This window comes from Bacillus sp. 37MA, from assembly GCF_000372765.1.
GTDB lineage: Bacteria > Bacillota > Bacilli > Bacillales > Domibacillaceae > Domibacillus > Domibacillus aminovorans.
Genome location: NZ_KB889752.1, coordinates 3,122,155 through 3,170,607, shown reverse-complemented (window position 1 = coordinate 3,170,607; position 48,453 = coordinate 3,122,155). Strand labels below are relative to the sequence as shown.

Genomic DNA, 48,453 nt, shown 5'->3' with positions numbered 1-48,453 from the left:
TGGTGAGCCGTTACCTCACCAACTAGCTAATACGCCGCGGGCCCATCCTGCAGTGACAGCCGAAACCATCTTTCAAAAGAAGATCATGAAATCTTCGATATTATTCGGTATTAGCCCCGGTTTCCCGGAGTTATCCCAATCTGTAGGGCAGGTTGCCCACGTGTTACTCACCCGTCCGCCGCTAATCTAAAGGAGCAAGCTCCTTTAGATCCGCTCGACTTGCATGTATTAGGCACGCCGCCAGCGTTCGTCCTGAGCCAGGATCAAACTCTCCAAAAAGTGTTTGACTTGCTCATTTGTTTATCTGCAGATGACAGGCATCTACCAGATAAGATTTAAAACTAAAACGTTGACGTTTTTATTGATTTTGTTCAGTTTTCAATGTTCAATTTGTTTATTTCCCGCCGTCATCATCAGGCGACTTAAATAATATACCACGGTTATATATAGAGAGCAAGTCTTTTTTAATAATAAATTAATAAAAACAGCCACTTTTATTTTAATGACTGTTTCCCTATCACTTTTTCAATATGTAAATCTCTTCTTTTCAACATGTCAATGACCTCTCCATTAGATAATTGAATGAGCGGTCTCATTCGATACATTTGATGAACAAACAACACTTTTCCTTCATTGCCATCCGATAACTCAACTATTGTCCCCGGTACTAAATTAGCTACAATTGAAAATAGTGCGTTCATAATAGGAAGATCGAATTTCCCGAATAAATCTTCTTGAATAAACTCAACCGCTTTAAAAACAGACTGTCTATCTTGAAACAATCTGTCTGTTGTTAACGCATGGTATGTATCAGCAATTCCTACAATCTGCGCAATTGGATGTATTTTATTCCCCTTTGCTCCCGTTGGATAACCCGACCCGTCTATGCGTTCATGATGTTGATAAATAGCAAGTTTTACTTCAGGCTTTAACAGCTTTAACTCTTTCACCATACTGTAACTGGAAATTGGGTGATTTTGAATATCTTTATATTCTTGCTCCGTCAGGGCAGTTGTTTTATTTAAAAGAGAAGAATTAATTTTGGACATGCCAGAATCAGCAAGAACACCGGTTAAAGCTACCTGCACAATCATTCCTTTTTCATAATTCATTTTTTGCGCGATCATTCCACACAAAATGCCAAGCGATGCTGTGTGATGAAATAAATACTCTTCCTTTTTTGAAAAAGAAGAAATTCTATACAACTGTTTTGGATTTTCAAGTACATATTCTAGAAGCGGTAAAATGATCGTTCTTATCCTCGCAATTTCTACATTCATTCCTGATTGCCATTTATGAAACTCTTCTTTTATTCCTTTAAATGTTTTATAGTACTGCTGCTCCAACATATCAATGTTTGGACTGAACTCATTTAATGAGGCAGCAAAATAAATAGACGAAAGAGGATTTTCTTCTGGAGGAACAACATCAACAAATTTAATGGAGAATAATTTTAAAAATCGGATGTGCTGTTCAGTCAAAATAGTTCCTTTTAAAATGATAGGGTGATCAGTGCTGGCAAGCACCGCTTCATTAACATGCCATCCCTGCTGCAGATCTTCTACTTTCACAAACATGTACCTTGCCCCCTTTATTGAGTCTTTATACCCAATTATAATAAACATTATACTTAATTGATAGACAAAAAAGCACAGGTATGTTGAAGTCCCTGTGCTTGATTCATTATTCTTCTATTTCCTCTATTTCTGTTTCGATCACTTCTTCGTCTTCCTTCTCTACTTTCGCTACAGTCGCAACTGTTTCTTCATTGCCAAGACGAATGAGTTTGACCCCTTGCGTACTACGGCCAGTAATGGAAATACCGCCGATATCCATTCGGATCATGACGCCGCCCATTGTGATCAGCATGAGATCCTCTTCACCTGTCACAGTTTTCACAGCAATCATCGGGCCATTCTTTTCTGTAATATTGCACGTTTTTAATCCTTTACCACCACGCGTTTGAATACGATAATCCGATTCATGCGTTAGTTTGCCATATCCGTTTTCAGTGACGATTAAAATATACTCATTGTCTTCAACAAGCTCCATACCAACTGCATGATCGTCATCTGACAACCTGATTCCTCTTACACCTGTTGATGTTCTACCCATCGAGCGGACATTATCTTCTGGAAAACGAATGAGCATTCCTTGCTTTGTTCCTATGACGATATGTTTTTGACCGTCTGTTAATCTAACTGATATGAGTTCATCATCTTCACGAATATTAAGCGCAATTAAACCGTTTGTACGAATATTGGCATAATCCATAAGCGGCGTGCGTTTCACGATTCCTTGCTTCGTCGCAAAAAACAAAAACGCATCTTCTGTAAGCTTCTCAACAAATAGCATCGAATTGACCCATTCATCCTGCTCGACACCGAGTAAGTTTACAAGTGGAATACCTTTTGCTGTTCGGCTATACTCAGGAATTTGATACCCTTTTAGACGGTACACTTTCCCTTTGTTTGTGAAAAAGAGAATCGTATCGTGTGTCGACGTTGTTAACAATTGCTCCACAAAGTCATTTTCATTCGTACCCATCCCTTGAATACCACGTCCACCCCGGCGCTGACTTCGGTACGTTGAAACAGGCAGACGTTTAATATAGCCTTTATGCGTTAATGTGACGATAATTTTTTCGACTGGAATTAAATCTTCGTCCATTATATCACCTGGTGCACCATCGGTAATTTCTGTGCGGCGCTTATCGTTAAATCGCTCTTTAACCTCAGTCAACTCTTCGCGGATAATTTCCAGTATTTTTTCTTCATCTGCTAATATTGCTTTTAATTCAGTAATAATAGCCATCAAACTTTGATATTCTTCTTCAATTTTTTCACGTTCAAGCCCCGTCAACCTCTGAAGACGCATATCCAGAATAGCCTGTGCTTGCTTTTCTGACAAACCAAATTGTTCGATTAATCCTGCTCGTGCAAGATCTGCTGTCTGCGAACCGCGGATAAGTGAGATAATGCGATCGATATGGTCAAGCGCGATACGGAGCCCCTCTAAAATGTGGGCACGTGCTTCCGCTTTATTCAACTCAAACTGTGTACGACGGCGAATGATCTCTTGCTGGTGAGCAAGATAATAAGTCAAGCATTCTTTTAAGCTAAGTACTTTAGGATGACCATCTACGAGTGCCAGCATGTTAATACCAAAACTCGTTTGCATCGCTGTATATTTATATAAATTATTTAAAACGACACTTGCATTCGCATCGCGGCGTATTTCCATCACAATCCGCATGCCTTCGCGGTCAGATTCATCACGAAGATCAGTAATGCCATCAATTTTTTTATCGCGGACTAATTCTGCAATCCGCTCGATTAGTTTTGCTTTGTTTACTTGATATGGAATTTCATGAACGATAATCGTTTCTTTTCCATTTGCTTTTTCTTCAATTTCGGTCCGCGCACGTAAAATAATAGAACCACGCCCTGTTTCATACGCGCGGCGAATACCGCTCCTACCCATTAAAATACCAGCCGTTGGGAAATCAGGGCCAGGTATGTATTCCATTAATTCAAGTACGGTCAACTCCGGATTTTTACTGATTGCAAGAAGCGCATCGATTACTTCGCCAAGCTGGTGTGGTGGAATATTGGTTGCCATCCCGACGGCTATACCAGATGCACCGTTCACAAGCAGATTTGGAAAACGCGCTGGCAAAACGATCGGTTCACGTTCAGAACCGTCATAGTTATCTTTGTAATCAATTGTATCTTTATTCAAATCACGTGTAATTTCCATCGCAATTTTTGACATACGTGCTTCTGTGTAACGCATAGCCGCCGCTGCATCCCCGTCGACAGACCCGAAGTTTCCGTGTCCATCCACGAGCATATAGCGATAGTTAAAGTCCTGCGCCATGCGTACCATCGTTTCATAAACAGCCGAATCACCGTGTGGGTGATACTTACCAATGACATCCCCGACGATCCGTGCTGATTTTTTGTACGCTTTATCAGCGGTCATACCGAGGTCATTCATTGCATATAAAATGCGGCGGTGCACAGGTTTCAAGCCGTCACGCACGTCTGGAAGCGCTCTGGAAACGATAACGCTCATCGCATAATCTAAAAATGAAGAACGCATTTCTTGACTTATATTAATCTCTTTTACATTCGAGCGTGGCGTATCAGCCATGTAAAAATCCTCCCTTTTAAAAAAGTGGGAGCGCCCGCATTAACGGGCGCCATTTTAATTTATCCCGCATTAACAGGCAGTAAGGCCCCACGAAAAAGAAAGATAAGCGGGGTTCAACTACCCGTAAATGCCCGATTGTTTCGGACCTGGGTCACAAAGGTATCGAGACAGAATGTCGTGCTCTTAACCTTTGTTCTGTTTATATATCGAGATTTTTAACATAACGTGCATTATCTTCAATAAATTGACGGCGCGGTTCGACTTTATCGCCCATTAAAATTTCAAACGTTTCATCCGCTTCCATTGCATCTTTTAATGTTACCTGAAGCAATGTACGCCACTCAGGATCCATCGTCGTTTCCCATAACTGGGTCGGATTCATTTCACCAAGACCTTTATATCGTTGCAATATCGGTTTGGCATTAGTAGGGAGTGACCCCATCACTTCGTTAAGCTCATGATCATTATAAGCATAACGAATGTGCTTTCCTTGCTGCACCTTGTATAATGGCGGCTGTGCAATGTATACGTAACCTGCTTCAATTAACGGACGCATGTAGCGGAAAAAGAAAGTTAAAAGCAGTGTTCGGATATGCGCACCGTCGACATCAGCATCCGTCATAATAACTAATTTATGGTATCTCGCTTTTGATAGATCAAATTCTTCGCTAATTCCTGTACCGAGCGCTGTGATCATCGCGCGCACTTCATTATTTGACAATATTTTATCAAGACGAGCTTTTTCAACGTTCAAGATCTTCCCACGCAGCGGCAAAATCGCCTGAAAGTGACGATCACGGCCTTGTTTTGCAGATCCACCAGCCGAGTCACCTTCTACAATGTACAATTCACTGATTTTCGGGTCACGCGATGAACAGTCTGCAAGTTTCCCTGGAAGACTAGATATTTCAAGTGCGCTTTTACGCCTCGTTAATTCACGTGCTTTCTTCGCAGCTAAACGAGCGCGTGCTGCCATCGTGCCTTTTTCAACAATTTTACGCGCGGTATTCGGATTTTCAAGCATGAATGATTCAAAACGACCTGCAAAAACAGAGTCCGTTACCGTACGTACTTCCGAGTTGCCCAGCTTCGTTTTTGTCTGCCCTTCAAATTGCGGATCTGGATGTTTGATCGAAACAATGGCTATTAGTCCTTCACGGACATCTTCACCGGATAAGTTTGTATCAATGTCTTTCACTAAGCCATTTTTGCGGGCATAGTCATTCACAACACGTGTCAGTGCCGTTTTGAAGCCGACTTCATGTGTTCCGCCTTCATGCGTATTAATGTTGTTCGCAAATGAATAAATATTACCGACATAGCCGTCATTGTACTGAAAAGCTACTTCGACTTGGATGCCTTCCCGCTCACCTTCCATGAAGATTGCTTCTTCATGAAGCACTTCTTTTGAACGGTTTAAATGCTCCACATATGATTTAATTCCACCTTCGTAGTGGAACTCATTTTGTCTTCCTTCTTCCCGTTTATCTTCCAGTGTAATTTTAAGTCCACGATTTAAGTACGCTAGCTCGCGCAAACGCTGTGTAAGTATATCGTAGTCATATTCGAGTGTTTCGGTGAAGATTTCAGGATCTGGACTGAAATGAATATGCGTACCAGTAATGTCCGTCTCTCCAACCACTTTCAAGTCTTCTTGTGGAACACCTTTCTTAAAAGCCATGTAGTGAATTTTTTCATCGCGATGTACATATACTTCAAGGATCATTGATAGTGCGTTTACAACAGATGCTCCAACACCGTGAAGTCCACCTGATACTTTATAGCCACCGCCGCCGAATTTACCGCCTGCGTGCAGAACAGTTAAAATGACTTCAACAGCTGGACGGCCCATTTTTTCTTGATTATCAACTGGAATACCTCGTCCGTTATCTTTTACGGTTATGCTGTTATCTGCTTCAATGATGACGTTGATTTCTGTACAGAAGCCGGCAAGTGCTTCATCAATACTATTATCGACGATTTCCCAGACGAGGTGGTGAAGACCTCTTGCACTCGTCGAACCGATATACATACCCGGACGTTTTCTAACGGCTTCGAGTCCTTCAAGCACCTGTATTTGATTAGCGTCATAGGAAGGTGTCGTATTTTGTTGGTCCATTGTCAAATCCAGTCACCTTCTCCTTCAATAAATTGATATTACTTTATTTGTGTAATCGCTCCGTCTGTCACATTGTAAGCGGAAGCGGCGTTTAATGTATCATGCTCAATGCCATCCGTGTTCGTCGTCGTCACAAATGTCTGTACTTTTCCATGAATCGTATTAAGCAAATGCGACTGACGGTAATCATCGAGTTCAGATAACACATCGTCAAGCAATAAAATCGGATATTCACCGATTTCCGATTGTATTAATTCAATTTCAGCAAGCTTGACAGCAAGCGCTGTCGTACGCTGCTGCCCTTGTGAGCCGAATGTTTGAATGTTTTTCTCGTTCACATAAAAAAGAAGATCGTCTCGATGCGGTCCAGTCAATGTTACCCCACGATCCACCTCTTTTTTGCGCCCTTTTTGAAACAATTCTTCAAGAATGGACTGCATCTGTTCATCACTGTGCTCCTGTGAGACCCCCGCAGCCGGTTCATATAAAATAGTAAGTGACTCAATACCACGTGAAATGCCTGAGTGGAGCGGTCCCGCCCATTTTTGAAGCATACGAATAAATTCAAAACGCTTCTTCATCACTTTTACAGCTAGTTCAATCAGCTGATCTGTAAGTACATCAAGCATCGTATAATCAGATGCTCGTTTCGTCTGAAGCTGCTTTAAATAATGATTCCGCTGCTGCAGCACTTTATGATAAAGACTTAAATCATGTAAATAAACAGGCGATACCTGTCCAATTTCCATATCAATAAAACGTCTTCTTACCTGTGGACTGCCTTTCACAAGCGTCAAGTCTTCCGGCGCAAACATAACGACGTTCATATTACCGATATACTGGCTCAAGCGCGTCTGTTCAAGATGATTCACTTTTGCTTTCTTTCCTTTTTTTGAAATGATTAGTTCAAGCGGGAGCGATTGGTGTTTTTTTTGCACTCGCCCTTTTATTTTAGCATACTCCGCTTCCCAGCGAATTAAATCTTTATCATTCGACGTTCGATGCGACTTAGCCATCGCCAGCACGTAAATAGATTCGATCACATTTGTTTTCCCTTGTGCATTTTCACCGATGATGACATTAACAGTATCATCAAATTCAATGAGCATCGATTCGTAATTACGATATTGTTCCAGAGCTAGTTGTTCAATGTGCATGTGTGCATAACACCTTTCGCTGACAGTTAATCGATCTCTTCCTCTGATCCAAATGCCACTTCATACACGCCGTCCCCTGGAATTTCCACACGGTCTCCTTCCCGCAGCTTCCGTCCTCTGCGGTTATCTTCTTCGCCGTTTATATACACATCATGCTCACTTAAAAACCATTTTGCCATGCCGCCCGTTTGAATCACGCCGGCAAGCTTCAAAAATTGACCGAGCGTAATAAAATCCGTATCAATCCCTACTTTTTTTGTTGTCATCTTTTCTATTCCTCCGTTCAAAAAGCCAATACTTTAATTTTACTAAATAATCGCCGCAAATACAAAAAAAAGCAGAGCCTTCATGCTCCGCTTTTCAATTGGATTTATCAATACGTACGAACAGGCAAAATTAATTGTAATGTCGAGTCATCATGAAGCGGCCGAATGACGAATGGACGCATCGCACCTGTAAACTGAATATCAATTTCAGTTCCTTCAAGAGCTTTCAGTGCATCCATCATATATTTCGCACTGAATGAAATTTTTAATTCTTCGCCTTCTGTTGAAATACTGTTCACTTGCTCGGTTACCTTTCCAATTTCAGGAGAATTAGACGAAATTTCAATTGCTCCCTCTTCACTGCTGCTCATTTTCACAACGTTATTTCGCCCTTCACGCGCTAAAAGTGAGGCACGATCTATAGCTTGTAAATATTCTTTTGTATTCAGTTCCATTTTCGTTTTGTACTCATCCGGAATAAGGCGGCTCGTGTCCGGATAATTGCCCTCAAGCAAACGTGAGAAAAATAGTACATGTTTTGAACGGAAAAGCACTTGATTATCCGTCATAACAATTTCAACCGGCTCATTCGTATCATCCAAAATTTTGCTTAGTTCCGTTAAACTTTTCCCCGGAATGACGACATTGTACTCACCCTCTGGCAGCCCTTCTGCTGACGTTTTACGCATAGCAAGACGATGACTGTCTGTTGCAGTACAAATAAGTGTTCCATTTTCAATCTCCCAGTTAACACCCGTCAAAATTGGACGTGTTTCAGAAGTTGATACAGCAAAAACGGTTTGACGAATTAATGTTTTGACAAGATCGGCTGGCAATTTAAACACATTTTCAACGTCGATTTGTGGCAAATGAGGATATTCATCTGCATCCTGTCCATTCAAACTGAATTCAGCATGCCCTGAACGAATGATTGTTTGAAACGATACAGTTGTTTCAAATTCGATTGTCGATGCAGGCAGTTTACGGACGATTTCACTAAAGAATCGTGCATTTAATACAATGCCACCTGTTTCTTCAACGACAGCAATCGATGTTTCTCCTTCATCTTTTGGAATGAACGATTCAATCGAAATATCAGAGTCACTCCCTGTCAACGTAATACCGTCATCGGAAGCGTGAATCTTAATACCTGTCAAAATGGGAATTGTCGTCCTGGAACTGACAGCTTTTAATACATCTTGCACACCTTGAGCAAGGCGATCTTTTTGAATGGAAAATTTCATGTTTATCCCTCCATCAGTATATTTGAATAATTTTTATTAGGAAACTCATTCTTTATTTATATATTAATAAAATAATAGTCGTAGTAGTAGGGCTTGTTGATTTGTGGATAACTATGCGAAAACGAAATAAAGACAGTCTATCCACATGTGGACAGACTGTTGATAATCGTCCCTTATTGTTCACAAGTTATTAAGCTTTTAAAATGGATATGATTTCTTTTACTTTATCTTGAAGCATCGGATCTGTGTCGAGCAATTTTGATATTTTCTCGTGTGCATGAATGACTGTTGTATGATCTCGTCCACCAAACTCTTCACCAATTTTAGGCAGTGAAAAATCTGTTAGTTCACGTGATAAATACATCGCGATTTGTCGTGGGAAAGCTACCATTTTTGTTCGTTTTTTCGCTTTGAAATCTTCTAGACGGATCTCGTATTGTTCGCCAACTACCCGTTGGATATCCGGGATTGTTACTACTTTTGGTTTCGCTCCTGGAATAATACTTTTCAATGCTTCTGCAGCTACACTTGCATTTACTTCTTTGCTGATCATTGAAGAATAGGCGACAACGCGGATGAGTGCTCCTTCGAGTTCACGAATATTTGTATCAATTTGATTGGCGATATAAAGCATTACTTCATTGGGCACGTCCAAGTTTTCAGCACGCGCCTTTTTACGTAAAATGGCAATTCTCGTTTCTAAATCTGGCGGCGTAATGTCCGTGATGAGCCCCCATTCAAAACGTGAACGGAGCCGGTCTTCAAGTGTTGGAATTTCTTTTGGAGGCCGGTCGCTTGAGATGATGATTTGCTTGCTTTCTTCGTGCAGCGTATTAAACGTATGGAAAAATTCCTCTTGTGTTTGTTCTTTCCCAGCTAAAAATTGAATATCATCAATAAGTAGCACGTCTACACCCCGGTACTTATTTCGAAATTCTACGGCTTTATTGTCACGGATCGAGTTAATAAATTCGTTTGTGAACTTTTCTGATGATAAATAAACAACTTTTGCCCCGGGATTATGTTCAATCACATAATGGCCGATTGCATGCATTAAGTGTGTTTTTCCTAGCCCGACACCACCATAAATAAAGAGTGGATTATAGGCTTTTGCAGGCGCTTCTGCAACAGCAAGGGAAGCGGCATGGGCAAAACGGTTACCTGATCCGATAACGAATGTATCAAATGTATATTTGGGATTCAGCATGCTTTGAATGGTATCCTGTCCGTTGCCTTTTTGATTTTTAGGTTCTGTTGTATGTTTTGGAGGCACATATGCATCGAAATCATGGACATCCGGAGAAATAAAGTAAACATCGAGCTTTTCGCCCGTTAAATCGCCGATGATATCGGACATAAGATGTGTGTAATGGCCTTCGAGCCAGTCCCTATTAAAAAAATTGGGGGCAGCAACAACAATAGCATTCTCGTGAAGAGAATGAGCTTTTGTTGACTTCACCCATGTGTCGTAGCTTGGTTTGCTTATTCTCGTTTGAATGCTCTCAAGTACTTTGTTCCAGAGATCATCAATATTTTCCATGTGGCACCTTCTTTCTCGTTCCTAGCATATCTTGTTTAATAATTGTACAACATAAATAGGGATGAATTCATAATTATACATGACAATGATTGTGAATAAATATATAATAGGATGAAAGTAGTTTTTCGACAAAATCCACAAACTGTAGATAAAGTTGAAAACAACTTGTATATAGTTTTTCCACAAATTATCCACAACTGTGGATAATTTGTGTCTGTAAATATGTTATCCAGAGTGAAAACAAAATAATGATAGCAGAAATAATGAGTAGTTGCAATGATTGGAATGGATTATCCACAGGATAAAAAATGGTGTTTAAAACATTGTCCACAGGGTGAGGACTTGTGAAGAATGGAAAGAAGAAGTTGTGGATAATCAAAAGTACTGTCGAATACTGTCCACAATGCCAGACCATTCAACAAAATATGCATACTGCATAATTGAATTCCACAGAGAAAAGACAGTAAAATAAAGTAGATCAAACCTGTTTTTAAAATTCAGTTGACAGGATGGACCTACGTACTTATAATTGAAAAAGACTGTTTTGAAAATATGAATTTGAAAACCTCAGGGAGGTGTTTTAATATGAAAAGAACGTTCCAGCCTAACAGACGTAAAAGAAGCAAAGTTCATGGTTTCCGCACACGTATGAGTTCTAAAAATGGCCGCCGCGTTATCGCGAGCCGCCGTGCAAAAGGCAGAAAAGTACTATCTGCATAAGACCACTGACCATTTCAGTGGTCTTTTTTTCTAAAGTCATTGTGCGAATGAAAGAAGCAGCAGGTGTTATAGATGAAAAAATCATTTCGAATAAAAAAAAATGACGATTTTCAAATGGTCTTCAGTAAAGGAAAATCGTTTGCAAATCGCCAGTTTGTTGTTTATATGCATGAGAAAAAACAGAATGTACCATTCCGAATCGGCCTGTCGGTCAGTAAAAAAGTTGGCAACGCCGTTGTGCGCAATCGGATTAAGCGATACATAAGACAAAGTTTCATGGATCTAAAGACAGATGTCTCGCCAGGCTATGAGTTCATTATCATAGCGAGAAAACCGGCCGCGGATATGACGTGCAACGAAGTGAAAAGCAGTCTTATGCATGTGCTAAAACTGGCGAAAGCGCTGTAAGGAAACAATTGAACAAGCAAAATAAAGAGTAAGCTAATGACAGGGGGCGTAACAGTTTGAATAAAAAAACGCTTTCAATCCTGATTCTGGCTCTTTTTTCTGTATTGCTTGCTGGCTGTACAGAAATCAATCAGGAAATTACAGCGAACAGTGAGGGATTTTGGAATGAGTATATTATTTATCCGCTCTCACTATTTATTACGAAAACGGCTGAAGTAGTCGGGGGATATGGCTTAGCCATCGTCGTCGTAACGATCATCATTCGGATCGTTATTTTGCCGCTTATGATCAAGCAGACAAAAAGTGCCAAAGCAATGCAGCTGCTGCAGCCTGAAATGGCAAAGCTTAAAGAAAAATACAAGTCAAAAGATGCACAATCACAGCAAAAACTGCAGCAGGAAACGATGGCACTGTTTCAAACACACGGTGTTAATCCAGTTGCGGGCTGTTTACCGCTTATCGTTCAAATGCCGATTATTATCGGTCTTTATCAGGCTATTATGAGAACAGGCGAAATTAAAAATCATACATTTCTCTGGTTTGATCTCGGTTCACCCGACATTATTTTGTCGATTCTTGCAGGTGTCTTTACATTTTTCCAGCAAAAATTGATGATGGCTGGAACAGCGAATCAAAACCCGCAGATGGCAATGATGCTCTGGCTTATGCCGGTTATGATTATCGTCTTCGGAATCACACTCCCAGCGGCGCTTTCATTATACTGGGTTGTCGGTAGTATTTTTATGATTGTTCAAACGCTCATTATTAATGGGCCGAACAAACCAAAAGCCCCATCCATTACGTAACAAAAGACATTGTCTCTTTAGGCAATGTCTTTTTTATATATAGAAAAAGGGGTATTGTTCCTTTTTTTTGTTGGTTCTTTTTTGAAGTTATCAACATGTGGATGAATTCCGTCTTTTTTTCAACGTCTGGCTGTGGTATTCTATTTATTTAGGAAATGAAATTGAAGCCAATGGCTACTATAGATAAAAAGTAAGGGGAGAGGGGTGAATTGAATGGAATTTGATACAATTGCAGCAATTTCGACACCGTCTGGGGAGGGAGCGATTGCAATCGTCCGTTTAAGCGGCGACGCGGCCATTCAAATTGCCGATAAGGTATTTCATGCACCTGGAAATAAAATGTTGTCCACAGTGCCGACTCATACAATTCATTATGGCCACTTAATTGATCCATCCACAGGACATAATGTGGAAGAAGTGATGGTTTCTATAATGAAAGGACCGAAAACTTTTACACGTGAAGATGTCGTCGAAATCAATTGTCATGGGGGCATGACGGCGGTCAACCGTGTGCTACAAATTGTGTTGAATGAAGGAGCACGTCTTGCTGAACCAGGAGAATTCACAAAGCGTGCTTTTTTAAACGGCCGGATTGATTTGTCGCAAGCTGAAGCAGTTATGGATCTGATCCGTGCGAAAACGGATAAAGCAATGAATGTTGCACTTAATCAAGTAGAAGGGCGCTTATCGAAACTTATTCAAACATTGCGACAGGAAATTTTAGAAACACTTGCGCATGTAGAGGTGAACATTGATTACCCGGAATATGATGATGTGGAAGAAATGGCCCATGATGTACTCCTTGAGAAATCGCGGTTCGTTCAAATTGAAATTGAAAAACTTTTGAAGACAGCGGAACAGGGAAAAGTGTTACGTGAAGGATTGTCCACAGTGATTATTGGACGGCCGAACGTAGGGAAATCTTCTTTATTAAATGCGCTCGTTCAGGAAAATAAAGCTATTGTAACTGATATACCGGGTACGACACGTGATATTATTGAAGAATACGTAAACGTACGCGGTGTACCGCTTAAACTTGTCGATACAGCCGGTATCCGGGAAACGGAAGACATTGTTGAACGAATTGGTGTCGAACGCTCGCGTCAAGTGCTGGCAAAAGCGGATTTAATTTTACTCATGCTTAATTATTCAGATGAATTAACAGCTGAAGATGAAGCGCTGTTTGAAGTGATCAACACGATGAATGCAATTGTCATCGTCAATAAAACAGATTTGCCGCCGAAACTTAATATGAACCGTGTGAGGGAATTGGCAGAGCATAAGACGATACTGACAACATCACTGCTTGCAGAGCAAGGAATTGATGCACTTGAAGAAGCGATTGCTGCATTGTTTTTCTCGGGTGCTGTCGGTGCGCAGGATATGACGTATGTGTCAAATTCGCGTCATATCGCCTTGTTGAAACAGGCGTATTCATCGATTACAGATGCCATTAATGGGGCAGAATCAGATGTGCCAATTGATATTATTCAAATTGATTTAACAAGAACGTGGGAACTGCTTGGTGAAATTATCGGTGAAAGTGTACAGGACGGTTTAATCAATCAACTGTTTTCGCAATTTTGTCTCGGGAAATAAACGAGAAATAGGAAGGAAGAAATAGTTATGAAACAATATGCAGCGGGAGAGTATGACGTTATTGTCATTGGGGCTGGCCATGCGGGCGTAGAAGCGGGGCTAGCTTCAGCGCGTCTTGGTGCAAAAACGCTCATGATCACGCTTAATCTCGATATGATTGCGTACATGCCATGTAACCCGTCTATCGGCGGTCCAGCCAAAGGTGTCGTCGTACGGGAAATTGATGCACTCGGCGGCGAAATGGGAAAAAATATTGATAAAACGCATATTCAAATGCGTCTTTTGAATACAGGAAAAGGACCTGCTGTACGTGCGCTGCGTGCGCAGGCAGATAAAGTTCTGTATCAGCAAGAAATGAAAAAAACAATTGAGACGGAACCAAATGTAAAAATCATTCAAGGAAAAGTAGAGACATTGATCGTAGAAGATGGTGTGTGTCGCGGTGTCATTACACAAACGGGCGCGCGTTATGAAGCAAAAGCGGTTATCGTGACGACCGGTACGTTCTTGCGTGGCGAAATTATCATTGGTGAGTTGAAATATTCCAGTGGTCCGAACAATCAACAGCCCTCCATTCGCTTGTCTGAACATTTGCAGGAACTTGGATTTGAAATGAAGCGATTTAAAACAGGGACGCCTCCGCGTGTAAATAGCTTGACAATCGACTATTCAAAAACAGAAATTCAGCCAGGTGACGATGTGCCGCGTGCGTTCAGTTACGAAACAACTAAATTTATTACGGATCAAATGCCATGCTGGCTCACGTATACAAGCCCCGAAACGCATCGTATAATTAATGCAAATTTGCACCGTTCGCCGATGCACTCAGGAATGATTGATGGAACGGGTACGAAATACTGTCCATCGATTGAAGATAAAATTGTTCGTTTTAATGATAAGCCGCGTCATCAAATTTTCCTCGAACCAGAAGGAAGAAATACAGAAGAAGTGTATGTGCAGGGAATGTCATCAAGTCTTCCGGAAGAAGTGCAAATGGAAATGGTACGGAGTGTTCCAGGTTTGGAAAAAGCAGAGATGATGCGTGCAGGCTATGCCATTGAATATGATGCGATCGTTCCGAATCAGCTCTGGCCAACGCTTGAAACGAAGCGTGTAAAACAGCTTTATACAGCTGGTCAAATTAATGGGACGTCTGGATATGAAGAAGCAGCCGCGCAAGGTCTAATGGCGGGCATTAATGCAGGATGCAGCGTGCTAGGCAAGGAAGAAGTTATTTTGAATCGTTCTGATGCATACATCGGTGTATTAATCGATGACCTTGTGACGAAAGGAACGACAGAACCGTACCGTTTGCTCACATCGCGCGCAGAACACCGGTTATTGCTTCGCCACGACAATGCGGATTTGCGTTTGACGGAAATTGGATATAACACTGGCCTTATATCAGAAGAACGGTATCGTCGTTTCATAGCGAAAAAAGAAGCGATTATAACGGAACTTGAACGGTTAAAAGTGTCAATGATTAAACCGAATGAATACACACAGAACATCATTCGTGAAGCGGGTGGCAGTGAGTTAAAAGACGGTATTCGCGCCGCAGACCTGCTTCGCCGCACTGAAATGACATATGAGCATATTAAACTGCTCACACCGCCAGAAGTTCCACTTAGTGCGGATGAAGAAGAGCAGATTGAAATCCAAGTAAAATATGAAGGCTATATTGAAAAATCGCTCCAGCAAGTAGAGCGTGTGAAAAAAATGGAGAATAAAAAAATTCCGGCTGACATTGATTATGATGAAATTACAAATATCGCCAATGAAGCACGAACGAATTTAAAATTAGTGCGCCCATTGTCCATTGCACAGGCTTCACGTATTTCAGGCGTCAATCCAGCTGACATTTCCATTTTGCTCGTCTATCTCGAACAAGGCCGTGTTGCACGGACTGGAAGCGAATAAGGAAGGTACCATATGAAAATCGATCAATTTCAATTAGAGCTCGCAGAAAAAGGGATTTCTCTATCAAGCGAGCAAATGAATCAATTTCAGCATTACTATGAACTGCTCATCGAGTGGAATGAAAAAATGAATTTAACAGCTATTACAGATCGGGAAGATGTATATGTGAAACATTTTTATGACTCATTGACCGCTGCGATGTACACCGATTTAACAAAACCGCTCCGCATCTGTGATGTTGGTGCAGGAGCTGGTTTTCCAAGCATTCCGTTAAAAATCGCATTCCCTCAGCTCGACGTGACGATTATTGATTCGCTTAATAAACGAATTACCTTTTTAAACAAACTTGCTTCAGAATTGAAGTTAGAAAATGTTCATTTTGTACACGGCCGGGCAGAAGAAATGGGACAAAATCCGGCACAACGCGGACAGTATGACATCGTTACAGCACGCGCGGTCGCCCGTATGTCCGTTTTAACGGAGCTGTGTCTTCCATTTGTGAAAACGGGCGGTGCCTTCGTTGCGATGAAAGCCGCAAGCGCTGCAGATGAAATGGAGAATGCTTCAAAAGCGATTACCGTTCTTGGTGGGAAAACAGAAGACATCTTTTCATTTCGTCTTCCTATAGAAGACAGCGAGCGGACCATTATTGTGATCCGTAAAGAAAAAGAAACACCGAAAAAGTATCCGCGTAAACCGGGCACACCAAATAAAGCACCAATTGAATAATGCTAGCAGGAACAGAACGCAGCGTGGCGAATACTATCTTGAGATGGAGAAGGTGGTGTAGTCATGAAGCGTTCTTTTTCCCATATATTTGGAGGGAAAACTGAGTCGTCATCTGCTGTAGAAATAATGCCAGCAGATGAAGTGAGAGAACTTGCTGTGGAGTGGATCGAACCAAATCGGTTTCAGCCGCGCGTTGTCTTTCAAGAAGAGAAAATTCATGAGCTTGCGTCAACGATTGCCGTACATGGCATTATTCAGCCGATTGTCGTTCGTCAGCTAGAAGAAGACCGCTATGAAATTATTGCAGGCGAAAGAAGATACAGAGCGGCAATGAGTCTCGGACATTCCGCTGTTCCAGTCATCATACGTTCGTTTACAGATGAACAGACAGCGTCTGCAGCTTTAATTGAAAATGTGCAGCGTGAAGATTTGTCGCCGATTGAAGAAGCAATTGCTTATAAAAAACTGCTCGATTTAAGCGAGACGACGCAGCAATCACTTGCAGCTATGGTCGGGAAAAGCCAGTCGTTTATTGCGAATAAGCTTCGTCTACTAAAGTTGCCGGAAGATGTGCAGCAGGCAGTTGCTGAGAAACAGATTACAGAACGGCATGCACGTGCTTTACTGCCACTTAAAAAGCCGCAGATACAAAGTGATTTGCTGCAAATCATACAAGCTAAACAGTTGAATGTGAAGCAAACAGAAGACCGTGTTGTGAAAATGCTTGAAAAAGAACAGCCGAAGCCACGTAAAAAAGCGATCAGCCGTGATATTCGTATTGCGGTCAATACAATCCGGCAGTCGCTCTCTCTCGTCCAGCAAAGCGGTATTAATGTAGAGCAGTCAGAAGAGGAAAGTGATGAATTTTATCGGATTACGATTCAAATACCGAAAAAACCGAGATAATGACGAATAAAAAGCCTTTTTTGCTAATCTTCTAGTCAAAAAACGGCTTTTTTCTTATGGAAAAAAGGCAAAATGGTAGTCGTTTTGTTAGAATAAGAGATAGACAACACCGACAGATGAAAGCAGGTGAATTCCATTGGGAAAAGTAATTGCGATCGCCAATCAAAAAGGCGGCGTAGGTAAAACAACAACATCCGTTAATCTAGGGGCTTCTCTTTCCTCATTGGAAAAGAAAGTTTTGCTTCTTGATATCGATCCCCAAGGCAACGCGACGAGTGGTGTTGGTATTGAAAAGGACCGTGTTGAACAGTGTATTTATGACGTTCTTATCGATGATGTAGAACTGGCAGATGTTATAAAACCGACAACAGCAGAAGGGATGTATTCCGTTCCTGCCACGATTGCACTGGCTGGGGCAGAAATTGAACTTGTGTCCGTTAGTTCACGTGAAAAGCGGCTTGAAAAAGCGCTTGAACCACTTCGTGACAGTTTTGATTATATTTTAATCGACTGTCCGCCATCGCTAGGATTATTAACTATAAACGCATTAACAGCAGCCGATTCCGTCTTAATACCTGTTCAATGTGAGTATTATGCTCTTGAGGGATTAAACCAGTTGTTAAATACTGTGAGTCTCGTTCAAAAGCATTTAAACAAAGATTTATATATTGAAGGTGTACTACTTACGATGTTTGATGCGCGGACAAATTTGAGCATTCAAGTCGTCGACGAGGTGAAAAAGTATTTTCGGGATAAAGTATATCGAACTGTTATTCCACGTAATGTGCGCTTAAGTGAAGCGCCAAGTCATGGAAAACCAGTCATGCTTTACGATGCCCGTTCACGCGGTGCAGAAGTGTATCTTGACTTTGCGAAAGAGGTGGCAGTACATGGCTAAAGGACTTGGGAAAGGTTTGGATGCGCTATTTAAAGATTTAGGACCGGATAATAATAATAATACCGTTCAAGATATTTTTGTTAAAGACATCCGTCCGAATCCGCATCAGCCAAGGAAGTTTTTCAATGAAGAAGCAATTGAAGAACTAAAGCAGTCCATTCAATCACACGGTATCATGCAGCCAATCGTGCTTCGCAAAAGTATTAAAGGCTATGAAATTGTCGCCGGTGAGCGTCGGTACCGTGCTGCAAAAGCCGCCGGCTTAGCAGAAGTACCGGCTATTGTGAAGGAATTGACGGAAGAGCAAATGATGGAACTTGCACTTATTGAAAACTTGCAGCGTGAAGATTTAACCGTCATGGAAGAAGCTGCGGCTTATCAAATGATTATCGATAAATTAAATTTTACACAGGCGGAGCTTGCTGCACGGATCGGGAAAAGCCGTCCTCACATTGCGAACTACGTCCGTCTGCTTGGATTGCCAGCAGAAATTCAAGTTTTTATCGCTAAAGGCAAGCTTTCGATGGGACACGCTCGTGCACTTCTTGGTGTGAAACAAAAGGATCAGCAAAATGAAATAGCGCAAAAAGCCGTATATGAAGGCTGGACGGTGCGCCAGATGGAAGACTGGATTCGTAAACTGAATGAAAATGTTTCACGTGAAACAAAACCGGTGAAAAAAGATGTGTATATCATTGACCGGGAAGAAGCCCTACGCGCACGTTTTGGTACATCGGTGCAAATCCGGCAGTCGAAAAAAGGTGAAAAGGGAAAAATCGAAATTGAATATATGTCCATTGATGATTTAAACCGTATTTTAGAAATACTTGACCAAAAATAGTAGAGTGAATAGGTCGTCTCGTTTCATTTGTTCTATAAATACAGCATTATTTTAACGATTATCGTATTGATTGCTGTTTTTACGTCATTAAATCCGGCTTTTATTAGCGGAGAGAATGTGCTAACCGTTTTACGGTCCATTTCAAACGTCACGATTATTGCGGTCGGTGTAACGATTTCACTATATAATGGATTCTGTCGCCGCTGCGTTTATCCGTTTTTGGTGCGGGCAAACCGAATGCGCTCGGTACGTTCACCGGTGCAGTGCTGATCGGTATTTTACAAAACGGGCTTGTTATGATGTTAGTCCCGTATTACGCTATGGATATCGTGAAAGGATCTATACTTACTTGTCTTTACCTTTGCTCTCGCGTACTATAAGCAGACACATTCAAGATAAGGCGCATAGCTGTAAATGAGCGCCTGATCCTGTTAAAATAGTGACAACATAAGAAGCAGGAGAAGGAGGGCTTGTTTTGGAAGAATCATCATTATCGACATATCAGCGCGCTCTCGAAAAATTATGGGCTAAATTTACGAATGAAGAGACGTGGCTTGCGTTCGGTGAAGGAACGATTAAAATTACGTTAACGATTCTCGCCGCCATGGTCATTGTGAAAGTTGGCAAACTTGCGATTCGCAACTTTTTTGTAATTCGTTCGAAAGCGCCGCTTACCTTTTCAGAACGACGCGAAAATACGCTTTTAAAGTTGATTGAAAATGTATTGGCATACGTAGTCTACTTTATTGCGCTTGTTAATGTACTGGCTATTTTATCGTTTGATGTAAAAGGATTAATTGCCGGTGCTGGTGTGCTTGGTTTAGCGATTGGTTTTGGTGCACAGAACTTAGTCCGTGACGTCATCACCGGATTTTTTATTATTTTTGAAGATCAGTTTTCCGTCGGTGATTTTGTCCGCATTGGCCAGTTTGAAGGAACAGTTGAAGAAATTGGGCTCCGCACGACGAAAATTAAAAACTGGACGGGTGAGTTACATATTTTACCGAATGGAAGTATCGTTGAAGTGACGAATTTTTCACTTCACAACAGCGTAGCCGTCGTTGATGTAAGCATTGCTTATGAAGAAAATATTGCAGAAGCAGAAAGGGTTATTGGTGAGTTGCTTGAAACGCTTCAAGCGAAATATCCAGAAATCGTTGCGACCCCGAAACTGCTAGGCATTCAGATGATGGCGGCAGCTGATGTAACACTGAGAATTACGGCAGAAACAACACCAATGAATCATTATTATATTGCCCGTATGATTCGAAAAGATATAAAATTGTACTTAGATGAACAAGGCATTGAAATTCCGTATCCGCGTATGGTCATGTATTCAAAAACGGACGAACCGGAAACGGAACAGAAAAAGTCGAAAAGCGGGGGGGCAACTTGATGGAAGAGAAGCAATTTGAATTAAACGACGTTGTTGAAATGAAAAAACCCCATCCATGCGGTACGAACCGGTGGAAAATTATCCGTCTCGGCATGGATATCCGCATTAAATGTGAAGGCTGCGGTCACAGTGTTATGCTACCGCGTCGTGAATTTGCGAAAAAAATGAAAAAAGTACTCGAACAGAGCAGCGGCGAATGAGCTGCTCTTTTTTGTGAAATTGCCTTTTTCCCTCTCAGTCCATATAATAGGGAAAGGTTGAAAAAATAATTTCGTTCGTGGGCCCGTAGGAAGCGGGTTGCGAAGGCGTTGCGGCAAGCTGCCACGAATTTAGCCTTTGATCCTTTTAAGAAAATAAGGAGTGAATAATATGGCATTAACAGCAGGAATTGTTGGACTTCCAAATGTTGGGAAGTCGACATTATTTAACGCGATTACAAAAGCAGGAGCAGAATCGGCGAACTATCCGTTCTGTACGATTGACCCGAACGTCGGCATCGTAGAAGTGCCAGATGAGCGTCTCACGAAATTGACAGAAATGGTAACACCGAAAAAGACGGTCCCGACTGCATTTGAATTTACCGATATTGCGGGCATCGTAAAAGGAGCCAGCAAAGGGGAAGGCCTTGGCAATAAATTTTTGTCTCACATTCGAGAAGTCGATGCAATTTGTCAGGTTGTCCGCTGTTTTGATGATGAAAACATTACACACGTATCCGGAAAAGTTGATCCGATTGATGATATCGAAGTCATTAACCTTGAATTGATTCTCGCTGATCTTGAATCGGTGGACAAACGTCTTGCACGTGTAGCGAAACTAGCCAAGCAAAAAGATAAAGATTCAGTAGCAGAACATGACGTACTCGTGATCATAAAAGAAGCACTTGAAGCGGACAAGCCTGCCCGCTCCATTGAATTCACAGATGATCAGCAAAAAATTGTGAAACAACTGCATTTGCTTACAGCGAAGCCAATGCTATACGTAGCCAATGTAAGTGAAGAAGAAATTTCAGACCCGTCAGGCAATGAGCATGTACAAAAGGTACGTGATTATGCGGAAGGTGAAGGATCTGAACTCATCGTCATTTGCGCAAAAGTGGAAGAAGAAATTGCGGAGCTGGATGATGATGAAAAAGCGATGTTTTTAGAAGAACTGGGCATTGAACAATCGGGTCTTGATCAATTAATTAAAGCCGCGTATTCATTGCTTGGTCTTGCCACATATTTTACAGCAGGTGTGCAGGAAGTACGGGCATGGACATTCCGCCATGGCATGAAAGCACCCCAATGTGCCGGCATCATCCATACGGACTTCGAACGCGGATTCATCCGTGCGGAAACCGTTTCTTACGACGATCTCGTGTCAAACGGTTCAATGACAGCAGCTAAGGAAGCGGGAAGAGTGCGTCTTGAAGGAAAAGAGTATGTGATGAAAGACGGGGACGTTGTTCATTTCCGCTTCAATGTATAAAGGATCGAAAAGGAAAACAACATTTCTTTATTGTGACTTGAGAAACTGACCAGTCACGGTAAATATCGATTAGTTTCGGTGGAAATAATCCTGTCATCAAATCTTTTTCCCACTGCCATTTTGAAAAAAGGTCTGTCTCAAAATTCAATTTTGAGACAGACCCTTTTTTTGTAAGGGAGTTACGTATCGTGAAAGATATAAGTTATATGGCATTGCTTGCTGCTTTTTTATTTATGACGGTGCCTCTCTGGCTATCGTATAAACAGCAGCTTGGCATTTCGAAAGATATCATCATTGCGTCCATTCGCGCATTCGCACAGCTACTGGCGATCGGCTATATCATTACATTCGTTTTTTCGATTAAATCGCCAGTTGTCTTTACGCTGCTTATTTTATTTATGATCGTCATTGCAGCGAGAACGAGTGGAAAGCGGGGGAGCGTATTTTATCATTCATTTTGGATTACCTTTGCTGCGATTGTAACGGCTGAAATCGTATCTGTCTCAATCTGGGTCCTATTTGACATGGTTGACTATGAGGCGCAGTATATTTTACCAATGAGCGGGATGATTATCGGCAGCTCGATGGTCGCAGTCAGCTTAACATTCGACCGTATGTCCCGGGAGTTTGACGCGACAAAAGAGCTGATCATGGGGAAACTCGCACTCGGCGCAACAAAAAGGCAAGCAGCGCAGGAGTTAATTGAAGCAACAGTAAAAGCCGCACTTATTCCAAATGTGGAAGCGATGAAAACGATCGGACTCGTTCAATTGCCAGGCATGATGACCGGTGCGATTATAGCTGGTGCATCGCCTGTTATTGCCGTTAAATATCAGCTTGTTATTTTGTTAACGGCGTTTGGAAATGCCGCAATTACGGCGATCATGGTTAGTTTTTTAACTTATTCTGCTTTTTTTAAACAAAGAATGTTTTAAAATTTGCTATAATAAAACATGTGTTCTATAATGAGGATACCGCCAAAGCTGCTGTCATGAATGACTTCTCATAAAATCGGATTGTTAGAGAATGTTGCGTTGTTGAGAGATTCATGGTATAATTTCAACTTGTGAGTAATGAAAACTTACTCCTTGCTCTTTGGGAATCAAAGGGCCGCATAGTCCACGAGGAGGTGAACGAAGATGAGAAAGTACGAATTCATGTACATTATCCGCCCGAACATTGAAGATGAAGCGAAAAAAGCGCTAGTTGAGCGTTTTGACGGTATCCTTACTTCAAATGGTGCGGAGATCATCGATTCAAAAGATTGGGGTAAACGCCGTTTAGCGTACGAAATCAACGATTTCCGTGAAGGCTTCTACCAACTTATTCATGCTAAAGCTGAAAATGCAGCAGCAGTTGAAGAGTTTGACCGTCTTGCGAAAATCAGTGATGACATTATCCGTCATATCGTTGTTAAAGAAGAAGAGAAATAATCGTAACGTAATAAATACACATCTTTTTCAACATGTTTCACGTGAAACATTTCAAAAGAAAAGGAGTTGATTCTGATGATAAACCGGGTGGTTTTAGTCGGTCGTTTAACGAAAGATCCAGAACTTCGCTACACACCAGCAGGAGCAGCTGTTGCGACGTTTACGCTTGCGGTTAACCGCACGTATACGAATCAACAGGGTGACAGAGAAGCGGATTTCATTAACTGTGTGATATGGAGAAAGCCGGCTGAAAACGTGGCAAACTTCTTGAAAAAAGGAAGCCTTGCCGGCGTTGAAGGACGTATCCAGACGCGCAATTATGAGGGTCAGGATGGAAAGCGCGTTTACGTGACAGAAATTCAGGCTGACAGTGTCCAATTTCTCGAACCACGCTCATCAGGCGGCGGTGGAGGAGGCGGCTATTCGGACGCTCCTCAACAGCAGCAGGGCGGAGGCTCTTATGGTGGCGAACAGCGGAATAACAATCAGGATTTTCCGTTTGGCCAGCAACAGCAGAATCAACAGCGCAGCAGTAACAATGCCGGTTATTCTAAAATGAATGAAGATCCGTTCGCGAATGACGGTCAGCCGATCGATATTTCAGACGATGATCTTCCGTTCTAATCAATAAAAGAGGAGGGGAAACACATGGCAGGAGGACGCAGAGGTGGACGTAAGCGTAAAAAGGTTTGTTATTTCACATCTAACGGTATTACACATATCGACTATAAAGATGTTGATTTGCTTAAAAAGTTCGTATCTGAACGTGGAAAGATTCTTCCACGTCGCGTTACAGGAACAAGTGCTAAATACCAACGCCGTTTGACAATTGCAATCAAACGTTCGCGGCAGGTAGCACTTCTTCCATTCGTTGGAGAAGAAAGATAAGAATTGAAACAGGCACGATGTTGAATTTTCAGCATTGTGCTTTTTTTTTATGGGGAAAAACAAGTGAATCATTCTGTCCGTGATGTGAAGGAATCGGTAGAAGCAACAGAACGATCAAATAATCTCGGCAGTCAGATTGATGTCATTACCGATCAGGCAGATGAAATGAGCAGCAAAAGAAGCTGAGAAAGCGAACGAGGAAGGCTTGAGACAAATTCATGCATTGCGTGGGTCCAGCGAAGAAACGAAAAAATACATTGAAGATATGCATTGCGTCATTGTGGATCTGGAATCAAAGATTACATTGATTGAAGTAGTCCTTCAAACAATTACAAATATATCTGCACAGACAAATTTGCTGGCGTTAAATGCGTCCATTGAAGCAGCACGTGCAGGCGAGCACGGAAAAGGGTTGGCAGTTTGCGTTCAAAAAGGGAGGAAGCTTATAGAGCAGTCCGTACAGACCGCAGACCGCGTGAAAGAAACCATTTCAGATTTTCAAACGGGCTCAAGGCAGGCTGTAAACCAAATGGAAAAACACACAGCAACTTTGATGAGCAGACGAATGTTGTCGAAGAAACGAGCATGATGCTCACAAAATTATCCACGCTTGTGGGCACAATTGAATCATTAATCTCAACCATTAATAGTGAAATTAAAGAAGTAGTTTTAACAAAAGATGAAGTCATTTATGTGATGGCAGGCATTGTATCAGCGAGTGAAGAAGTAAGTGCTTTGGCGGAAGAGCAGTTAAAAGCCATTTGAACCGTTACGGAATCTTCTGAGCAGTTAATGGAACTGAGTATTGATTTAAAAGAAGTTGTGGAACGTTTTAAGCTGGAACAAGCATAAGGGAAAATAGATGTTGGTTTTTATATCTATTTTTAATGAAAACTTTACAAAGGCTTAACAATATAATAGGTATATAAAACTATAATGGAAGGCGGAGCTAGGAAGAAGGGTGTAGATAAATAAATGAGATCAATTCGAATGAAATTTATAGTGCCGATTGCGATTTTGTTAATCTGTGCATTTGCCTTTATTATTCTTTTTACGAGTTGGAAAGTAGAACAAAAAATGGCTGAAGATACGACGGAACAGACACAAGGTTTTGTGAAAGAGCTGAATAATTCAGCGGCCGTTTTTTTGAAAAAGTACGAAGAAAGTATTCAATTGTTATCGGAATCGGACCAAGTTGTTCAGTATGCTAATACATATCGCTCTTCTAACGAGCCGAACAATAATATGGAAAGACAAATTCAAACGGTTTTCAACCGATACACGGAAATATATAAAGATGCATTGAGTGTTTACTATGCTTCTGAGAATGGCATGTTTAAAATGACACCGGCAACAGCTTTGTCGGCTAATTATAACCCAGTGAAAGAAGTTTGGTATACACAGGCGGTGAAATCAAAAGATCCTGTATGGAGCGAGCCATATGAAAGCAAAACAGGCGACTATGTGATTACTGTATCAAAAGCAATCATGAGTGGTGAGGATGTTCTTGGTGTCATTGGATCGGATATTAATTTAACGAGCATGACGAATCGGATGAACGAGCTGAATATTGGCTACGATGGTTATCCCGTTATTTTATCAATTGAAGGAAAAGCGATTATTCACCCGACGGAAAAAGGGCAGGACGTTACGGAAGATCCTGTGATGACTTCTGTGATCAATGGAGAGAAAAATGGTGTTATTGATATGGAAAAAGGACTTATCGTATATGATACAGTTGGCAAAACAGGATGGAAAATCGGTGCTGTATATGAAAAAGAGAACTTATTTGGTGTTTCAAATGAAATGAAAAAAATTCTCGCCATTACAGCGTTTTCTATTCTTTTTTTAGTCATTTTTGTCGTGTCGGTATTATCATCTAAAGTGACAAAGCCGATTCAAAAGCTTAACGAATCAGTACAGCAAGTAGCGGATGGAGATTTGCAGACGCACGTTCACATGTCAGGAAAAGATGAAGTCGCGGCGCTTGGAAGGAATTTCAATAATATGGTACGGAAAATGCGTGGCATTGTCGGCATAACAGATGATGCTGCCGCGAATGTTCGCGAATCCATTCATCAATTGAATATAGCGGTGCAGGAAATTAATGAATCCGGTGCGATGGCTTTCTCCGCGCTTGAAGAATTAACGGACGGTACAGAAAGGTCAGCAAGCGGGTCTAAAAAAGCAGCCGATCGTTCAATTGAACTGGGCCACTTAATTAGTTCTATTTCAGAAGAGGCATCGGCAATGTCAAAGCTTGCTGAGCAGGCTGCTGGAGCGACTGAAAAAGGATCGGCTCATGTCGCGGCTGTTGCATTGGCAATGGATACATCAACGGGATGGATGGACGCAGCGATGACCGCTATTCGAACGCTGGCAGAAGACATTACCCGTATTGAAAGCATCGTTCATGTGATTGAAGATATTTCGGTGCAAACGAATTTGCTTGCGTTAAATGCATCGATTGAGGCTGCACGTGCTGGTAACCATGGCAGAGGATTTGCAGTCGTGGCGCAGGAAGTGAGAAAACTTGCAGAACAGTCAAATAAAGCAGCCGGCGAGATTCATGAAAAAATTGCCGCTGTTCAAACTGGATCTGAACATGTAATTGATACGATGAGCCAGGCTGGTGATCATATTATGACACAGACAGACGCTGTACGCGAAACCGAAATTGTTTTTGCAGATCAAGGAGAGTTAATGAACAAAATGGATGCTGCGATTGTCGAAATTGCGAGTCATATTCATACAGCTAACAATGAAAAAGATGTTGTTGTGCAAACGGTTGGTCATTTAGCGGAGGAAGCCCGTTCTTCCGCTGCTTCATGCGAAGAAGTAAAGGATCGAACGAAAAACCAGCTTGCAGTTATAGAAAGTGTTGCGTTGGCATCTGAACAGCTAGCTTCATTAAATGAAGAATTGATTAGGGCAATTCGTCAATTTCACATATAAGTACTTACAGAAACAGTCCGATCGTTCGTTCGGGCTGTTTTGTATTTAAAGTTGAATGGATGAAGAAAGGAATGTAGAATAAAGAAGGAGAATGTCGGAATTAACGGTGTATGAACGGAGTGTTAAAGTGGAAAGAACGAAAATGATAACAGAAGGGGCGCTCATGTCGGCACTTTTTACAGTGCTGCTCCTTGTTACGGTATACGTGCCAATTTTGTCAGTAATCGGTGTCTTGTTTTTGATGTTGCCTTTTTTTATTTACAGTGCAAAATATAAGATCGTACCGGCTCTTATACTGCTCGTCGGGGCAGTAGCCATTACGTTTTTAATAGGTGGTCCATTTATGCTGCCGGCAGCGTTGCTGTATGGAACAACTGGTATTGCGATGGGGACGATGGTTCGGAGAAAAACTGATAACTGGATCATCTATATGGCGGGAAGCATAATATTTCTATTGAATGTTATTGCTCAATATGTCGTCACAGTATGGTTGTTTGACTTAACATTTTTGGATGAATTTCGTGCTATTTTTGAGACGACGATCAATGAAACCGGCCCATTACTTGGTTCAGGAGACATGGATCAGATGAGAGAGCAAGTGGATATAGCAATGAATTATATTAGTGCTATCTTACCAGCTCTATTGATTGCGACATCATTTGGCATGGTGTTTATATTAATGATGATCAACTACCCAATTGCAAAAAGACTTGGCATTCAAATAAAGCCAGTCAATCCATTTCACTCGGTACGGCTGCCAAGATCGATTTTATGGTATTACTTGTTATTCATGGTCAGTGCACTAATTGCTAATCCGAAAGAGGGAACAATGTGGTATGACATATACGTAAATATCATGTTTATTTTACAAGGTTGTCTATACATACAAGGTTTATCATTCGTGTTCTTTTTTGCACACAGTAAAAAATGGTCAAAAGCAATTCCAATCATCATTGCAATTTTATCAATTCCGGTCATTCCGGTCCTTTATCTTATCCGATTATTAGGTATAATTGACTTAGGATTTGATTTGAGACAGCGAATGCAGAAAAAGCCGTAACATGCTTTTTAAAATCGGCTCCATTAAGTACATGTAATGGAGTTCTACAATTAGGAGCTGAAGCTATGCTTTCGTATTATAACAGGCGAATTGTTCAATTGCTGTTAATCGTTATCGCGCTGGTCTTAACCACGGCTTCTATATGGCTGCTGACCTATCATCACGTTGTGGGCATCGTGATGATCACGGTGACGATTTTACTTCTCCTGTTTTTGTATCTGGCAGAAAAAAGATTGCATGCGGAAGTGGAGCAATATGTGACAACGCTTACGTACAGACTGCAGAAGGTGGGGGATGAAACGCTTCAGAAGCTGCCAATTGGGATTCTTTTGTATAATAAAGAATATAAAGTCGAGTGGGCAAATCCCTTTTTGACTTCTTACTTTAAAGAAGAAACACTTGTTGGTGAATCGCTTTATGAAGTAGCTGAGCCCATGCCGGCGGTCATTAAAGGAGAAAAAGAAACCATTATTTCGCTCCATGACAAATTATTTCGGGTCATTATTAAACCAGAAGAGCGCCTTCTTTACTTTTTTGATGTGACGAAACAGGAAAAAACAGCACAGCTATTTGAAGAAGAAAAAACAGTACTCAGCATCATTTTTCTTGATAACTATGATGATCTAACGCAAGGAATGGATGATCAGACACGAAGCAGATTAAACAGTGTAGTAACATCCACGCTGAATAATTGGGCAAAAGATAATGGAATGTATTTAAAGCGCATTTCATCCGATCGTTTTTTTGCTGTATTGAATGAGCGCATATTGAAAACACTTGAAGAAACAAAGTTTTCAATACTAGATGAAGTACGGGAAGAAACAGCGAAGTACCATGCACCGCTCACTCTTAGCATCGGAGTTGGACAAGGGTTAGTTCCATTACCCGAACTCGGTGACATCGCTCAGTCCAGTCTTGATTTGGCACTGGGCCGCGGCGGTGATCAGACTGCGATTAAGCAAGACGATGGGAAAGTAAAGTTTTACGGTGGGAAAACAAATCCGACAGAGAAGCGGACACGCGTCAGGGCACGAGTTATTTCCCACGCGCTTCGTGATATTGTTGCAGATAGTGATAAGGTTATTGTGATGGGGCACAAGTATCCGGATATGGATGCGGTCGGGGCATCGATGGGCATTCGTCATGTAGCGGAACTAAATGGCCGTGAAGGGTATATTGTCATTGATTTTTCGCAAATTGATACAGCAGTGAAGAGACTAATGCAAGAATTAAAAGAACAAAACCCTGAGCTTTACTCACGCGTCATTACACCAGAAGAAGCGCTTGAAATTGCGACGAATAAAACACTGCTCGTTGTCGTTGATACGCATAAGCCGTCTTTAGTCATTGAAGACAGACTATTGACAAAAGCTGAGCGGGTAATCGTGATCGATCATCATCGGCGTGGAGAAGAATTTATTAAAAATCCAATTCTCGTTTACATGGAGCCGTATGCATCATCGACGGCAGAACTCGTAACAGAATTACTTGAATACCAGCCTAAAACGAAAAAAATAATGTCGCTTGAAGCGACAGCGCTTCTGGCGGGGATTATTGTCGATACGAAAAGCTTTTCACTACGGACAGGTGCCCGGACGTTCGATGCAGCTGCGTATTTGCGTACACATGGAGCGGATACGATTCTCGTTCAGAAGTTTTTAAAAGAAGATATTGATACGTATATTCAGCGTGGCCAGCTTATCGAAACCGTTTATTTTTACAAAGATGGTCTAGCTATTGCAAAAGGAAAAGACGATTATATATACGACTCGGTATTGATTGCTCAAGCAGCCGATACGCTCCTTACGATGAACGGTGTGCAGGCGTCGTTCGTCATTGCGAGAAGGGGAGAAGAGACGGTTGGGATAAGCGCCCGTTCGCTTGGTGATGTGAATGTACAGATTATTATGGAACAAATGAATGGCGGTGGCCATTTGACGAACGCGGCGACACAGGTGAAAGATGCATCTATTGAAGAGGTTGAAATGAAGTTATGCCGGGTTATTGATGAATTGACTGAAGGGGGAAATGAAGAATGAAAGTTATTTTTTTAAAAGATGTAAAAGGTAAAGGGAAGAAAGGCGAAGTGAAGAACGTAGCGGACGGCTACGCAAATAACTTTTTAATTAAAAACGGGTTTGCGGTGGAAGCAACATCCGGTAATCAGAATACACTTGATGCACAAAAGAAAAAAGAACAGGCAATTGCAGCAGAAGAACTGGAAGCAGCGAAAAAGCTGAAAGAAACGGTCGAAAAATTAACGGTTGAATTACATGCAAAAACGGGCGAAGGTGGCCGCATCTTCGGTTCTGTTACAGCGAAGCAAGTAGTGGATGAATTGAATAAGACGCATAATATTAAATTAGATAAGCGTAAAATGGATTTACCGGATGGCATTCGCAGTCTTGGTTATACGAATGTTTCCGTTAAATTGCATAATGAAGTAACAGCTGTCTTGAAAGTTCATGTATCAGAGGACAAGTAAATAAATAAAAAATGTGATCGGATTTATCTGGTCACATTTTTTATGTAAGGAGATTGAAAATGAGCGATTTATTGACGGACCGCATTCCGCCGCAAAACATTGAAGCAGAACAGGCTGTACTAGGTGCGATCTTTCTTGAGCCATCTACGTTAACAGTCGCTTCTGAAATTTTAATTCCGGAAGATTTTTACCGGAACGCCCATCAGCAAATTTATTTAACGATGCTAAAACTTGGTGATCACGGTAAAGCAGTAGACGTTGTGACAGTGACGGAAGATCTGGCAGCCGCAAAGCAGATTGAGGATGTCGGCGGTATTGCATACTTAAGTGAACTGGCGGCTTCTGTACCGACAGCAGCTAACATTGAATACTATGCTCGTATTGTCGAAGAAAAGTCGCTCCTGCGCCGCTTAATCCGCACAGCAACGACGATTGCGCAGGACGGATACAACAGGGAAGACGAAGTAGAAGATTTGCTCAGCGAAGCGGAAAAAAGCATTATGGAAGTAGCACAGCGAAAAAACGCCGGTGCATTCCACAATATTAAAGATGTACTCGTCCGCACGTACGACAATATTGAGCTTCTTCATAATCGAAAAGGCGACGTGACTGGTATACCGACTGGATTTGCCGAACTTGATCGTATGACAGCTGGTTTTCAGCGTAATGATTTAATTATCGTTGCAGCCCGTCCATCAGTAGGTAAAACGGCTTTTGCGCTGAATATTGCCCAAAATGTTGCAACGAATACAGATGAAAAAGTCGCGATTTTCAGTCTGGAAATGGGTGCAGAACAGCTGGTAATGCGGATGCTATGTGCGGAAGGCAATATTAATGCTCAAAACTTACGGACCGGTGCTTTAACAGACGAAGACTGGCGGAAATTAACGATGGCGATGGGGAGCCTGTCCAATTCCGGTATTTATATTGATGATACGCCGGGTATACGTATCGGTGAGATTCGATCAAAATGCCGCCGTTTGAAACAGGAACAGGGTTTAGGCATGATTTTAATTGATTATTTGCAGCTGATTCAAGGGAATGGCCGCTCCGGCGACAATCGTCAGCAGGAAGTGTCGGAAATTTCTCGATCATTAAAAGGGCTTGCCCGTGAACTTGAAGTGCCTGTTATTGCGCTCTCTCAATTATCGCGTGGTGTAGAGCAGCGGCAAGACAAGCGTCCAATGATGTCTGATATACGGGAGTCCGGTTCGATTGAACAGGATGCGGATATTGTTGCCTTCTTGTACCGTGATGATTACTACGACAAAGAATCAGAAAATAAAAATATGATTGAGATTATTATTGCGAAACAACGGAATGGCCCAACCGGTACAGTCGAGCTTGCATTTGTGAAAGAATACAATAAATTCGTGAATATTGAGCGGCGTTTCGATGATATGTCAGCACCGCCAGGAGCATAAAAACGAATGAATGATTAATAAAATATTGAAATGTTCGTATTTTCTGTTTGACGAATAGTGTTTTTTACTGGTAAAATAACTGTGTTTGAGAAAACGTTTTTCATGAACCTTCGGAGGTGCAAAAAAATGTCATCAGTAGTAGTAGTAGGAACGCAGTGGGGCGATGAAGGAAAAGGGAAAGTTACAGATTTTCTTTCTGAAAATGCAGAAGTGGTTGCCCGTTATCAAGGCGGAAACAATGCAGGCCATACAATTAAATTCAACGGTGTTACATACAAGCTTCATTTAATCCCGTCCGGTATTTTTTATTCGGATAAAATTTGTGTAATCGGAAACGGTATGGTTGTTGATCCGAAAGCGCTTGTAAAAGAGCTTGCCTATTTGCATGGACATGGTGTATCAACGGATAATCTTCGTATATCAAACCGTGCACATGTGATCTTACCGTATCATTTGAAAATCGATGAAGTAGAAGAAGAACGCAAAGGCGAAAATAAAATTGGTACGACGAAAAAAGGAATCGGCCCTGCTTATATGGATAAAGCAGCACGCATGGGTATCCGTATGGCTGACCTTTTAGATCGGGAAACATTTGAAGAAAAATTAACACATAACGTAGCAGAAAAAAATCGTCTTCTAGAACGATTTTATGAAACAGAAGGATTTAAAGTAGAAGATATTCTTGATGAATATTACGAGTACGGCCAGCAAATTAAAGATCTTGTCTGTGACACATCTGTTGTGTTGAACGATGCGCTCGATGAAGGCCGCCGCGTATTATTTGAAGGCGCACAAGGTGTTATGCTTGATATCGATCAAGGAACATATCCGTTCGTTACGTCATCAAACCCGGTTGCTGGGGGTGTGACAATCGGTTCTGGTGTTGGACCGACTAAAATCACACATGTTGTTGGCGTATCAAAAGCGTACACAACGCGTGTGGGTGACGGTCCATTCCCGACTGAATTGAATAATGAAATCGGAGACCGTATCCGTGAAGTTGGCCGTGAGTATGGGACAACGACAGGCCGTCCACGCCGTGTTGGTTGGTTTGACAGCGTTGTTGTTCGTCATGCACGCCGCGTCAGTGGTTTAACTGACTTGTCACTCAATTCTATCGACGTGTTGACAGGTATTGAAACATTGAAAATTTGTACGGCTTATCGCTACAAAGGTGAATTGATTACCGAGTATCCGGCAAATCTTCGCGCCCTCTCAGAGTGTGAGCCCGTATACGAAGAACTTCCAGGCTGGACAGAAGACGTTACAGGCGTGAAAAACTTGCATGAGCTTCCTGAAAATGCACGTCATTATATTGAGCGCGTTTCACAGCTGACAGGTATTCCGCTTTCTGTATTTTCTGTTGGACCGGACCGCAATCAAACGAACGTTGTAAGAAGTGTTTGGGGCTAATCGTTATGAAAACCGTTTCCTTCGTGGAAGCGGTTTTTTTAATAGGCTGAGTTCAGTGCCCCTTGTTCATACATTAAGTCGATTAAGTCGTATTTAAATGCGATTGTTCATGAATTGAGGCATGAAATGACGAGATTTGTATTGTAACGTTTGGAAATAGTCGCAAAATTGTCAATATATATTCTTTTTGTTCGCATTTTTCGACAATTTTTTTCGAAATGTATTGTCAGTATCTTAGGCATGTGATACTATTAGCAAAGTTGCTAGTAAACATATTGTTGGTCCGGTAGTTCAGTTGGTTAGAATGCCTGCCTGTCACGCAGGAGGTCGCGGGTTCGAGTCCCGTCCGGACCGCCATTTTTACTTTAACCTAATGTTATGTCTTAAAAGCGGCCGTCCGCACCTATGAATTGTCCTTCATGATCAACGGCCGCTATGTTTTTAACAGATAACGTAAAGAACGTTAATTATCTAGGCTCAGTAGCTCAGTCGGTAGAGCAAAGGACTGAAAATCCTTGTGTCGGCGGTTCGATTCCGTCCTGAGCCATCAAAAAAAGCATCGCGGTGATTTCGCTCCCGTGGTGCTTTTTATTATTTTATCCCGCATTAAAGGGCAGTAAGTGAGAATGTATTGTAAAACTTCGAAAAAAGAAGGATAGATGAGGAACAGCTATCCGTAAAAGCGTAATTGATCCAGGGTTGAAGTGAAGTTCCACTTTATGAAATGTTTACCGATCAGAAACGGGATGCCGCAGTCACACTATTCATGGTAAAGTTAAAAAAGGTAAAAGAGGCGCAAATATGATAAAATGTATTATTTGAAGCCATCTTTAACGTATTGAAAAAGAAGCGAGGGACATATATTATGCAAAAGAAAATATTGGTTGTAGACGATGAAAGACCAATTGCAGACATTTTGCAGTTTAATTTGAAAAAGGAAGGATACGACGTTCAGTGTGCATATGATGGAGATCAGGCTGTTGAGATGGTAGAAGAAATGCATCCGGATATCATTTTACTAGATATTATGCTTCCAGGCCGTGACGGAATGGAAGTATGCCGTGAAGTACGTAAAAAATATGAAATGCCCATTATTATGCTGACGGCAAAAGATTCTGAAATTGATAAAGTACTCGGTCTTGAACTTGGTGCGGATGATTACGTCACAAAGCCGTTTTCCACACGTGAACTCATTGCCCGTGTGAAAGCGAATTTGCGCCGACATCAAGCGGTGCCTGTACAAGAAGAAGAACAGGCAGAAACGAATGAAATTGCGGTCGGGGCGCTAACCATTCATCCGGATGCATACATTGTTTCGAAACGAGACGAAACGATTGAATTAACGCATCGTGAATTTGAACTACTCCATTATTTAGCTAAACATATCGGGCAAGTCATGACACGTGAACATTTGCTTCAAACAGTTTGGGGATATGACTATTATGGGGATGTCCGGACAGTGGATGTCACTGTGCGCAGGTTGCGAGAAAAGATTGAAGATAACCCGAGCCACCCTTCATGGATTGTGACGCGAAGAGGAGTAGGCTACTACTTACGCAATCCTGAGCAGGAGTAGCATTGATGAAAGGAGTAGGTTTTTTTCGTTCGATTCAAATGAAATTTGTGCTTACATATGTGCTGCTTATTTTATTTGCGATGCAAGTTATTAGCGTGTATTTCGTAAACTCCCTTGAGGAAAAATTTGTCACGAATTTTAAAACCTCTTTGCAAGAACGTGTTAATTTATTGGAGTACAATTTACGTGAAGAAATGTTGAAAGAGCGCAATGATGAATCTAATACACTTGAGCAGGATATTCGGGGTATTTTAGAAGATTTTTCTGCCAGAGATATTACAGAAGTGCGTATCGTTGATGAACGGAGCCGGATTATCGGTACATCTGATGCGAATAATCAAGGTGTCGTCGGCCAGCGTATGACCGAGATTGCCATAAAACGGGCACTGTCTGCTGGTGCGACAGAAGATAATATGTTTATTGATGACCGGACTGGTCAGCGTGTTTGGGTATTGACGTCTCCTATTTTATCAAATAGTGAAGTGATCGGTGCTGTTTACTTAATTGGAGATATCGAAACCGTTTTCAGTCAGCTAGATGATATTAATGAAATCCTATTTTCTGCGGCAATTTTAGCGCTAGCTATTACCGCGATACTAGGCATTACACTAGCGAGAACCATTACAAGGCCAATTACCGACATGAGGCGTCAGGCGGTTGCTCTTGGGAAAGGAAACTTCTCGAGAAAAGTAAAAGTGTATGGTCAAGATGAAATTGGTGAACTCGCTGTAACATTCAATAATTTAACGAAGCGGCTTCAGGAATCGCAAGCGACAACAGAAGGTGAGCGTCGTAAGCTGTCATCGGTTTTGTCACACATGACTGATGGAGTAATTGCGACAGACCGCCGTGGCCGTGTTATTTTAATTAATGAACCAGCGTCAAAAATGCTGAATGTTTCACGTGAAACAATTATTTCACAGCCGATTGTGTCTCTGCTAAATTTAGAGGAAGACTATTCGTTTGATGAGTTATTAAATGAGCAGGATTCGGTCATTCTTGATTATAGTACGCATGACCGCCCATATATCTTACGGGCGAACTTCTCGGTTATTCAAAAAGAAACGGGCTTCGTCAATGGGTTAATTACAGTTTTACATGACATTACTGAACAGGAAAAAATTGAAATAGAACGCCGTGAATTCGTGACGAATGTTTCACATGAACTGCGGACACCGCTTACGACGATGCGCAGCTACTTAGAAGCGCTTGCTGATGGGGCATGGCAGGATCCCGACATTGCACCGAATTTTCTTGATGTGACACAGACAGAGACGGAGCGGATGATCCGGCTCGTGAATGATTTGTTGCAATTATCAAAATTCGACAGCCGCGAATACAATTTAACGAAGAAAGATACCGATTTTATCGAGTTTTTCAATAAAATTATTGATCGTTTTGAAATGACGAAATCGCAGGAAGTTACATTCCGGCGTAAACTGCCGCGCTATCCGATTTATGTCACAATCGATCAGGATAAACTGACGCAGGTCATCGATAATATTATTTCCAATGCGCTGAAATATTCCCCAGAAGGCGGACTCGTTTCATTTAAAGTGGAAGAGCATGGTGACACGATTCAAATAAGCGTCAGTGATCAAGGAATGGGTATTCCGAAAAAGAGCCTTGAGCGCATTTTTGAACGTTTTTACCGTGTAGATCGGGCTCGTTCGCGGAAAATGGGCGGTACCGGTCTTGGTCTTGCGATTGCAAAAGAACTGATTAGTGCACATGACGGCCACATTTGGGCGAAGAGTGTGGAAGAAAAAGGGACAACGATTTTCTTTACATTGCCGGCAGATCTTTCCGAAGAGGATGATTGGGTATGAAATATGAAAAAATCAAATTCGCTGTCCTCGTGCTGCTTGTGCTCATAAGCTTGGCGTTTACATGGGGCATCTGGAACTACAAGCCTTCTTATGAAACGATTAAAGACAGCTCAAATACAATTGTAACAGAAGTAGACATTGGCCAGCAGCGCAAAATTTCAACGCTGCTGAAGCCATCTAAAATTGTAACCCATTTGCAGGATCAACATTACGGAACGGTGGCAGAAGAAGAGTTAACATGGTTCATGGAGGAAATGGCTTCATGGACATTTTATGAACCAGAAAATATTTCTAGTTTATTGAATGAGCAAGAATTTAATGAACTGTTGACTGGTGATTCTCATGTCGAATTATTTTTTTCTGGATCCATTCCGTTTAATACCATTAAAAATTTATTGGCTTTTAATCAATCAGATGTCCCGAGTGCCGTATTTGACCGGATGGTAATTAAAGAGGAAGAGCAAAGTAACAGCGCGTCTGTTTACTTCGTTTCCGTACAGGAACGGCTCGTATTTAAAAGCCGGATTGAATCCGCATCACTTGCAGAATTTAACATGCGTTATTTGGTACAATCAGATCATCTTGAACCATACATCGCGCATCAAATTCCAAATGGACCACTTTTGTTTGTAAGAAAAGAAGCACCGGTATTATATAGGCCACAATATTTGCCCGAACAAATAGAGGCTGAAACCTTTAAAAAAGCCCTGTTTAATGATCCAAGTTACGTAAAACGTGGAACGAGCTTGGGAAGTGATGAATACACAGACGGTTCAAGTTTAATGCGTGTTAACCACAGTACCGGTGTCATTACGTATTTGAATTTGGCAAATGAAATCGGTCAGAAAATGGCGCTTGATACGCTTATTGATAAAAGTATTAGCTTCGTCAATGACCATAATGGCTGGGTGGATGAGTACCGGCTGTTCAGCACAACACCAGGTTCGTCGTTCATTAGTTACCGGTTGTTCTTAGATGATTACCCAGTATTTAATGAGGAGGGGATGGCTGAAATATCTCAAACTTGGGGACGTGAACGTATTTATCAATATAACCGTCCATCTTTTATCCTTCAGCTTGACAGTCCGCTTCCGGAAACAGAGGCGCCGATTGAGCTTGAAAGTGGAGAAGAAGCCATTAGCAAAGTGCTCAGTCAAGAAATCGATGTGTCTCTTTTGACAGATATGCAGGTTGGTTATGAAATGACCGTTGAGCGTGAATCACCGAAAATTTTAGCGCTTGAGCCTTCCTGGTATTACAAATATAATGGAACGTGGCAGCGTCTTGTGACTGGTGGAGGGGGAGCGGCCGATGGATTGGAGTAAAACGAAAACGATTTTTATCGCTGTGTTCCTTGTGCTCGATCTGTTTCTAGCAGTCATGTTTTTTAACAAATACAGTGCGACCCGTTTTGAAGTCATTAAGGAAACATCAATTGAAGAAAAGCTTCAGTCCGACCGAATTGAATACGAAAAAATGCCGGTTGATGCCGAAGAGCTGTCCATTATTACGGCCAAACCGAAAATATTCTCTGAAAAAGAGTTTTTCTTTTTAACGAAGCAGAGGATGACAATTAACAATGGAACAGAAGTTGTTAGTGAGCTGGACAAGCCATATGACACGGATAAGGCAACGCGCGAAAAAATTGTCTCTTTCGTGAAAAACAACGTGCTTCAGGGCGACCGCTATTCCTATTGGAAGCGGAACCGTGATGAAAAAACAGTTATTTTTTATCAACAGTTTGATGATAAAAAACTGTTCAAAAATAGAAGTGGTTATTTAACGGTGCAGTTGGATGATGCTGACAACATTATTGGTTATACACAGACGATGCTGTCAGACATTGATGAAAACCGTGAAGAAGAAGCGATTTTACCAGCTTTCCAGGCGATTGATGCCTTATACAAAAATGGCCTCATTCAGCCGGATAGTGAAATTGCCAATGCAGAACTTGGCTACTATACTGTCGTACAGCTAACAGAAGCACAGGTGCTGTCGCCGACATGGTACTTTCAGCTGAAAAAAGATGATAAAACGGAAGAAATTTATGTGAATGCATTTGACGGATCGATTTATCAAACGGAAAAAGAGTCGTAATTTAACTGGAGTGGTCATACATGACGATGCAATTTAGTGTGCTTGCAAGTGGAAGTACCGGCAACGCAATTTTTGTGGAATCAGACGGTCAATCGTTCCTTGTGGACGCGGGATTGAGCGGTAAAAAGATGGAGGAACTATTTTCATCGATCGGCAAGAAGATCGCGGACCTTTCCGGTATTCTTGTTACACATGAACATAGTGACCATATTAAAGGACTAGGTGTGCTGGCCAGAAAATATAAGTTGCCGGTATACGCCAACGAAAAAACGTGGCGGGCAATGGACCGATTAACGGGTACCATTGATGACAGCCAGAAGTTTATATTCGAAATGGAAACAGTGAAAACATTCGGCGCACTTGACATCCAGTCATTCGGCGTATCACATGATGCGGCCGAGCCGATGTTTTATATTTTTCATCACAGCAGCAAAAAACTTGTGCTGATTACAGATACAGGCTACGTCAGTGACCGAATGAAAGGTTTAATCAAAAATGCGGATGCCTATGTGTTCGAAAGTAATCATGACGTCGGAATGCTGCGTATGGGCCGCTATCCATGGAACATTAAACAGCGCATTTTAAGTGATGTCGGCCACGTATCGAATGAAGATGCTGCACTCGCCATGAATGATGTCATTGGACCGAACACGAAACGAATTTATTTGGCGCATTTAAGCACAGATAATAATATGAAAGAACTTGCAAAAATGAGTGTCACGCAAACACTACAAATGAAAGACGCTGGTGTCGGAGAACAATTTCATTTATTTGATACCGATCCGAAAACGTCAACACCGCTTGCCATGATTTAAACGAAACGTCCCTAGCTTGTGCGCTGGGGACATTTTTTGGTTATAGAAAAGACGCGGACTGGTCACAAATATGGCTAAGCGATCAAAAACTTGTGTAAGTAGTCAAAATAGCTTGAACCTTATTTTCTTCCTTATCAGTTGTCCTTTTTTTAGTCAAAGGCGTATAATTTTTCAGAATAGATAAAGTGAATGGTGAGACAATAACCGAGTGGAAAGGATGAGGAATACATGGGTTATTATGATGAAGGACGCACCGGACGTAATAAGGGGGGTGGAAAAGGCGGTTATTTTTTATCTGGGCTGGCAGGTGTTGTTATTGGCGCGGCATTGGTCGTCGCAACAATTCCATCCATAATGGATTACCAGAACGACGAACGAACTGTCGTTGAAAATCAATCGTCTGGCCGAACAGAACAAGTTTCGCTTAATGTGACAACAGACGTGACAAAGGCAGTTGATAAAGCGAAAGATACGGTCGTCGGCATTACAAACATTCAAGAAACAATGAGTTTTTTCGGATCAGAAGCGACGACGCAGGAAGCGGGTACAGGAAGCGGTGTTATTTATAAAAAAGATGGAGATAAAGCATTTATCATCACGAACTACCACGTTATTGAAGGCTCACAGCAGCTGGAAGTAACGCTTGCGGATGGCACGAAAGAACCAGCAAAGCTTATTGGCAGCGATGTATGGACAGATCTTGCTGTCTTATCGATCAGTGGTAAAAATGTCGAGAAAACAGCTGAATTTGGCAATTCGGAAGCATTGAAAATAGGTGAACCGGTTATCGCGATCGGAAATCCACTTGGTCTTGAATTTTCCGGCTCCGTTACGCAAGGTGTCGTCTCGGGACTTGAACGTGCCATTCCTGTTGATTTAAACGGTGACATGGTGAACGACTGGCAGGCAGAAGTATTGCAAACAGATGCGGCAATTAACCCGGGTAACAGTGGCGGCGCACTTGTTAACATTGCCGGACAGGTGATCGGTATCAACTCGATGAAAATTGCCGAAAGTGCTGTTGAAGGGATCGGACTATCCATTCCAATTGATGCAGCACTTCCAATCATTGAAGACCTTGAATCATTTGGAGAAGTGAAGCGTCCTGCTATGGGCGTCACGCTTCAAAATGTCAATGAATTGCCATCGTATCATCAGCAGCAAACACTCAAACTTCCTGAAACGGTAACAGAAGGTGTCATCATTGAGCAGGTTCTCACCAAATCACCGGCAGCAGAAGCGGGGCTGCGTGAATACGACGTGATTACCGAACTGGACGGTAAACCAATTAAAGACGTTATTGAACTGCGTAAATATATGTATAACAATAAAAAAGCAGGAGACAGTGTCACTATCACATACTATCGCGGTGGAAAACAACAGCAGACTGAGTTAAAATTAGTAGCGGAAAGTGATTTTTAATGGGGGAAAAAAGATGTATTGTTGTTTAGAACATGCCGAGTTAGCCTTGGATATTGCTGTTGATGAGTATGAAACAGCGCCTAAAATAGAAAAAGTAGAAGAAACGATTTCATGTGAGTTTTGTAAAAATCAAGCCATGTATGTGGTAGGAAACTAATATTCGGGCACAAAATGTGGATGAATTCTGTGGGTATGTGGATAAAGTCAGAAAATTCCCGTTATCATCATGTTGATAACGGGAATTTTTTTATTATGTGAAAACGATCTTTAATAATATTGAAACAAAATTCTGTAATAAAATATAAAATTATCAAAAAAGTATGAAAATTCATTCTTTTATCGATGTATGAGTTAAAAAGAAGAGAGGGAGAGAGGGAAAGTATGATATTCACATGTGTAAGATATGATAAAATATAAACAGAAAGAGTGTTGATATGTGGATAACTTCTGTGGATAAACTGTTTGTAAATTGTTTGTAAGGTGGGTTGTATTGTGAATATCTCTATTATAACAGTCGGTAAGTTAAAGGAAAAGTACTTAAAACAAGGCATTGATGAGTACGTCAAACGACTTTCGGCTTATGCGAAAATGGACATCATTGAAGTAGCTGACGAAAAAGCGCCAGAAGTCCTGAGCGATGCTGAAATGATTCAGGTAAAAGAAAAAGAAGGAGAAAGAATCCTTTCAAAAATTGGACAGGACACATACGTCATTGCTCTCGCTATTAACGGAAAAATGAAATCATCCGAAGCTCTCGCAGCCGATCTCGACAAACTTGCCACATACGGCAAAAGCAAAATTGCCTTCATCATAGGCGGGTCACTCGGCCTGAGTGATACTGTGCTGAACCGTGCAGATGAAAAGTTGTCATTTTCGAATATGACATTCCCGCATCAGTTAATGCGGTTGATTTTAGTGGAGCAAGTGTATCGGAGTTTCAGGATCAACAGAAATGAACCGTACCATAAATAGATGCGATTTTTTAATATTAATTTACATCTACCCTATCATTAGTACTGGATGAAGGACACTTTTCGTATTTCCATGGAGATTACTGTCCTTCAGAACCCGGATGAAAGACATGTTACTGGTTCCCAAGAAGAGTTTTGTCTTTCAAAGCAGGTATGAAGGACACTTTACCAATTCTCCAGAAGAGTTTTGTCCTATCTGTTTTTTTATTCTAAATTTCATAGATGTTTAAAGGTTCCTTCTTCAAAAAATAAGGGGAACTGTCTTACGAAATAGTCCAGGTATAATGAAGAAATAATGAATCTTTTACTACCACTATCGATCACTGCCAGTTTGTGTGAAAGAATCCTGTTAAATCACTTCGTTCATAAGTATGGGCACCAAAATAATCTTGCTGTGACCATAAGGAAGATTTTTCTGGGATGTTCTAAGGAGTGAACAAAATCTTGAATTTCGTAGTAGGGATGGATTGATTGACCTTCAATTATATCAACAAGTTTATCGGTTAAATCCCTCGTATAATTATAGACAGCCACTTGCTCACTTTACTAGCCATATTTAAAGCGATATTACTGCCCATTACCCCTAAACCAATGACACCAATTGTATTGAACATTTCTTCCTGCTCCTTTTATTTAAGATTAATAGGCAGTAAAACCCTCACTTATAGACTTAGAAGATACTAAGAGAATAAGTGGGGGGATCTACTGCCCGGAAATATTGGTTTATACGAATAAACTTAGTAATAGAACAAATCCTAATCCAGCTACAGAAACGATTGTCTCAAGCAATGTCCATGTTGCAAATGTTTCTTTCATGCTTAGGCCAAAATACTCTTTAAACATCCAGAAGCCAGCATCATTAACATGTGAAGCTATTAAACTACCTGCTCCCGTTGCAAGCACGACTAAAGCAAGATTAACGTCAGATTGTCCTAACATCGGAATAACTAAACCGGCAGTTGTTAAAGCTGCAACAGTAGCAGAACCTAAGGAAATACGTAAGATTGCAGCGATGATCCAGGCAAGCAAGATTGGTGATAATGAAGTTCCTTGGAATAATTCGGCTACATAGTCACCTACGCCGCCATTAATCAATACTTGTTTGAAGGCTCCGCCGCCCCCAATGATTAAGAGCATCATCCCAATATGAGTAATAGCAGTTGTACAAGATTCCATTACATTTTTGATTGGGATTTTTCTTGCTAATCCCATTGTATAGACAGCAACTAATAAGGAAATCAACATGGAAGTTGATGCATCACCAATAAAACGGATAGCTGCTAGTAAGCTATTATCTTCAAATCCCATTGTTTTTTGTAGTAAAGTAATAATCGTAGCAATAGACATTAAAATAACAGGAAGCATTGCCGTAAATACACTGATACCAAATCCAGGTGTGTCTTCCAATTTAAATACTTTTTGTTCGCCTAAAGAGGCGATGTTACCAGTTTTTTCAAATGATGCAGGTACGAGTTTTTTGGTAAGCTTAGTAAATACAGGTCCAGCTAAAATAACTGTTGGAATTGAAATAATGAAACCGTAAAGTAAAACCTCACCAAGGTCCGCGCCATATTCACCAGCAATAACTGTAGGTCCTGGGTGTGGAGGTAAGAAACCGTGTGTTACGGATAAAGCTGCAGCCATCGGAATACCAAGATATAAGATAGAAACCTTTAATTCTTTTGAAATGGCAAACACGATTGGAATTAATAATACTAATCCTACTTCGAAAAATAACGCCACACCGATAATGAATGAAGCAGCTACGACCGCCCATTGAATATTTTTTTCACCAAATTTGTTAACGAGGGTCATGGCAATTCTTTGAGCGCCACCAGAATCAGCGATCAACTTACCTAACATCGCTCCAAGTCCAAAGATTAACGCTAAGTGACCAAGTGTTCCGCCTAATCCGGCTTCAATGGTTTTGACAATTTCCTCTAATGGCATTCCAAGTGCTAAAGCGACACCGAACGATACAATGATTAATGAAATAAAGGTGTTTAATTTGAAGCCCATTATTAAAATTAATAATGCTAAAATTCCAATTGCTACAATAACTAATGGCATTGTAATTTCCTCCTGCTGTTTATCTTATTGGTGTTTTATTAAGCTTCTTTGATAATTGGCAATCCGTGTATAATCGTCTTCTAATACTCTATATAGGTTAATGAAAATCGGCAGTAATTGCCTATATTCTTTTGTTGCATCTTCTTTTGGTGTGTGTTTGTTGGTACTGCCAACCATTTCAGAAACGACTTCAAATGATTGGATTTTTCCGGTGGCGTATAAGCCTAAAATATAAGCACCTAGACAAGAACTTTCGTAGCTTTCTGGAACGACTACTTCAGATGCGAATATATCGGACATCATTTGCCGCCAAACATCTGACCTTGCGAAGCCTCCAGTAGCTTGAATTCGGGTCACAGGACCGTCCATGCATTCGGTTAATGCTAAAAATACTGTGTATAAATTGTAAATGACTCCTTCTAGGGCTGCGCGAATCATATGTTCTTTCTTATGTGACATCGTTAAACCGAAGAATGAGCCACGTACGTCTGGATTCCATAATGGCGCACGTTCACCAGCGAGGTATGGATGGAATAATAATCCATTAGCTCCTGGTCTTACACGTTCAGCAATCTTGGTTAATACATCATATGGATCAATTCCTAGTCTTTTCGCTGTTTCTACTTCTGATGAGGCAAGTTCATCACGAATCCAGCGAAGGACCATCCCCCCATTGTTTACCGGCCCGCCAATTACCCAGTGCTTTTCCGTTAAGGCATAACAAAATATTCTTCCCTTTTCGTCTGTATGCGGCTTGTCAATAATGGTTCGAATGGCACCGCTTGTTCCAATTGTGACGGCAATTTCGCCTTTTCGTATCGCATTTACACCTAGATTAGACAGGACTCCATCGCTGGCACCAATGACAAAGGGTGTTTGTGGATCGATCCTAATCTGTTTTGCTAAATCTGAATCACAGTTGGTAAATATCTTGGTTGTTGGTACGAGCTCAGATAATTGAGCAGGTGTTATACCAGCAATTTTTAATGCTTCTTCATCCCAATCTAGTGTTTTGAGATTCATCAAGCCCATGGCTGAAGCCAGGGAATAATCGACAACATATTGATCAAAGAACTTTTTAAAAATATATTCTTTAATTCCAATATATTTTTTAACCTTGACAGCAGTTTCAGGAAGGTCATTCACAATCCAAGCTATTTTAGTTAATGGTGACATAGGGTGAATCGGTGTTCCCGTTCGTTTATAGACTTCATGGCCATTCAACTCATTTTTTATTTTATGTGCCCATGCTTCACTACGATTATCTGCCCATGTGATACAAGGCGTCAGCGGCTGCTCATTTTCATCCATGGCAATGACACTATGCATGGCACTGCTAAATGAAACAAACGATAGCTTTTTTTGTGAATGATGTTTCATTGTATTCGAAATGGCTTGTAGGACTGCCTGAAAAATCTCTTCTGGATTTTGTTCAGCTGTCGACATATCCGGTGTATAAAGCGGGTACCCGATATTTTCTTGTTGGATGACTTCGCCTTTTTCACTAAATAAAACGGCTTTCGTACTTGTGGTTCCGATATCTATACCTAACATATAGTTAGTCATTTTGTTGGACTACTCCTTTAGACAGCATTTGTTGCGACATCCATAGGTCTTCTACTTTCTCTTGAACATCATCAAAGTTTTCATGTAAAGACTTAATCATGAGGTCTCGATCTTTTGTTTTGACTGCATCAATATAAAGTTGATGATTATTTATGATCCGTGTAAAGTCTTCATACTTTTCTTTAAAACGACTGCGCATGGATAGAACAATTAAGCTTTCCATCACAGGTTTCAAATTATCCCAGATCATCAGGATGTAGGAATGATTGACGGACCGAATAATTGTTTCGTGGAATAGGACATCCTGATAAGAAAACTCATCAGCATCTCGGTATTTTATGGAAATTTTCATCATTTCTAGTATTTTACTAAGTTCCATTACTAATTCAATCGTGTCCATCCTTACAAGCCGTTCAAATACAAACGTTTCGATGAGTAAACGTACATCGTAAATTTCTGCATATTCTTTTTCTGTTAACCCAACAACAACGGCACCCATTCTTTCTAATCGGATGATATTTTCGGATGCCAATATTTTTAACGCTTCACGAATGGGTGAGCGACTTACAGCAAAATCTGCAGCTAATTTATTTTCTGATAATATGGTACCACTTTCGATCTCGCCGGAAATAATACGCATTCTAAGCTCGGATGTTACACGATTACCAGCAGAGGCCTTTGAAAGCCATTTGGAGGGATATAGAAATTCCCTTGATTCGGCCATAAATTCACCTTCTTAATTAATCAAGTATACTTGTATACAAGTATTATAAATAAGATTTTTAATTTGGCAAGCGCTTTTATTAGATCGATGCCTGTCACGCCCCGACATTTGTCGAAGCTGGATAGGTATTTAGAATGGTAGGGAATGATACATAGAATGGAAATTGTAATGGCGGCTTCGTTAGGGTTACTAATAATACTTGGAGGATGCAACTCAAAAACAGATGAATAATAACAAAACGGGTTCTGGTGCAAAAACTATTCCCTAGAAACATAAAGTGTCAGTTTTCTTTAATTTGCTATCTTATGAAGCTAACGCGAACAGTTTATGGATGAATTCTTTTGATTTTGTGCAGACTTCACCCCTTGATGGACTTGCCTTTTTTTCATCATATGCATGGCTTCAACGCCACTCAATATAGAAGTGGCTGTTTCATACGACTTGAATCCCAACATAGAACGCACACGTTTCTTAATGAAACGGTGATCTTGTTCCACTATATTATTGAGATATCTAACTTGCCTTATTTGTATGCCTTCAGGCATACTTTTCTCTTCTTTTAACTCTTGAATCGCTACGGGATAGGCTGGGTTCTTGTCTACTGTTATAATACGAGGTTTACAAATATGAGAAGCAGCCAAGGCTTTCTTGAAAAAGCGCTTGGCTGCTTGTTTATCCCTTGATTCACTTAGATAAAAATCAATGGTATTCCCTTCTGAATCGACTGCACGATATAAATACATCCATTGACCTTTTACTTTCACATACGTTTCATCGACTCTCCAGGAGTCATTTGTTGTTTTAAGATGACGTTGTACTCTTTCGTCTATTTCAGGTCCATATTGATGAACCCAACGCATAATGGTTGTGTGAGCGATAGATAAACCCCGTTCCTCCATCATTTCCACCAAATCACGAAAACTTAAGTTGTACCGTAGGTACCATCTTACCGTTAATAAAATAATATCAGGCTGATAATGCTTCCATTTAAACAAATTTTCCTTTTCCATACTGATCACACACCTTTTTTAGAGTAATAGTATCAGTATGTCCAAGATTTAGGGATTACTTGCACTTATCTTGAAGTTTTTGCACCAGAACCAAAAATTCAATGGTGATATTTTCCCTTTTATTGTCGAGCTTTTATTTCAAAATGAATCGGAATAACTTTAGTTATTTTTATCTCGTTCTGACATTAATCTCGCAATAACTTCTTCTACGAAGATAAAAAATACTGTTCGGGTTTTTTCAAAGGGTAACAGACTTTCATTTTGAGTAGATTTTGTTAAGTAAAATATATTATCAATTTCTAAAGCTAAAGAATTGTTATACTCTTCTAATATTAGCAATATTTCAGACCCACAAGACTTTATTGTATTAAAAAGGTTTTCAAAGGAAGTGTATTTGCCAGTTACTGAAAAAACAATAAAAAGAGTTTCATCATCAACCAAATGTTGAGCATAAGTTTCACTTTGGGTCGCAAAAATATTTTTTCCTGATACAAGAACAAGTTTATAAGCAAAGTATTCCACACAAATAAATGATGGACCT

The 48,453-nt window shown here is 41.0% G+C and carries 44 protein-coding genes, 2 tRNA genes, 5 pseudogenes and 1 other annotated feature (1 of these 52 only partly in view); of the genes and pseudogenes, 37 read left to right on the top strand and 14 right to left on the bottom strand.

What is annotated here, in order from left to right; translation table 11 throughout:
- Positions 1-168: a sequence feature (16S ribosomal RNA rRNA prediction is too short), on the bottom strand.
- Between the two features lie 326 nt (positions 169-494).
- From A3M5_RS0117350 to dnaA, 7 genes are all read right to left on the bottom strand, one after another.
- Positions 495-1,577: an HD-GYP domain-containing protein gene (locus A3M5_RS0117350; protein WP_018395062.1), complete on the bottom strand. Its 1,083-nt coding sequence runs from the start codon at positions 1,575-1,577 to the stop codon at positions 495-497.
- Between the two features lie 106 nt (positions 1,578-1,683).
- Entirely contained in the window at positions 1,684-4,155 is a 2,472-nt protein-coding gene (gene gyrA, locus A3M5_RS0117345) for a DNA gyrase subunit A (protein ID WP_018395061.1), read from the bottom strand.
- Positions 4,156-4,354: 199 nt separating this feature from the next.
- The gene (gene gyrB / locus A3M5_RS0117340) at positions 4,355-6,274 is read right to left on the bottom strand and encodes a DNA topoisomerase (ATP-hydrolyzing) subunit B (protein WP_018395060.1); all 1,920 of its coding nucleotides are present in this window, start codon (positions 6,272-6,274) and stop codon (positions 4,355-4,357) included.
- A gap of 38 nt (positions 6,275-6,312) precedes the next feature.
- Positions 6,313-7,431, bottom strand: a complete 1,119-nt coding sequence (recF, locus tag A3M5_RS0117335) for a DNA replication/repair protein RecF (RefSeq protein ID WP_018395059.1) — start codon at positions 7,429-7,431, stop codon at positions 6,313-6,315.
- Positions 7,432-7,457: 26 nt separating this feature from the next.
- Positions 7,458-7,697: a S4 domain-containing protein YaaA gene (gene yaaA, locus A3M5_RS0117330; RefSeq protein ID WP_018395058.1), complete on the bottom strand. Its 240-nt coding sequence runs from the start codon at positions 7,695-7,697 to the stop codon at positions 7,458-7,460.
- Positions 7,698-7,804: 107 nt separating this feature from the next.
- Positions 7,805-8,941, bottom strand: coding sequence for a DNA polymerase III subunit beta (gene dnaN / locus A3M5_RS0117325; protein ID WP_018395057.1), 1,137 nt, complete (start codon positions 8,939-8,941; stop codon positions 7,805-7,807).
- A gap of 190 nt (positions 8,942-9,131) precedes the next feature.
- Positions 9,132-10,481: a chromosomal replication initiator protein DnaA gene (dnaA, locus tag A3M5_RS0117320; protein WP_018395056.1), complete on the bottom strand. Its 1,350-nt coding sequence runs from the start codon at positions 10,479-10,481 to the stop codon at positions 9,132-9,134.
- A gap of 585 nt (positions 10,482-11,066) precedes the next feature.
- On the opposite strand from dnaA, the gene rpmH reads away from it, so the two are divergent.
- The 37 genes and pseudogenes from rpmH (at position 11,067) to rlmH (ending at position 42,543) form a co-directional block, all read left to right on the top strand.
- Entirely contained in the window at positions 11,067-11,201 is a 135-nt protein-coding gene (gene rpmH, locus A3M5_RS0117315) for a 50S ribosomal protein L34 (RefSeq protein WP_018395055.1), read from the top strand.
- A 72-nt stretch (positions 11,202-11,273) separates the two neighbouring features.
- Positions 11,274-11,609: a ribonuclease P protein component gene (gene rnpA, locus A3M5_RS0117310; RefSeq protein WP_018395054.1), complete on the top strand. Its 336-nt coding sequence runs from the start codon at positions 11,274-11,276 to the stop codon at positions 11,607-11,609.
- A gap of 56 nt (positions 11,610-11,665) precedes the next feature.
- On the top strand, positions 11,666-12,415 hold the full coding sequence (gene spoIIIJ / locus A3M5_RS0117305; RefSeq protein WP_018395053.1) for a YidC family membrane integrase SpoIIIJ: 750 nt from the start codon (positions 11,666-11,668) through the stop codon (positions 12,413-12,415).
- 213 nt (positions 12,416-12,628) lie between these two features.
- Entirely contained in the window at positions 12,629-14,014 is a 1,386-nt protein-coding gene (gene mnmE, locus A3M5_RS0117300; protein ID WP_018395052.1) for a tRNA uridine-5-carboxymethylaminomethyl(34) synthesis GTPase MnmE, read from the top strand.
- A 27-nt stretch (positions 14,015-14,041) separates the two neighbouring features.
- Complete coding sequence (gene mnmG, locus A3M5_RS0117295; protein WP_018395051.1) at positions 14,042-15,934, top strand: tRNA uridine-5-carboxymethylaminomethyl(34) synthesis enzyme MnmG; 1,893 nt, start codon at positions 14,042-14,044, stop codon at positions 15,932-15,934.
- A gap of 12 nt (positions 15,935-15,946) precedes the next feature.
- Entirely contained in the window at positions 15,947-16,663 is a 717-nt protein-coding gene (gene rsmG, locus A3M5_RS0117290; protein WP_018395050.1) for a 16S rRNA (guanine(527)-N(7))-methyltransferase RsmG, read from the top strand.
- A 63-nt stretch (positions 16,664-16,726) separates the two neighbouring features.
- Complete coding sequence (noc, locus tag A3M5_RS0117285; RefSeq protein WP_018395049.1) at positions 16,727-17,569, top strand: nucleoid occlusion protein; 843 nt, start codon at positions 16,727-16,729, stop codon at positions 17,567-17,569.
- Positions 17,570-17,705: 136 nt separating this feature from the next.
- Positions 17,706-18,467 (top strand): ParA family protein, encoded by a 762-nt coding sequence (locus A3M5_RS0117280; RefSeq protein ID WP_018395048.1) that lies wholly within the window; start codon positions 17,706-17,708, stop codon positions 18,465-18,467.
- Positions 18,460-19,308: a ParB/RepB/Spo0J family partition protein gene (locus A3M5_RS0117275; RefSeq protein ID WP_018395047.1), complete on the top strand. Its 849-nt coding sequence runs from the start codon at positions 18,460-18,462 to the stop codon at positions 19,306-19,308. Before A3M5_RS0117280 ends, A3M5_RS0117275 begins: the two co-directional genes overlap by 8 nt.
- A gap of 181 nt (positions 19,309-19,489) precedes the next feature.
- Positions 19,490-19,707 (top strand): annotated as a pseudogene (locus tag A3M5_RS26230) (ABC transporter permease); the annotation flags it as partial.
- Positions 19,708-19,783: 76 nt separating this feature from the next.
- Positions 19,784-20,704, top strand: a complete 921-nt coding sequence (locus tag A3M5_RS0117265; protein ID WP_018395045.1) for a mechanosensitive ion channel family protein — start codon at positions 19,784-19,786, stop codon at positions 20,702-20,704.
- The gene (locus tag A3M5_RS0117260) at positions 20,704-20,904 is read left to right on the top strand and encodes a DUF951 domain-containing protein (RefSeq protein ID WP_018395044.1); all 201 of its coding nucleotides are present in this window, start codon (positions 20,704-20,706) and stop codon (positions 20,902-20,904) included. The genes A3M5_RS0117265 and A3M5_RS0117260 overlap by 1 nt, the downstream gene beginning before the upstream one ends.
- 169 nt (positions 20,905-21,073) lie before the next feature.
- The gene (gene ychF / locus A3M5_RS0117255; RefSeq protein ID WP_018395043.1) at positions 21,074-22,174 is read left to right on the top strand and encodes a redox-regulated ATPase YchF; all 1,101 of its coding nucleotides are present in this window, start codon (positions 21,074-21,076) and stop codon (positions 22,172-22,174) included.
- A gap of 188 nt (positions 22,175-22,362) precedes the next feature.
- Positions 22,363-23,109 (top strand): ABC transporter permease, encoded by a 747-nt coding sequence (locus A3M5_RS0117250; RefSeq protein ID WP_018395042.1) that lies wholly within the window; start codon positions 22,363-22,365, stop codon positions 23,107-23,109.
- Positions 23,110-23,313: 204 nt separating this feature from the next.
- Complete coding sequence (gene rpsF, locus A3M5_RS0117245; protein ID WP_018395041.1) at positions 23,314-23,607, top strand: 30S ribosomal protein S6; 294 nt, start codon at positions 23,314-23,316, stop codon at positions 23,605-23,607.
- A gap of 75 nt (positions 23,608-23,682) precedes the next feature.
- Entirely contained in the window at positions 23,683-24,231 is a 549-nt protein-coding gene (ssb, locus tag A3M5_RS0117240; protein ID WP_018395040.1) for a single-stranded DNA-binding protein, read from the top strand.
- 24 nt (positions 24,232-24,255) lie between these two features.
- A complete protein-coding gene (gene rpsR / locus A3M5_RS0117235) occupies positions 24,256-24,495 on the top strand; it encodes a 30S ribosomal protein S18 (protein ID WP_018395039.1) in 240 nt (79 codons plus the stop codon).
- 63 nt (positions 24,496-24,558) lie between these two features.
- A complete protein-coding gene (locus A3M5_RS26510; protein ID WP_018395038.1) occupies positions 24,559-24,681 on the top strand; it encodes a hypothetical protein in 123 nt (40 codons plus the stop codon).
- 94 nt (positions 24,682-24,775) lie between these two features.
- The gene (locus A3M5_RS0117225; RefSeq protein WP_502685423.1) at positions 24,776-25,084 is read left to right on the top strand and encodes a methyl-accepting chemotaxis protein; all 309 of its coding nucleotides are present in this window, start codon (positions 24,776-24,778) and stop codon (positions 25,082-25,084) included.
- A complete protein-coding gene (locus tag A3M5_RS0117220) occupies positions 25,081-25,260 on the top strand; it encodes a hypothetical protein (protein WP_018395036.1) in 180 nt (59 codons plus the stop codon). Before A3M5_RS0117225 ends, A3M5_RS0117220 begins: the two co-directional genes overlap by 4 nt.
- A 210-nt stretch (positions 25,261-25,470) precedes the next feature.
- Positions 25,471-26,508, top strand: a pseudogene (locus A3M5_RS26895) (cache domain-containing protein); the annotation flags it as partial.
- A 393-nt stretch (positions 26,509-26,901) separates the two neighbouring features.
- Positions 26,902-27,450 (top strand): annotated as a pseudogene (locus A3M5_RS26890) (methyl-accepting chemotaxis protein); the annotation flags it as partial.
- A gap of 91 nt (positions 27,451-27,541) precedes the next feature.
- Positions 27,542-28,510 carry a YybS family protein gene (locus tag A3M5_RS0117210; protein WP_018395034.1) on the top strand — a complete coding sequence of 323 codons (969 nt, stop codon included), beginning with the start codon at positions 27,542-27,544 and terminating at the stop codon, positions 28,508-28,510.
- A gap of 65 nt (positions 28,511-28,575) precedes the next feature.
- Positions 28,576-30,549 carry a DHH family phosphoesterase gene (locus tag A3M5_RS0117205; protein ID WP_018395033.1) on the top strand — a complete coding sequence of 658 codons (1,974 nt, stop codon included), beginning with the start codon at positions 28,576-28,578 and terminating at the stop codon, positions 30,547-30,549.
- Positions 30,546-30,995: a 50S ribosomal protein L9 gene (gene rplI, locus A3M5_RS0117200; protein ID WP_018395032.1), complete on the top strand. Its 450-nt coding sequence runs from the start codon at positions 30,546-30,548 to the stop codon at positions 30,993-30,995. Before A3M5_RS0117205 ends, rplI begins: the two co-directional genes overlap by 4 nt.
- 59 nt (positions 30,996-31,054) lie before the next feature.
- Entirely contained in the window at positions 31,055-32,419 is a 1,365-nt protein-coding gene (gene dnaB / locus A3M5_RS0117195) for a replicative DNA helicase (protein WP_018395031.1), read from the top strand.
- A gap of 126 nt (positions 32,420-32,545) precedes the next feature.
- Complete coding sequence (locus A3M5_RS0117190; protein WP_018395030.1) at positions 32,546-33,832, top strand: adenylosuccinate synthase; 1,287 nt, start codon at positions 32,546-32,548, stop codon at positions 33,830-33,832.
- 280 nt (positions 33,833-34,112) lie between these two features.
- Positions 34,113-34,189 (top strand) — tRNA-Asp (locus A3M5_RS0117185).
- A gap of 117 nt (positions 34,190-34,306) precedes the next feature.
- A tRNA-Phe gene (locus A3M5_RS0117180) sits at positions 34,307-34,379 on the top strand.
- A gap of 318 nt (positions 34,380-34,697) precedes the next feature.
- On the top strand, positions 34,698-35,408 hold the full coding sequence (yycF, locus tag A3M5_RS0117175; RefSeq protein ID WP_018395029.1) for a response regulator YycF: 711 nt from the start codon (positions 34,698-34,700) through the stop codon (positions 35,406-35,408).
- 5 nt (positions 35,409-35,413) lie between these two features.
- The gene (gene walK, locus A3M5_RS0117170) at positions 35,414-37,237 is read left to right on the top strand and encodes a cell wall metabolism sensor histidine kinase WalK (protein ID WP_018395028.1); all 1,824 of its coding nucleotides are present in this window, start codon (positions 35,414-35,416) and stop codon (positions 37,235-37,237) included.
- The gene (locus A3M5_RS0117165) at positions 37,234-38,562 is read left to right on the top strand and encodes a YycH family regulatory protein (RefSeq protein ID WP_018395027.1); all 1,329 of its coding nucleotides are present in this window, start codon (positions 37,234-37,236) and stop codon (positions 38,560-38,562) included. The genes walK and A3M5_RS0117165 overlap by 4 nt, the downstream gene beginning before the upstream one ends.
- Positions 38,549-39,334 (top strand): two-component system regulatory protein YycI, encoded by a 786-nt coding sequence (locus A3M5_RS0117160; RefSeq protein ID WP_018395026.1) that lies wholly within the window; start codon positions 38,549-38,551, stop codon positions 39,332-39,334. Before A3M5_RS0117165 ends, A3M5_RS0117160 begins: the two co-directional genes overlap by 14 nt.
- Positions 39,335-39,354: 20 nt before the next feature.
- Positions 39,355-40,149, top strand: a complete 795-nt coding sequence (gene yycJ, locus A3M5_RS0117155; RefSeq protein ID WP_018395025.1) for an exodeoxyribonuclease YycJ — start codon at positions 39,355-39,357, stop codon at positions 40,147-40,149.
- Positions 40,150-40,377: 228 nt separating this feature from the next.
- Positions 40,378-41,571: a S1C family serine protease gene (locus tag A3M5_RS0117150; protein WP_018395024.1), complete on the top strand. Its 1,194-nt coding sequence runs from the start codon at positions 40,378-40,380 to the stop codon at positions 41,569-41,571.
- A 13-nt stretch (positions 41,572-41,584) separates the two neighbouring features.
- Entirely contained in the window at positions 41,585-41,728 is a 144-nt protein-coding gene (locus A3M5_RS24105; protein ID WP_018395023.1) for a CxxH/CxxC protein, read from the top strand.
- 335 nt (positions 41,729-42,063) lie between these two features.
- Positions 42,064-42,543 (top strand): 23S rRNA (pseudouridine(1915)-N(3))-methyltransferase RlmH, encoded by a 480-nt coding sequence (gene rlmH, locus A3M5_RS0117140; RefSeq protein WP_018395022.1) that lies wholly within the window; start codon positions 42,064-42,066, stop codon positions 42,541-42,543.
- Between the two features lie 319 nt (positions 42,544-42,862).
- On the opposite strand, the gene A3M5_RS26680 is transcribed toward rlmH, so the two are convergent.
- The 7 genes and pseudogenes from A3M5_RS26680 to A3M5_RS0117110 all read right to left on the bottom strand — a co-directional run.
- A complete protein-coding gene (locus A3M5_RS26680; RefSeq protein ID WP_155894783.1) occupies positions 42,863-42,964 on the bottom strand; it encodes a hypothetical protein in 102 nt (33 codons plus the stop codon).
- Positions 42,933-43,156 (bottom strand): annotated as a pseudogene (locus tag A3M5_RS24910) (NAD(P)-binding domain-containing protein); the annotation flags it as partial. The pseudogene A3M5_RS24910 and the gene A3M5_RS26680, both read right to left, overlap by 32 nt.
- 109 nt (positions 43,157-43,265) lie before the next feature.
- Positions 43,266-44,612 carry a GntP family permease gene (locus A3M5_RS0117130; protein WP_018395021.1) on the bottom strand — a complete coding sequence of 449 codons (1,347 nt, stop codon included), beginning with the start codon at positions 44,610-44,612 and terminating at the stop codon, positions 43,266-43,268.
- A gap of 24 nt (positions 44,613-44,636) precedes the next feature.
- Positions 44,637-46,178 carry a gluconokinase gene (gntK, locus tag A3M5_RS0117125; protein ID WP_018395020.1) on the bottom strand — a complete coding sequence of 514 codons (1,542 nt, stop codon included), beginning with the start codon at positions 46,176-46,178 and terminating at the stop codon, positions 44,637-44,639.
- On the bottom strand, positions 46,171-46,902 hold the full coding sequence (locus A3M5_RS0117120; RefSeq protein WP_018395019.1) for a GntR family transcriptional regulator: 732 nt from the start codon (positions 46,900-46,902) through the stop codon (positions 46,171-46,173). The genes gntK and A3M5_RS0117120 overlap by 8 nt, the downstream gene beginning before the upstream one ends.
- 303 nt (positions 46,903-47,205) lie before the next feature.
- A pseudogene (locus A3M5_RS23265) lies at positions 47,206-47,912 on the bottom strand (IS6 family transposase).
- Between the two features lie 159 nt (positions 47,913-48,071).
- A protein-coding gene (locus A3M5_RS0117110; RefSeq protein WP_018395018.1) for a MurR/RpiR family transcriptional regulator crosses the window boundary here: on the bottom strand, positions 48,072-48,453 show its 3' portion. The gene runs 341 nt beyond the window's last position; 382 of the gene's 723 nt are visible here — the last part of the coding sequence; its start codon lies beyond the right edge, outside the window — the gene reads right to left on this strand; it ends in the stop codon at positions 48,072-48,074.

Bases quoted from the DNA above. Each gene is read 5' to 3' on its own strand.
- A3M5_RS0117210 (WP_018395034.1), top strand. From the start codon at position 27,542: ATGTCGGAATTAACGGTGTATGAACGGAGTGTTAAAGTGGAAAGAACG.
- ssb (WP_018395040.1), top strand. From the start codon at position 23,683: ATGATAAACCGGGTGGTTTTAGTCGGTCGTTTAACGAAAGATCCAGAA.
- A3M5_RS0117190 (WP_018395030.1), top strand. From the start codon at position 32,546: ATGTCATCAGTAGTAGTAGTAGGAACGCAGTGGGGCGATGAAGGAAAA.
- A3M5_RS24105 (WP_018395023.1), top strand. From the start codon at position 41,585: ATGTATTGTTGTTTAGAACATGCCGAGTTAGCCTTGGATATTGCTGTT.
- rpsR (WP_018395039.1), top strand. From the start codon at position 24,256: ATGGCAGGAGGACGCAGAGGTGGACGTAAGCGTAAAAAGGTTTGTTAT.
- A3M5_RS0117150 (WP_018395024.1), top strand. From the start codon at position 40,378: ATGGGTTATTATGATGAAGGACGCACCGGACGTAATAAGGGGGGTGGA.
- rpmH (WP_018395055.1), top strand. From the start codon at position 11,067: ATGAAAAGAACGTTCCAGCCTAACAGACGTAAAAGAAGCAAAGTTCAT.
- gyrB (WP_018395060.1), bottom strand. From the start codon at position 6,274: ATGGACCAACAAAATACGACACCTTCCTATGACGCTAATCAAATACAG.
- A3M5_RS0117205 (WP_018395033.1), top strand. From the start codon at position 28,576: ATGCTTTCGTATTATAACAGGCGAATTGTTCAATTGCTGTTAATCGTT.
- A3M5_RS0117275 (WP_018395047.1), top strand. From the start codon at position 18,460: ATGGCTAAAGGACTTGGGAAAGGTTTGGATGCGCTATTTAAAGATTTA.
- A3M5_RS0117220 (WP_018395036.1), top strand. From the start codon at position 25,081: ATGATGCTCACAAAATTATCCACGCTTGTGGGCACAATTGAATCATTA.
- mnmE (WP_018395052.1), top strand. From the start codon at position 12,629: ATGGAATTTGATACAATTGCAGCAATTTCGACACCGTCTGGGGAGGGA.
- rsmG (WP_018395050.1), top strand. From the start codon at position 15,947: ATGAAAATCGATCAATTTCAATTAGAGCTCGCAGAAAAAGGGATTTCT.
- A3M5_RS0117130 (WP_018395021.1), bottom strand. From the start codon at position 44,612: ATGCCATTAGTTATTGTAGCAATTGGAATTTTAGCATTATTAATTTTA.
- A3M5_RS0117120 (WP_018395019.1), bottom strand. From the start codon at position 46,902: ATGGCCGAATCAAGGGAATTTCTATATCCCTCCAAATGGCTTTCAAAG.
- yycF (WP_018395029.1), top strand. From the start codon at position 34,698: ATGCAAAAGAAAATATTGGTTGTAGACGATGAAAGACCAATTGCAGAC.
- noc (WP_018395049.1), top strand. From the start codon at position 16,727: ATGAAGCGTTCTTTTTCCCATATATTTGGAGGGAAAACTGAGTCGTCA.
- A3M5_RS0117350 (WP_018395062.1), bottom strand. From the start codon at position 1,577: ATGTTTGTGAAAGTAGAAGATCTGCAGCAGGGATGGCATGTTAATGAA.
- walK (WP_018395028.1), top strand. From the start codon at position 35,414: ATGAAAGGAGTAGGTTTTTTTCGTTCGATTCAAATGAAATTTGTGCTT.
- rpsF (WP_018395041.1), top strand. From the start codon at position 23,314: ATGAGAAAGTACGAATTCATGTACATTATCCGCCCGAACATTGAAGAT.
- gntK (WP_018395020.1), bottom strand. From the start codon at position 46,178: ATGACTAACTATATGTTAGGTATAGATATCGGAACCACAAGTACGAAA.
- rplI (WP_018395032.1), top strand. From the start codon at position 30,546: ATGAAAGTTATTTTTTTAAAAGATGTAAAAGGTAAAGGGAAGAAAGGC.
- A3M5_RS0117165 (WP_018395027.1), top strand. From the start codon at position 37,234: ATGAAATATGAAAAAATCAAATTCGCTGTCCTCGTGCTGCTTGTGCTC.
- dnaN (WP_018395057.1), bottom strand. From the start codon at position 8,941: ATGAAATTTTCCATTCAAAAAGATCGCCTTGCTCAAGGTGTGCAAGAT.
- gyrA (WP_018395061.1), bottom strand. From the start codon at position 4,155: ATGGCTGATACGCCACGCTCGAATGTAAAAGAGATTAATATAAGTCAA.
- ychF (WP_018395043.1), top strand. From the start codon at position 21,074: ATGGCATTAACAGCAGGAATTGTTGGACTTCCAAATGTTGGGAAGTCG.
- recF (WP_018395059.1), bottom strand. From the start codon at position 7,431: ATGCACATTGAACAACTAGCTCTGGAACAATATCGTAATTACGAATCG.
- A3M5_RS0117160 (WP_018395026.1), top strand. From the start codon at position 38,549: ATGGATTGGAGTAAAACGAAAACGATTTTTATCGCTGTGTTCCTTGTG.
- rnpA (WP_018395054.1), top strand. From the start codon at position 11,274: ATGAAAAAATCATTTCGAATAAAAAAAAATGACGATTTTCAAATGGTC.
- A3M5_RS0117260 (WP_018395044.1), top strand. From the start codon at position 20,704: ATGGAAGAGAAGCAATTTGAATTAAACGACGTTGTTGAAATGAAAAAA.
- yycJ (WP_018395025.1), top strand. From the start codon at position 39,355: ATGACGATGCAATTTAGTGTGCTTGCAAGTGGAAGTACCGGCAACGCA.
- mnmG (WP_018395051.1), top strand. From the start codon at position 14,042: ATGAAACAATATGCAGCGGGAGAGTATGACGTTATTGTCATTGGGGCT.
- dnaB (WP_018395031.1), top strand. From the start codon at position 31,055: ATGAGCGATTTATTGACGGACCGCATTCCGCCGCAAAACATTGAAGCA.
- dnaA (WP_018395056.1), bottom strand. From the start codon at position 10,481: ATGGAAAATATTGATGATCTCTGGAACAAAGTACTTGAGAGCATTCAA.
- yaaA (WP_018395058.1), bottom strand. From the start codon at position 7,697: ATGACAACAAAAAAAGTAGGGATTGATACGGATTTTATTACGCTCGGT.